The 57,671-nt window shown below is 44.2% G+C and carries 45 protein-coding genes, 3 tRNA genes and 1 pseudogene (1 of these 49 running past the window's edge); 34 read left to right on the top strand and 15 right to left on the bottom strand.

Annotated features, from left to right (window positions below; genetic code table 11):
* Nucleotides 1-219: 219 nt before the first annotated feature.
* From DBZ36_RS16365 to DBZ36_RS16390, 6 genes are all read left to right on the top strand, one after another.
* Entirely contained in the window at nucleotides 220-2,085 is a 1,866-nt protein-coding gene (locus DBZ36_RS16365) for a putative nucleotidyltransferase substrate binding domain-containing protein (protein WP_120356055.1), read from the top strand.
* Between the two features lie 4 nt (nucleotides 2,086-2,089).
* Nucleotides 2,090-2,797 carry an exonuclease domain-containing protein gene (locus DBZ36_RS16370; protein ID WP_120356056.1) on the top strand — a complete coding sequence of 236 codons (708 nt, stop codon included), beginning with the start codon at nucleotides 2,090-2,092 and terminating at the stop codon, nucleotides 2,795-2,797.
* Between the two features lie 89 nt (nucleotides 2,798-2,886).
* A complete protein-coding gene (locus tag DBZ36_RS16375) occupies nucleotides 2,887-3,144 on the top strand; it encodes a GrxA family glutaredoxin (protein WP_120356057.1) in 258 nt (85 codons plus the stop codon).
* Nucleotides 3,145-3,232: 88 nt separating this feature from the next.
* On the top strand, nucleotides 3,233-3,427 hold the full coding sequence (locus tag DBZ36_RS16380; protein ID WP_120356058.1) for a DUF4250 domain-containing protein: 195 nt from the start codon (nucleotides 3,233-3,235) through the stop codon (nucleotides 3,425-3,427).
* A gap of 230 nt (nucleotides 3,428-3,657) precedes the next feature.
* Nucleotides 3,658-4,305 carry a TetR/AcrR family transcriptional regulator gene (locus DBZ36_RS16385; RefSeq protein WP_120356059.1) on the top strand — a complete coding sequence of 216 codons (648 nt, stop codon included), beginning with the start codon at nucleotides 3,658-3,660 and terminating at the stop codon, nucleotides 4,303-4,305.
* 24 nt (nucleotides 4,306-4,329) lie between these two features.
* A complete protein-coding gene (locus tag DBZ36_RS16390) occupies nucleotides 4,330-5,142 on the top strand; it encodes an HDOD domain-containing protein (RefSeq protein WP_120356060.1) in 813 nt (270 codons plus the stop codon).
* Here DBZ36_RS16390 and DBZ36_RS16395 read toward each other — a convergent pair.
* The 4 genes from DBZ36_RS16395 to DBZ36_RS16410 form a co-directional block, all read right to left on the bottom strand.
* Nucleotides 5,129-7,963, bottom strand: coding sequence for a hybrid sensor histidine kinase/response regulator (locus DBZ36_RS16395; protein ID WP_120356061.1), 2,835 nt, complete (start codon nucleotides 7,961-7,963; stop codon nucleotides 5,129-5,131). The two genes, DBZ36_RS16390 and DBZ36_RS16395, sit on opposite strands and share 14 nt — an antisense overlap.
* Before the next feature lie 5 nt (nucleotides 7,964-7,968).
* Complete coding sequence (locus DBZ36_RS16400; protein ID WP_120356062.1) at nucleotides 7,969-9,189, bottom strand: ABC transporter substrate-binding protein; 1,221 nt, start codon at nucleotides 9,187-9,189, stop codon at nucleotides 7,969-7,971.
* A 110-nt stretch (nucleotides 9,190-9,299) separates the two neighbouring features.
* A complete protein-coding gene (locus tag DBZ36_RS16405) occupies nucleotides 9,300-9,617 on the bottom strand; it encodes an AzlD domain-containing protein (RefSeq protein ID WP_120356063.1) in 318 nt (105 codons plus the stop codon).
* Entirely contained in the window at nucleotides 9,618-10,349 is a 732-nt protein-coding gene (locus DBZ36_RS16410) for an AzlC family ABC transporter permease (RefSeq protein WP_120356360.1), read from the bottom strand.
* A 133-nt stretch (nucleotides 10,350-10,482) separates the two neighbouring features.
* Between DBZ36_RS16410 and DBZ36_RS16415 the strand changes: the two genes are divergently transcribed.
* The 3 genes from DBZ36_RS16415 to DBZ36_RS16425 all read left to right on the top strand — a co-directional run bounded on the left by DBZ36_RS16415 (nucleotide 10,483) and on the right by DBZ36_RS16425 (nucleotide 10,803).
* Nucleotides 10,483-10,559: transfer RNA gene (locus DBZ36_RS16415), tRNA-Arg, on the top strand.
* Between the two features lie 64 nt (nucleotides 10,560-10,623).
* A tRNA-His gene (locus DBZ36_RS16420) sits at nucleotides 10,624-10,699 on the top strand.
* Nucleotides 10,700-10,726: 27 nt separating this feature from the next.
* A tRNA-Pro gene (locus DBZ36_RS16425) sits at nucleotides 10,727-10,803 on the top strand.
* Nucleotides 10,804-11,170: 367 nt separating this feature from the next.
* On the opposite strand, the gene DBZ36_RS16430 is transcribed toward DBZ36_RS16425, so the two are convergent.
* The 3 genes from DBZ36_RS16430 to DBZ36_RS16440 form a co-directional block, all read right to left on the bottom strand.
* Nucleotides 11,171-12,244, bottom strand: a complete 1,074-nt coding sequence (locus DBZ36_RS16430; RefSeq protein ID WP_233558173.1) for an SO_0444 family Cu/Zn efflux transporter — start codon at nucleotides 12,242-12,244, stop codon at nucleotides 11,171-11,173.
* Complete coding sequence (zntR, locus tag DBZ36_RS16435; RefSeq protein ID WP_120356064.1) at nucleotides 12,234-12,644, bottom strand: Zn(2+)-responsive transcriptional regulator; 411 nt, start codon at nucleotides 12,642-12,644, stop codon at nucleotides 12,234-12,236. Before zntR ends, DBZ36_RS16430 begins: the two co-directional genes overlap by 11 nt.
* Nucleotides 12,645-12,724: 80 nt before the next feature.
* A complete protein-coding gene (locus DBZ36_RS16440) occupies nucleotides 12,725-13,675 on the bottom strand; it encodes a GNAT family N-acetyltransferase (protein WP_120356065.1) in 951 nt (316 codons plus the stop codon).
* A gap of 303 nt (nucleotides 13,676-13,978) precedes the next feature.
* Between DBZ36_RS16440 and DBZ36_RS16445 the strand changes: the two genes are divergently transcribed.
* The 9 genes from DBZ36_RS16445 (at nucleotide 13,979) to DBZ36_RS16485 (ending at nucleotide 27,164) form a co-directional block, all read left to right on the top strand.
* Nucleotides 13,979-15,118 carry a glycerate kinase gene (locus DBZ36_RS16445; protein ID WP_120356362.1) on the top strand — a complete coding sequence of 380 codons (1,140 nt, stop codon included), beginning with the start codon at nucleotides 13,979-13,981 and terminating at the stop codon, nucleotides 15,116-15,118.
* Between the two features lie 178 nt (nucleotides 15,119-15,296).
* Nucleotides 15,297-15,674: a hypothetical protein gene (locus tag DBZ36_RS16450; RefSeq protein WP_120356066.1), complete on the top strand. Its 378-nt coding sequence runs from the start codon at nucleotides 15,297-15,299 to the stop codon at nucleotides 15,672-15,674.
* Between the two features lie 141 nt (nucleotides 15,675-15,815).
* Entirely contained in the window at nucleotides 15,816-19,193 is a 3,378-nt protein-coding gene (locus DBZ36_RS16455; RefSeq protein WP_120356067.1) for an ATP-binding protein, read from the top strand.
* A gap of 315 nt (nucleotides 19,194-19,508) precedes the next feature.
* Nucleotides 19,509-21,173 (top strand): ABC transporter substrate-binding protein, encoded by a 1,665-nt coding sequence (locus DBZ36_RS16460; RefSeq protein ID WP_120356068.1) that lies wholly within the window; start codon nucleotides 19,509-19,511, stop codon nucleotides 21,171-21,173.
* 107 nt (nucleotides 21,174-21,280) lie between these two features.
* Nucleotides 21,281-22,267: an ABC transporter permease gene (locus tag DBZ36_RS16465; protein ID WP_120356069.1), complete on the top strand. Its 987-nt coding sequence runs from the start codon at nucleotides 21,281-21,283 to the stop codon at nucleotides 22,265-22,267.
* The gene (locus DBZ36_RS16470) at nucleotides 22,264-23,196 is read left to right on the top strand and encodes an ABC transporter permease (RefSeq protein WP_120356070.1); all 933 of its coding nucleotides are present in this window, start codon (nucleotides 22,264-22,266) and stop codon (nucleotides 23,194-23,196) included. The genes DBZ36_RS16465 and DBZ36_RS16470 overlap by 4 nt, the downstream gene beginning before the upstream one ends.
* On the top strand, nucleotides 23,193-24,209 hold the full coding sequence (locus DBZ36_RS16475; protein WP_120356071.1) for an ABC transporter ATP-binding protein: 1,017 nt from the start codon (nucleotides 23,193-23,195) through the stop codon (nucleotides 24,207-24,209). Before DBZ36_RS16470 ends, DBZ36_RS16475 begins: the two co-directional genes overlap by 4 nt.
* Nucleotides 24,194-25,168, top strand: coding sequence for an ABC transporter ATP-binding protein (locus tag DBZ36_RS16480; protein ID WP_120356072.1), 975 nt, complete (start codon nucleotides 24,194-24,196; stop codon nucleotides 25,166-25,168). Before DBZ36_RS16475 ends, DBZ36_RS16480 begins: the two co-directional genes overlap by 16 nt.
* 55 nt (nucleotides 25,169-25,223) lie before the next feature.
* Entirely contained in the window at nucleotides 25,224-27,164 is a 1,941-nt protein-coding gene (locus DBZ36_RS16485; RefSeq protein WP_120356073.1) for a beta-N-acetylhexosaminidase, read from the top strand.
* On the opposite strand, the gene DBZ36_RS16490 is transcribed toward DBZ36_RS16485, so the two are convergent.
* Complete coding sequence (locus DBZ36_RS16490; protein WP_120356074.1) at nucleotides 27,150-28,229, bottom strand: patatin-like phospholipase family protein; 1,080 nt, start codon at nucleotides 28,227-28,229, stop codon at nucleotides 27,150-27,152. The genes DBZ36_RS16485 and DBZ36_RS16490 overlap by 15 nt on opposite strands.
* A 218-nt stretch (nucleotides 28,230-28,447) precedes the next feature.
* Here DBZ36_RS16490 and DBZ36_RS16495 point away from each other — a divergent pair, with 218 nt between their 5' ends.
* From DBZ36_RS16495 to DBZ36_RS16525, 7 genes are all read left to right on the top strand, one after another.
* A complete protein-coding gene (locus tag DBZ36_RS16495) occupies nucleotides 28,448-29,533 on the top strand; it encodes a LacI family DNA-binding transcriptional regulator (RefSeq protein ID WP_120356075.1) in 1,086 nt (361 codons plus the stop codon).
* A 192-nt stretch (nucleotides 29,534-29,725) separates the two neighbouring features.
* Nucleotides 29,726-30,985, top strand: a complete 1,260-nt coding sequence (locus DBZ36_RS16500) for an ABC transporter substrate-binding protein (RefSeq protein WP_120356076.1) — start codon at nucleotides 29,726-29,728, stop codon at nucleotides 30,983-30,985.
* A 73-nt stretch (nucleotides 30,986-31,058) separates the two neighbouring features.
* Nucleotides 31,059-31,997, top strand: coding sequence for a carbohydrate ABC transporter permease (locus DBZ36_RS16505; protein WP_120356077.1), 939 nt, complete (start codon nucleotides 31,059-31,061; stop codon nucleotides 31,995-31,997).
* 2 nt (nucleotides 31,998-31,999) lie between these two features.
* Nucleotides 32,000-32,812: a carbohydrate ABC transporter permease gene (locus DBZ36_RS16510; RefSeq protein WP_120356078.1), complete on the top strand. Its 813-nt coding sequence runs from the start codon at nucleotides 32,000-32,002 to the stop codon at nucleotides 32,810-32,812.
* A 152-nt stretch (nucleotides 32,813-32,964) separates the two neighbouring features.
* A complete protein-coding gene (locus DBZ36_RS16515) occupies nucleotides 32,965-33,972 on the top strand; it encodes an asparaginase (protein ID WP_120356079.1) in 1,008 nt (335 codons plus the stop codon).
* Between the two features lie 123 nt (nucleotides 33,973-34,095).
* Nucleotides 34,096-35,910 (top strand): diguanylate cyclase, encoded by a 1,815-nt coding sequence (locus tag DBZ36_RS16520; protein WP_120356363.1) that lies wholly within the window; start codon nucleotides 34,096-34,098, stop codon nucleotides 35,908-35,910.
* Nucleotides 35,911-35,998: 88 nt separating this feature from the next.
* Nucleotides 35,999-36,568, top strand: coding sequence for a PhnA domain-containing protein (locus DBZ36_RS16525; RefSeq protein ID WP_120356080.1), 570 nt, complete (start codon nucleotides 35,999-36,001; stop codon nucleotides 36,566-36,568).
* 71 nt (nucleotides 36,569-36,639) lie between these two features.
* Here the strand turns inward: DBZ36_RS16525 and DBZ36_RS20775 are convergent.
* Nucleotides 36,640-37,608, bottom strand: a pseudogene (locus tag DBZ36_RS20775) (acyltransferase family protein).
* 382 nt (nucleotides 37,609-37,990) lie between these two features.
* On the opposite strand from DBZ36_RS20775, the gene DBZ36_RS16540 reads away from it, so the two are divergent.
* The 5 genes from DBZ36_RS16540 to DBZ36_RS16560 all read left to right on the top strand — a co-directional run bounded on the left by DBZ36_RS16540 (nucleotide 37,991) and on the right by DBZ36_RS16560 (nucleotide 41,583).
* Complete coding sequence (locus DBZ36_RS16540; RefSeq protein ID WP_120356083.1) at nucleotides 37,991-38,257, top strand: DUF5062 family protein; 267 nt, start codon at nucleotides 37,991-37,993, stop codon at nucleotides 38,255-38,257.
* Nucleotides 38,258-38,311: 54 nt separating this feature from the next.
* Nucleotides 38,312-38,782: a GNAT family N-acetyltransferase gene (locus tag DBZ36_RS16545; RefSeq protein WP_120356084.1), complete on the top strand. Its 471-nt coding sequence runs from the start codon at nucleotides 38,312-38,314 to the stop codon at nucleotides 38,780-38,782.
* Between the two features lie 125 nt (nucleotides 38,783-38,907).
* On the top strand, nucleotides 38,908-39,441 hold the full coding sequence (locus tag DBZ36_RS16550; protein ID WP_120356085.1) for a YgjV family protein: 534 nt from the start codon (nucleotides 38,908-38,910) through the stop codon (nucleotides 39,439-39,441).
* Between the two features lie 291 nt (nucleotides 39,442-39,732).
* On the top strand, nucleotides 39,733-40,338 hold the full coding sequence (locus DBZ36_RS16555) for an HAD family hydrolase (RefSeq protein WP_120356086.1): 606 nt from the start codon (nucleotides 39,733-39,735) through the stop codon (nucleotides 40,336-40,338).
* An 87-nt stretch (nucleotides 40,339-40,425) separates the two neighbouring features.
* Complete coding sequence (locus tag DBZ36_RS16560; RefSeq protein WP_233558174.1) at nucleotides 40,426-41,583, top strand: benzoate/H(+) symporter BenE family transporter; 1,158 nt, start codon at nucleotides 40,426-40,428, stop codon at nucleotides 41,581-41,583.
* Here DBZ36_RS16560 and DBZ36_RS16565 read toward each other — a convergent pair whose 3' ends face one another.
* Complete coding sequence (locus DBZ36_RS16565; RefSeq protein ID WP_120356088.1) at nucleotides 41,584-43,383, bottom strand: bifunctional metallophosphatase/5'-nucleotidase; 1,800 nt, start codon at nucleotides 43,381-43,383, stop codon at nucleotides 41,584-41,586.
* A 51-nt stretch (nucleotides 43,384-43,434) separates the two neighbouring features.
* On the opposite strand from DBZ36_RS16565, the gene DBZ36_RS16570 reads away from it, so the two are divergent.
* Entirely contained in the window at nucleotides 43,435-44,019 is a 585-nt protein-coding gene (locus DBZ36_RS16570; RefSeq protein ID WP_120356089.1) for a DUF1993 family protein, read from the top strand.
* Nucleotides 44,020-44,095: 76 nt separating this feature from the next.
* Here DBZ36_RS16570 and tal read toward each other — a convergent pair whose 3' ends face one another.
* The 5 genes from tal to galE all read right to left on the bottom strand — a co-directional run bounded on the left by tal (nucleotide 44,096) and on the right by galE (nucleotide 50,373).
* A complete protein-coding gene (tal, locus tag DBZ36_RS16575; RefSeq protein WP_120356090.1) occupies nucleotides 44,096-45,052 on the bottom strand; it encodes a transaldolase in 957 nt (318 codons plus the stop codon).
* 227 nt (nucleotides 45,053-45,279) lie between these two features.
* Nucleotides 45,280-46,734 carry a xylulokinase gene (xylB, locus tag DBZ36_RS16580; RefSeq protein WP_120356091.1) on the bottom strand — a complete coding sequence of 485 codons (1,455 nt, stop codon included), beginning with the start codon at nucleotides 46,732-46,734 and terminating at the stop codon, nucleotides 45,280-45,282.
* 348 nt (nucleotides 46,735-47,082) lie between these two features.
* Nucleotides 47,083-48,243 (bottom strand): galactokinase, encoded by a 1,161-nt coding sequence (galK, locus tag DBZ36_RS16585; RefSeq protein WP_120356092.1) that lies wholly within the window; start codon nucleotides 48,241-48,243, stop codon nucleotides 47,083-47,085.
* A gap of 9 nt (nucleotides 48,244-48,252) precedes the next feature.
* Nucleotides 48,253-49,311 carry a UDP-glucose--hexose-1-phosphate uridylyltransferase gene (locus tag DBZ36_RS16590; RefSeq protein ID WP_120356093.1) on the bottom strand — a complete coding sequence of 353 codons (1,059 nt, stop codon included), beginning with the start codon at nucleotides 49,309-49,311 and terminating at the stop codon, nucleotides 48,253-48,255.
* Nucleotides 49,312-49,356: 45 nt separating this feature from the next.
* The gene (gene galE / locus DBZ36_RS16595; RefSeq protein ID WP_120356094.1) at nucleotides 49,357-50,373 is read right to left on the bottom strand and encodes a UDP-glucose 4-epimerase GalE; all 1,017 of its coding nucleotides are present in this window, start codon (nucleotides 50,371-50,373) and stop codon (nucleotides 49,357-49,359) included.
* Nucleotides 50,374-50,940: 567 nt separating this feature from the next.
* Between galE and DBZ36_RS16600 the strand changes: the two genes are divergently transcribed.
* From DBZ36_RS16600 to DBZ36_RS16610, 3 genes are all read left to right on the top strand, one after another.
* Nucleotides 50,941-52,608: a DUF342 domain-containing protein gene (locus DBZ36_RS16600; RefSeq protein ID WP_120356095.1), complete on the top strand. Its 1,668-nt coding sequence runs from the start codon at nucleotides 50,941-50,943 to the stop codon at nucleotides 52,606-52,608.
* 126 nt (nucleotides 52,609-52,734) lie between these two features.
* Nucleotides 52,735-53,655, top strand: coding sequence for a DUF368 domain-containing protein (locus DBZ36_RS16605; protein WP_199711904.1), 921 nt, complete (start codon nucleotides 52,735-52,737; stop codon nucleotides 53,653-53,655).
* A 341-nt stretch (nucleotides 53,656-53,996) separates the two neighbouring features.
* A protein-coding gene (locus DBZ36_RS16610) for an alpha-amylase family glycosyl hydrolase (RefSeq protein ID WP_120356096.1) crosses the window boundary here: on the top strand, nucleotides 53,997-57,671 show its 5' portion. It continues 51 nt past the right edge of the window; only the first 3,675 of its 3,726 coding nucleotides appear in the window; its start codon is at nucleotides 53,997-53,999; its stop codon lies off the right edge, out of view.

Here is a 57,671-nt window from a genome sequence, read left to right on the forward strand (position 1 = left end):
GCTCCTTGCTCCTTGCTCCTTGCTCCTTGCTCCTTGCTCCTTGCTCCTTGCTCCTTGCTCCTTGCTCCTTGCTCCTTGCTCCTTGCTCCTTGCTCCTTGCTCCTTGCTCCTTGCTCCTTGCTCCTTGAAGCAGCTTTGCTGCGCACTTCTGTCGTGTTCTTTCCACTTTTCCCTCGTATGCGTTAGTATATCATCATACAAATAAGGGACTTATTTCACATGCCTCAAACCCTACTGCCAAATATTCTCAATTTCATTAGTCATATCGATCCCTTTGATCAGCTACCTGAGAAGATCCTTGAGCGAGTTGCGCGTGCGATTCAAATTACTTACTTGGCTAAAGGCGAGCAGGTTGAGTTTGGTACTGATGAAAATGAGAAGTACCTATATGTGATCCGTTCTGGTTCCATGGAGCAGCGTAAAGCGGACGGGATGTTGCGGGCTAAGCTTGGCGCTGAAGACTTGTTTGGGTTTACCTTTCTTGATGAGATGGCGGACCACACTGAGGCTTATACTGCTATCGCACTCGAAGGTACATTGCTTTATTTGGTACCGCATAAATGCATTCTCGAAATCTTAGATCATCATCCAGAATACACTCCTTACTTTGCTAGCCAAGCGCAAGAGCGTTTAAAGACGGCGTATAACGTGGTGTGGTCTGAGGACGACAAAGGTTTATTTGTTAAAAAAGTATCAGATGTCGCCAGCGGTAAAATTGCAATTGTAAATTGTACAGACAGTATACAAAGCGTTGCTTATGAGATGCGCGTGGTGCAACGTTCGGCTGCCGCTGTAGTGATGAAACATGGCAAAGTGATAGGGATTATCACAGACCGCGATATGACTAAGCGGGTGATTGCGATGGGGCGCGACATTCAAGAACCGATTATGAATGTCATGACTCCCGATCCTATGGTGGTGTCGCCGGATGATTTGGTACTGCATGCCGCCTCCTTAATGATGCAGCATAACGTGCGCAGCTTACCGGTTGTTGAAAACAATAAGCCCTTGGGGCTGCTGACCACGTCTCATTTAGTGCAGCGTCACCGTATGCAGGCTATTTTCCTGATTGATAAAATCAAGTATGCGGAGAGCATTGAAGACTTACAGTCGTTTACCTTAGAACGCCAAGCTATATTTGAAGCATTAGTTGAAGGTAGCGTATTGCCTGAAACCATTGGTCGGGTGATGAGTATGATTATGGATGCGTATACCCGGCGTATGATTCAGTTTGGTATCGAGCAAGTCGGAGAGCCTCCGTGTGAGTTTGCATGGATTGTAGCGGGCTCTCAAGCGCGTAATGAGGTACATATCCACTCCGATCAAGATAACGCTATTGTTTATGCGGATAGTGGGACTGATCAGGACCGGATATATTTCTTAAGGCTTGCGACGGTTGTATGTAAAGGTCTTGACGGTTGCGGTTATCCGTTGTGTTCGGGTGATTTTATGGCAATGAACCGTCGCTGGTGTCAGCCATTACGAGTCTGGAAAGCTTACTATAGTAAATGGGTTGCTAGTCCTGAGTATCAAATGCTGCTCAATGTCACCGTGTTTTTGGAAGTGCGCAACCTTTATGGAGAGGTGAGTTTTTGTGAGTCGATGCAACAACACTTGCACCAATGTATTGCTAATTCCAATGAGTTTTTAGTCTCTCTAGTCAATGAGTCGGTGAGCGTGCATCCACCCTTAGGAATTTTTAACAATCTGGTTTTAGAAAAAAGTGGTCACAATAGTAAAACCCTAAATATTAAAAAGTACGCACTGACGCTTTTGGTCGATCTAGCCCGCATCTATGCATTGGCTGCAGGCAGTGAGGCAACACTTACTGAAGAGCGCTTTGAAGCAGCTGCCAATAAAAAGATAATGAGCCAAGAGATGTTTCAAGATGTGATTGGTGCTTACCGATTTATGTGCCAGATACGCTATGATCATCAACTAGAAGCCTTAAAACATGGTCTCGATGCGGATAATCATATTGAGCCCGCTCGCTTTGGTAGTTTTGAGCGCAAGCATTTAAAAGATGCGTTTCGAATCGTTGCTAGTTTACAAGATGTAGCAAAACTGCGATTTTCTAGGGAGTAAGTCGATGTTAAGACTATTTCGCTATTTTCATCCTCTTAATAAACAACTGCGGCATCAACATGCCTTAAGTGCCAAATCAAAGTTACCCGACTGTTTAAGGGCGATATTAACGGATCCAAGCTTAAATTTGGCGACCGTTGTAAATGAACTTCCACTGCTTTCTATCGATTTTGAGACGACAGGTTTAGACGCTCAAATTGACCAAATACTAAGTATAGGCTTTGTGCAGTTGGAAAAAGGCCGCATCCGTTTAGATAGTGCTCAGCATATGTTTATCAAAGGGCAAGTTGCGTTGAAACCAGAAACCGCGGTTATCAACCATATTGTTCCTGAAATGCTAGATTCTGGTATTGCCCTTGATGAAGCCATGGACAAACTATTTGAAGCGATGCGCGGTAAAATCGTATTAGCCCACGGCTCACAGATCGAACAAGCATTTATTGAACGTTATATTCACCAACGTTATTTAATTGAGGATTTCCCTATCGTTTGGTTGGATACGCTCAAGCTTGAAAAGTCTTTTTATGGTCAACAAGAGCAAGCCGAAACGGATTACCGTTTAGCGATGATCCGCCAGCGGTATGGACTACCCGACTATCCGGGGCACGGCGCTTTGATCGATGCGCTAGCTACCGCAGAGCTTTTTGCTGTGATGCAAAAACGATTGGTAAAAAGTCGCGGTGCTACTTTAGGTGAGTTGTATCGTCGATAGCTAATACCTATCAAGAACTACGGAAATAACGATTTCTCTTTTAATACACCGCTCGGTAAGATGCTTATATTGAATTTGAGGAGTTATCTATGTTTGCTGTTATCTTTGGCCGTCCAGGCTGCCCTTTTTGTGTTCGCGCGAAACAAATTGCAGAGCAATTAAGCACGCAAGAAGACGATTATTCTTACCGTTATGTTGATATTCATGCTGAAGGCATCAGTAAGGCAGATTTAGAACAGACCGTTGGTAAGCCCGTAGAAACAGTCCCCCAAATCTTTGTTGATGAGCAGCATGTAGGTGGTTGTACCGAATTTGAAGCCCTAATGCGCGAAAAATTTGATTTCTAGTTCATAGTTCAACTGTTTTCAGGATGCAAAATCTGGTTTTTTGTGCCATAGCTTAAGAGATCACTTTATAAGCGGCCGGGAGATGATCATGGATGCAGGCAATTTGCTACGTTTAGATCCCAACATTGTCTTGGGTATCGTTAATGAAAAACTAAGATTAGAATGCTTCAGCTTAGACGAACTTACATCTATGTTTGGTATTCAAGATCGACAACTTGAAACCAAGTTAGAATTGATTGGTTATCGATATGATGTGATTAGTAATCAGTTTAAGGCGTATTAGTTTCAGTTAGTATTGGGCCCACTTAGGTGGGCCTTTTTACTTTGTTTCAAATCAACTATTTGATTCATCCTCCATCAGTAAACACAAATATTAGTCAATCTTAGAGACTTCTCTCATTCATAGGTGTTTTCGCTTCGTTTTAAGTCGGTGCACAGTTATTATTCGTTTCAAAATTACATCCACATCATTGTCGGCTCACAAACGAATAAAGCTGTGCCAAGGATCCAATTATGAATGCTTTTCCAATCCCTGAGGGATTAGCGATGCGTAAGAAGCCTCAACAGGCGCGCACGAAGCAACTTGTCGATAAAATTTTATTGGCGAGCGCTGAACTACTTGAACAAGAAGGTTTAGCTGCATTGAACACCAATAGCATTGCTGAACGAGCACAAATAGATATTGCGTCCTTATACCGCTTTTTCCGCAACAAAGAAGCCATTTTATTTGCGCTCTCTATGGCACACTACGAGACACTTCATTTGAGCTTGGATCAAGCTACAGACAAAGTACGCTACACTCCTCTCATTGACGTATACTTTGAACTCCTAGATTCAATGCCGAAAATGCCTTACTACAAGCTAGCATATACCTCATTAGAGGAGCTGTTTATTAGCGACCCCAATTTCCAACCCTTGTTCCGTTGGTCCTTTGAGGTAGCAAGCAAGCGCGTTTTTAGTTGGTTACGAATGAGTGGCTGCTCTTGGGATGATAAGTCGGTTGATGAGTTTGCACAGTTTGTGGTGGAATCAACCTACAGTTACAATCGCAGTATGCTTCGCCTTAATGAGAGCGAGCGAGAGAGCTTTGATAAGTGGATGCGCTTCTCAACAGCGTCGGTATTTAATCAGGTGTTAACATCGGATTCTTCCCCTTTGTAATCCAATTTGTAAATTGAGTTTTAGATGACTATTGATAAGTTTTTCCAACAAAACAAAAAGCTACCTGTAATGCCAGAAGTGATGCAGGAATTGCTCGGTAGTATCGATCAAGAGGGTGTTGATCTTGCAACGCTCGGTGGAAAAATCGCAAGAGATCAAAGTTTGGGTGCAAACGTTTTGCGTATGGCAAACTCGGCAGCATTTCGGGGACGTAGTGAGATCGTTAGCATCGAAGCTGCCGTTATTCGTTTGGGATTTCAGCGGGTAAGATCGCTAGTGGTAGCAGCGGGCCTTAATGGAATGACTGCAGGGACACATTTTGACCATCAACAGTTTTGGCTACAAGCATTTACGGTTGCGTCACTGTCGCGCGCCTTGGCCAGCTGTTGTTCAGCTGATCCTGAAGTTGCTTTTACCTGTGGCATGATGCATAACATTGGCGAGTTAATGATAGCCAGTGCAGCCCCTGAGGAAGCTGGAATTATCCAACTAGCCTTAAGCCAAGGGCAAACAAGAGTTGAGGCACAACGTGAAACTCTTGGTTTTGATTATGCGCAAGTTGGTGCTGAGCTATCGCGTCGCTGGCAGTTCTCACCGTTAATCATTGAGGCGATTGGACAACAGCTTAGTCCAATGACAGGAGATACACTCTCAACTGAAGCGGTCTTGATTCGCCTAGCAACCTTCTCTAATCATGCTCTTCAGGCGGGCTTGGCGATGGAAGTACTGTGCAAAAATCTACCTGCTAACATGGTTGAAACACTAGGACTTAATCGTGAAAAAGCTGCCGAAGCATTAACGACAGCTTTAGAGCAAATCGAAGCTAGTGATTTTTAAGATAGAGTCTTACTTCGTCTAGAGTTTGCTGTAAAGTTTTGACTAATTCATCGAGTAAGTCTGATGAAGGCAGCTGCTGTTCACGAGCCTGCTTTTCCACACTTGTGGCAATTTTATTTAAAGCTAAGGCATATAAACTTGCAGAACTTCCTTTCAGCGAGTGGCTAATCAAGGTTAAACGCTCAAAATCGGTGGCCTGGTAGGCATCTGTTAGCTCAAGTCCAGCAGAACTAAACTCGTCCCAGAAGGTTTGAAGCAACAAGCTTACCAGTTGATTATCTTGCGAGAAAACACTGCGTAGTTGTTCAATATCAAGAATCGACAAGTCTTGTGTTTTAACGTCATATTTACTTTCAGCATCGTTGCCTTCAACTGGCATACTACTGTCATTAACTTCAAGAAATTCTGCTAAATATTTCTGTAAACTAAAATCAAGCTCGGTTTCAGAAAGAGGCTTGGTCAACACGTAGTTCACGCCAGATTCAAGCATCATATTTTGACTATCTGCATAGGCGTCGGCAGTACAAGCAATAATCGGCGTTTTAGCCGATCTACTATCGAGTTTCCTGATTAGACGTGTTGCTTCAATACCATCCATTTTTGGCATGTGATTGTCCATAAAAATGACATCAAATTGCTGTTCGTTGATTGCCGCGAGTGCCTCAAGCCCATTCACAGCAACACGGGTTTGCATCCCTCTTTTTTCCAAAAATGTTGAGAGGATCATTGCATTTACTCGATTGTCCTCTACGACAAGTGCTTTAGCCCCTTTGAATAAGGTTTGCTCTGCTTCAACAATGGCCTGGGTTTTCTGAGCACTGGCAAGCTCAATGGGTAGGGTGACCATAAAGCTGGACCCTTTCCCCAACTCACTATGAACGGTAATTCTCCCGTCAAATAGCTGCACTAATTGTTTAATGATTGACAAGCCTAAGCCGGTTCCACCATAGCGACGAGTAGTACTCAGCTCACCTTGATTAAACGGTTCAAAAATACTCGTTAGACGGTCTTGGTCTATACCTATACCCGTATCAGCTACTTCAATTTGCAAACTTGTAGTTTGCTGGGTTTGAATTTGACTCAAGAAAATAGTGATGCTGCCCACTTCGGTAAATTTGAGCGCATTATTAATTAGATTGAGCAAAATCTGTCGGATGCGACTAGCGTCAGCAAAGTACCATGTGTTCTTATCAATACTGGTGTTGACAGTGAATTCTAGAGATTTTTCAGACGCAATACTGGCATAACTACTAAAGAGATTATCGGTAAGCTGTTCGAGGCAAAAGTTATGGGGATCGAGTTTTAGTTTTCCCTGTTCAATTTTAGAAACATCTAGAATGTCATTTAGTATGTCCATCATATGTTGGCCAGAGGACTGTAAACTATGCAAATAACGACTTTGTTCTTCGTTTAAAGGTGTTTTTATTAATAATTGCGCAAGGCCAAGCACACCATTCATAGGGGTACGAATTTCATGACTCATGTTGGCCAAAAATTGTGACTTTGCTTGGCTTGCGGTTTCGGCTTTGCTCAGCGCCTCGGCAACTTTTTGTTGTAAACGACGTTGCTCGGTTGTTTCGCGTTCAACTGCAATAAAACTCTCCAGTTCACCGGTGGCATCAAATATGGGTGAGATATCAATATCAATCCAATAGCTGTGCCCGTCTTTATTGTAGTTCAGCAATTCGCGTCGAATGTGTTGCTGTGCTTTCACCGCTGCCGCGATTTCGGCAATGGTCTCTGGATTACTATCTTTACCTTGCAGTAAGTGACCGGGTTTCTGACCCACAAATTCTTCGAAGCTATAGCCCGATAGCTTTGAGCTAGCTTCATTTGCCCAGGAAACTCGACCATCAGGGTTGGTAATGATTATAGAGTCCTTGGCATGCTCAGCTACTTTAGCAAGTGTTCGGGCTTGTGCTTCACTTTCGCGTAGTAATTTACTGTTGCGTGCAAGTTTAAGACGTGACAATTCTAGTTGTTTGTAAGGATTAAGAATAAGTTGATAGCCAAGTAGATATAGCAAAGCGAAAGCACAAATAAACCCAACCACGGTCGCTAAGGCGATATCTTTGCTTAGCGCTTCGCGACGCTGTTGTAATTGCGTGGTATCAATGCCATAGCTAAGTGCAAGCCCTGAATAAGGAAGCTGGTATTCAACGCGATGCCAAAATTCGGTCGATTCCAGGTTATTCTCTGCGTTGGGTTCAACAATTGATAGCTGACGTTTGGCCGTTTCAAGAATGCTGGCATAGAACGAGTTTAGATCTAAAGGGAGTTTGGCAAGCAGAGCACCTTCGACACTTCCGCTGTAGGTGATGGGGATGAGTAAGAGAAGCTGATATTCGTTTCCGAGTTGAGATAGAACCACGACTTCGGTACTTGGTGACTTATCGTTAAGCGCTTTTTTCAAATGAAAGTCGATTGTAGTTTCGTGAAGCGTTAGTTCAAATTCTTGATAGATCAACTCGCCTGAAAAATCGACTAAGTTGATTTGCAAACGTTTATCGTTAATTTGAGAGGTGGTGATTTGATCGCGAATCTCAGATTTAGAAATAGCGGACCCCAACACAAAGCCCTGCAACGCCGGATTATTAGCAACTTGCTTAAGAATGCTTTCTCGCTCTTCAAGATATTGTTTTAGGTAAGCTCCAGCCATAATAACCTCAGCTTCGCTGGCTTCGTTTTGAGCGGTAAGCAAGGCAGTATCTGTTTGCGGAGCGATCAATAATTCTGATGTAGCTAAGGTCAGTAGAAAGCCTACGGCTATAAATAGACCAAACATTTGGCGAGAGCTAAGACGCTTAAGAAATTTTATCACAGTATTTACTCTTCCTTGCTCTGAACAAGCGTGTCGCCACTGTTATTAAAGTGCGCAATACAATAGTCGTTTTGGTTGAGCGCTTCGTGAGCATCGGGGTCATCGACACGGTAAGGTCTGAATGGGCGTTGATAGTTCTTAATTAGGCCTTGAGTCGTGGCGTTTAGATTCTCTAGTGCTTTGATTAAGGCAAGCTGATTCACTTTATTGTCATCGACGAGTTCTACCTGGTTCATCGCACTAATAAAAACTTTGGCAAGGTCATAAGCATGAATAAAGCCAACAGGCGCTTTAATATCGTTTTCTTGATTGATTTCATCAAACAAGATACTAGCTTGTGTGAAAACCGATTTAGAAAAATCATTAAGTTGAGGTGCTAAGAATGAAAAGCAACTCTGCACGAAACTTAAATCTACTGATTCGCGTTCAGTTATTGAAACATTGTCAGTAAAACTGCCACCCGTAATCCCCCAATGACTAATAATTGGTAGCCGCTTATCCCGTTGGAGTTTAGACATAGCTCGAACAATGACTTCGCCTTCTGCGGAATTGGCCACCAATAATACACAGTCGGCGCCTTCGTTTATGATCGTTCGTAATGTAATACGCGCATCGGTCTCGTTAATCCCCCACTGGAACCAAGATATTTGTGGTTTGGGGCGACCTTGTTCAAGTAGGCTATTACTCATGTTTTCGGCGTTAGACTGGCCCCAAGGTGTGTGTTCAAGCAACAATTTGGGGCGTTGGCATTGTTTGGTATTTAAGGCGTAGTCCACTAGGAATCCACCAACTTTAGTATCGTCGATCGAGAGTCTAAATATTGAATTTTGATCATCTGATGCACGAGTAATTGGCCCGCCAGCAGCCCAAGGAACTAATGTAAGTAGTTGGTTTTTATTTATATAATCTCGGTATTTCAGTAATGGAGTGCTATGCAAACCAGCTACAAAAGCTAAGGCTTGTGGATCGGCAGCAAAGCTTTGCATATTTTTGTAGCTTCGAGATGCGTTAGCCCGGTGATCCAATACTAGGAATTCTACTGGGTACCCTTGAATCGTATTGTTGACTTCAGAGAAGGCTGTTTTAAAACCTTGTTCTATAGAAATTGCAGAGGCTTGATGATGAGTCCGGTCTGCTTCCAAATAGATAACCAGAGGTGCTGATGCTGATACGAAACCATGGTTCAGTAATGCTGATAATAGGGCTAGAAAAATAATACGCCGCATAGACTTCCTTTGACTTTTAAGCTTAGCTGCCTTGCAAAGCTGAATACCAGTCCACCAGTATCAGTGAACTGTTTTTGAAGGGCAATATTTTAATAAAACAATATTGATTGTCACGCTAGCAAGTAGCGCAGGATAAAAAATATGAGCATGCCGATGGCTATAGTTTTTAATAAATCGCGAGTTTTGAACGCCAGTACAATACTAATGATGGCGGCCAGCAGATATGGATTTCTCCAACTTAAGAAAAACTCACCATGAGGGTATAAAACCGCAGGTACAATAATCGCCGTAAGTACTGTTGGTGGCACATAGCGAAGTGCTTGTTCTAATCTTGGGGAAAATTTCAGTGAATTTGCAAAGGCAAACATGACATAACGGATGCCAAAGGTAACCAAGAACATCCCAAGTATCAACCAAAACTCCTGCATCTAAATGCTCCCCTTATTTAAGTGCGTTGATATAAGATTGTCACAAAGCAAGCCCACAGAAATGCCGGATAAAGCTGCCACGATTAATCCACTATTGTGCGGTAAATCAATACACAGTATGGCGAGAACCCCTGCAACTGTTACCGACACAATCATGCTCCAAGAGCTTAGATAAGGAACGACTACGCCTATAAATGTCACGACCATCGCAAACTCTAAGCCCCAGCTTTCTATGCCTGGGATATTAGAACCTAAAGCAAGTCCTATCCAGGTACACAGCTGCCAGTTACCCCACATTGCAACGACACTGCCGAGATAAAACCAATGTGCGTTGGTTACATCTGGGCTTTGATAGCGCTGGCTAACTGCGGCAAAGGTTTCATCCGTTAAGCCGAAAGATAATACAGCGCGCCAGCTTTGGGGAAGATGCTTTATTTTTGGTACAAGCGCAGTTGAGTAAAGCAGATGGCGAATATTCACAATAAAAGTGGTAAGGATTATTACTGGTACACTAGCTCCTGCTGCGACAAGTCCAAGTGCAATAAACTGAGCGCTGCCAGCAAAAACAAAAAAAGACATGCAAATGGCAGCGATGATGGAAAGTCCGCTTTGTTGAGCAAGGGTGCCAAAAAGAATGCCAAAGGGGATAGCGCCAACGATAAGCGGGAGTGTGGCAACTGACCCTTTTTTAAATTGGAGCCAGTTGTCGCTTTTTTGACCACGAACTGTCATTGCAAAACTTTTATAGGATGATTTAGTTGGAAAATAACCCATATCGGTGTAAAAATCAGCAAACGATTTTTTTTTCAAAAAAAGACTAGACAGAATCGTCAGATCGCCATAGTATACGCATCCGCAACGTTGAGCACCCGTAGCTCAGCTGGATAGAGCGTCGCCCTCCGGAGGCGAAGGTCACAGGTTCGACTCCTGTCGGGTGCGCCACGACCTTCAGCTAAACGAGAAGGCTCTATTTGCGAAAGTAGTAGAACAAAAAGAAAAGACAATGGTGGGTGTAGCTCAGTTGGTAGAGCCCCGGATTGTGATTCCGGTTGTCGAGGGTTCAAGCCCCTTCACTCACCCCATTCTTTTCTCATCGCTTAGCGATACATCGGTGATTAGCGCAGCCTGGTAGCGCATCTGGTTTGGGACCAGAGGGTCGGGAGTTCGAATCTCTCATCACCGACCACATTTAGAAAGCCCTGCTCGATCGAGCGGGGCTTTTGTGTATCTGATGCATTCGAATTTGCTTTGGCGCATTTTTGCGTATCTGATGCATTCGAATTTGCTTTGGCGCATCTTTGCGAAGCTGAAAAAGAGCGGACTAGAGGGTGGTCGTAGACCTCGAATCTCTCATCACCGACCACATTTAGAAAGCCCTGCTCGATCGGGGCTTTTGTGTATCTGATGCATTCGAATTTGCTTTGGCGCATCGTTGCGAAGCTGATAAAGAGTGGACTAGAGGGTGGTCGCAGACCTCGAATCTCTCATCACCGACCACATTTAGAAAGCCCTGCTCGCAAGAGCGGGGCTTTGTGTATTTGAAACTAGGAATCTTAAGCGTGATTCGGTATGTGTTTACGATAGAAGTGCTTAATGCCGAACTCATGCACTATAAGTGCCCCTAATATGAACGCGCTTAAACTACTTAGCCAAAGCGGTAGAACACGATTCTCCGGGCCGACTAAAGGCGCAATTACCCATCCCATCGTAGCCACTAGTGCATCTAAACCTAATCCAAACAAGACAGCGGTACCGATGACGCCTGTGAGGTAGGCAACCAAGGTGTGATTGCCAAGTTCTGAGCGAACCAAACCAAGGCTTGCTATATTGGTCGCTGGCCCGGCTAACATAAAGACTAAAACCGCCCCAGGGGAGACACCCGAAAGTAGCAACCCAGCCGCAATTGGAGTCGATGCTGTCGCGCAAATATACATCGGTATTGAAATCACGATCATGACTAGCATACCTATGAACCCACTGCCCCAAGCGCTCAAGAAATCATCCGGAATAAAGGTATTTACGATCGCTGCGAATAACAGTCCCACTAACAGCCAAGGGGTGGTATCGCGGATTAAATTGTTCGCTGCATAGTGTAATCCGGTGATGGCACTTCGGAAAACCGACGGCGGTGCTACCGCTTGCTGTGTTGGTGCTTGCTTAGCTTGCGATGCACAACAAGATTGCTGAGACGATTCTTTTGTCTGCATCGCTGCGGCGGAATCACGTCCGACCAAAACACCTGCAACAATAGCCGAGCTTATCGCAGCAATCGGGCGCACTATCGCCATCACTGGGCCAAGCAACACGTAAGTCATAGAGACAGAGTCCACCCCTGTTTCAGGTGTAGCAACTAAGAAAGCTGTGGTGGCACTTTTACTTGCACCACTTCTTCTAAGTCCCAAAGCTGCAGGGATTACACCGCAGGAACATAAGGGGAGTGGTGCTCCCAACACCGCCGCTTTAACTGTCGTGGTAAAACCTTCCGCACCGAGTTGTTGTTGCATCCAGCTCAGAGGTACAAATACTTTTATCCAGCCTGCGATGATTAGACCAAATAATAACCAGGGTGCCGAGTCCAGAAACAACAACCAGAATTGTAGGCTTAGCTCAATTATATTATTCATCATCGTCGTGCTCCAATGAATCTAGGATAGAGCAATTAATTGCACGCTCGTGGCCACCGCAACAATTTTTACCCAGCGTATCCAAGGCATCTTTGAAGGATTCCAATCGGTCTATTTGAGTTTGAATTTGTTTCGCTTTGGATTCAACTAAGTCTTTGACATCATGGCATGACCACTGGGAACGCTGATCGTCCATTCGCAGTAGCTCTCGGATATCGTCCAGACTTAAGCCGACTTTTTTACAACGTAAGATGAAGCGTAAGCGTTTCTCATCAAGCTGGGTGTAGAAGCGATAGTCACTAACACTTCGATGGCTGGGGGTTAGTAATTGCTGTTTTTCATAGTAGCGAAGCGTATCGGTTTTAAGTTGATATTGCTTAGCAAGCTCACCGATTTTTTTCATGAACTATCCAATCATTTAACTAAGGTTAAACTTAGTATAAACCTTGGACTATAGTCCAAGGTCAAGACTGAAAATGATAATTATTGGAAGAAAATTCCATTTGGCCACAGCAAGGCAATATTAGCGTCCTTAGAGCTACCCACAAACGCGTCAGTTAATTGCTCAAAGTCTGCGTTGTAGTGGTCCTCTGCCAGCGTAAGCATGCGTGGTGATTTGAGTAACAAAAGCGTTGTATCGAGTAACGGCTCGTTTAAATCAGGTTGTTCCAAATTACGTTCATAGGCGCTTACCTTAGCTTGGAGTTGTTGGCTTAATTTTGCCATTGCAGAGTTCAGTGGTATATCCCCGAAGCACTCGATAATCCTTACCTCATCGTCTTTTTTGCCAATGAGCACCGCCCATTCAAGCGTGCCGTCTGAATTTTCATAACCCAATACACTAAGTTTGCTTTGCGTTTCAGTTGCGATGCGATAGCAGCTGTCACTCAGCTGCTGTTGAAATTGTAAGGCCGTCAATTCTAAGCGAAGTGATTGCGATAAATATAAATCGTAAAGTTCAGGGTTAAAGGGCTCTAAGGAGCGAAAAACTGGCTGCTCCAAAGGAAGCCCTTTTTCGACATGCAGCGCTTTAAACTGTTGTAAAGGCTTGGCGCCCCGACGGGTATACAAACTCCTTCCTCCGGAAATCAACAGTAAATCACAACCGTGGTCTAGAGCTTGAGCTTGTAAGTGGTCCAAGACTTTCGTTGACAGGCCTTGGCCTTGATGATCGCTGCTCGTACAGACTGCGCCAATAAAACCAATTTTAAATATGGTCTGCGCAAACTTTTGCTCGAAACAAATAAAGCTAGCGATGCTACACACCTCTTGCTGATCACTAACAGCGATAATCTGCTGATGGAGATTGTCTTTGCCTAGGAGCTGGCTAAACGCCTTATCCATGCGCAACCCTTCAGCGCCAAAGGTTTGATTGACGAGTTCAATTGCCTTAGGGTGCAATTCGGTGTTGTTTGACTGAATCTGATAGGGCATAGCTGTGGCTCTCAACGTTAAGTTAAAGGTGCGAATGAATACCTTGTGGGCAAAACTGACGCTTCAGTTTTTGCACTATAAAGGATGCTTGACTAGCTCGCGATTGAATCTAGCTATAAAACGTAAGTAGAACTAAGTTATGCGGTTAGGATCAATTTTTTAGAAATCATTTAGATATAATGCTCAATTTTGCTTTGCTAAGAATTACGTTATGATGCTAGCTCAATGGTAATTATGGGCATCAAATGCTCCCCGCTAGCATTGGTTTGCTATGCAATTTTAAGCTTATTAAAAAGGTTTGTAATGAAAATTGTAATAGCACCTGACTCCTTTAAAGAAAGCCTTAGTGCGATGCAAGTCGCGCAGTGTATAGAAAACGGTTTTAAGAGTGTTTTTAATGAGGCTGAGTTCGTAAAACTTCCCCTTGCTGATGGTGGGGAAGGCACGGTTGATGTGTTATTACAAAGTGTCGAAGGCCAACGCCTGGTAAAGTCAGTAGTTGGTCCTTATGGTGCTAAATTCTTAGCGCATTGGGGTTTGTTGAATCAAGGTAAAACGGCTGTCGTAGAAATAGCTGCAGCTTCAGGTTTAGAACTAACTAACCCTGCACGACGCAATCCAGGTTTAAGCACCAGCTACGGTACCGGAGAGTTAATTCGCCATGCACTTGATAGTGGTGTAGACAAAATTATTCTAGGGCTTGGAGGGAGTGCAACTAACGATGGCGGCGCCGGTATACTACAAGCACTTGGCGCTCGTTTGCTCGATAGTAGTGGCACGGTACTTCCTCGCGGAGGAGCTGCACTAGAATTATTAGACAGTCTTGACCTTAGTCAAATACATCCGCGCTGTCGTGACGTTGAATTCTTAATCGCTTGCGATGTAAAAAACCCGCTGTGCGGCCCCCATGGTGCCAGTGCCATCTTTGGCCCCCAAAAAGGGGCAACCCCGGCACAAATTATCGAACTCGACTCGGCTTTAAGACGCTTTGCACAAGTTGTTGAGCAAATAAGTGGCCATGATCACTGTGACACGCCGGGTTATGGCGCAGCTGGAGGTGCGCCCTTAGGTTTAAGTTTAGTTTTTGATGTACAACTACTGCCAGGGATAGATTTGATTTTAAGCGCGCTTAATGCCGAAGATATTTTCAGTGAAGCTCAATTGGTTATTACTGGAGAGGGGCAAATGGACAATCAAACTTTGCAGGGAAAAACGCCTTATGGGGTCGCAAAGCTTTGTAAGCAACTTGAAATACCATGCATTGGTATCGCTGGCTCCTTGGGTAGCGAGCGCGAGGAACTGAGTGATTATTTTAATGCTACATTTGCTAGTGTAAGAGCTCCTGGGTCTTTACGGCATGCGCTGCAAGAAGCTTCTGAGAACCTTACTCAAACCGCTGCCAATGTGGCTAGAACACTCGCTTGTGGCCAGCAGCTTAATTAGTCGGTTTTTTTACATAAGTATGAGTAGATCCACTGAACAAAGCCCTTTCGAGCGATATTATAGTCCGTTTGTTAATAATTGTGTTAACAAGCCTTGCTAGATCCTTAATGAACGTACAAAATTAACATACGTAAAATTTTAATCATGCAAGCGCGTATAGGTAGGTTGGGGGGAAATTATGTTAGCGAGACCAATATATGAGGCCTTACCTCTTATGTATTTAGTATTAGGGGCGCTGAGCATCGTTTTCCTGGAACCTGCATTAGCCAAAATTGGCGGTTTGTTGCTGTTTATGTCTGGTTCGATAACGTGGGTTATGCGGTCTAATGCTAGGCGTCGAGATGATTTTAAGACTCATCACGTGCAAGGCATCTTTTTGCCAGAAGCCTATTATGAGTTCTTTCCTTTCCTACTACTCGGCATATCGGTTTTACTAGCTGCATTTTATTTTAATGGCCCCGGTATTGTGTTCATGATACTTGCCAGTTTACGCGGACTACAATTGATATACCTACGCAGTCGCTATCGCCATACTGCAAATTACGCCTTTGGGTAATTAAGGTGATGCAGCTTTGCTGCTCAATAGATTACTTAACTGGGATTAACCTACGAAATTTGCGACAAAACTAGACCCTGACAAATACAGCTATTTAAGTTATTTTATAGAACGAATTAACGATTAAGGCTGTATTGGTTGATGAACAGATTTGCTGTTGCCGGAGGTAAGTCTGGTTATATGAAGAAGAGTCTACGCCTTAAGCTTATGGCTGCATTCTTACTGTTGAGTATTTTGCCACTTTGTATAATTACAGCCATCTTTTTAAACTCCTATCAAAAAGACCTTCGAGATCAAATTGAATTAAGAATTCAGTCGGTTGGCGATTTGAGTCAGCAACAAATCATTGAATATTTTGATAAACTTGGGCAGGAAACTAGCCTATTTGCTCAAGGAGAATTGGCGAAAGCCAGCATTGGACGCTTTTACGGCTTCAGTGCCGCGTTTCTGAAGTTAGCGAATAGCGAGCAACAGGCTCGCACCGTCGCTCAAAGTCGCTACATCCCTGGTAGCCAAACAACACTGAACAAATCCACGCGAAAGTTTGACCCTAGCCGAGACGACATCTTGGTAGGAGAGCATTTTTATGACCGTGTGCACATGCGCTACCACCGAGAATACAGCAAATTAGCTGAGCAAAAGGACATCAGCGATATTTACCTTATTGATACTAAGGGGAACGTTGTCTATTCAGTGAATAAATATTCGTACTTCGGAAGTAATCTATTGACCGGTTTTGCTCGCGATAGTGGGCTTGGACGTAATTTCGCTGCATTGTACCCAAAACTAAATCAAAATTTTGACAGCGGAGAGCTGGTTCAGTTTACAGATTTTTCCCTCAACACCAGCACCGGCGAATACGTTGCCTACATAGGCGTTCCGATTAAGCAACATAGCTATATTCGCGGTGTTGTTATTGTGGAAGTTAATAGCAATGAATTGAGCAGAATGCTGCAAAAGCAAGATGATCAAAAACTAAGCCAAGAGATCTTACTCTTTGGCAAAGACCGGCGTCTTAGGGCTGATATCACTAGTCAAGAAAATGTACATTGGCAATTCTTTAGTCATCCAGCTGGTTACGACGCAGACCTATTACAGAGCATACAAATGCAGTCAGCTGGTGTGACGAGTGCATCATTACTCAACAAAGATCGTTTGCTCGCTTTCAGGGAAATTTTTGTTTTTGATAATCCTTGGACTTTGTTGGTCAGTGTTGAAGAAAACCTCGCATACGCGGGTATTAAAGCGTTTAAAACTAAGGTTATTTGGGCCGTCCTTCTCGCTAGTATTGTTTTTGTATTATTTGCGCGTTGGCTAAGCTTAACCATCACTGCACCTTTACTGCGCCTGTCACGATCCGCTGAGCAAGTAGCCGCCGGTGATCTTAACGAGCCCATAGAAGCGGCGAGAAAAGACGGTGACGAAATTCAACGCTTGGCTGCAAGCTTCGCGGATATGCAAAATTCTGTACGTGAGAAAATCCGTCAAATTAGTGATAAGAACCAGCAGTTACAAGCCTTAGACCGCTTTAAGGATGAATTGATAGCCAACACATCTCATGAATTGCGAACCCCAATCCACGGCATCATAGGGATGGCAAATGCCTTAATGACTAACGCAGAGCAAAATTTAAGTCCAACTCAATTAGAGCAAGTTCAGTTGTTAGCGCATAGTGGTGAGCGCTTGAGTCGTCTAGTGGATGATTTACTCGACTATCATCAGATGCGTTATGGAAAAACCCAGTTAGATATTCATGCTGTTGATATTAATGCGGTAGTCGCTTTTGTTATCCGAATGAACATGCATAGTCTTGGGGGTAAGCCTCTTGAAATAGTGAATCATTTGAGTCTTGATTTACCGCTGGTTAATGCAGATGAAGGACGTTTGGAACAAGTTTTGTTTAATTTGCTTGCGAATGCGATTAAGTATACCTCGCAAGGAAAAATTGTTTTTAGCGCCAGCGTAGACCTGAGTGAACAGTGCTTGCTGCTAAAAATTAGTGATACCGGTAGTGGTATTGCGGATGAGCATCAAAAACGTATTTTCGAACCCTTAGTTCAGTTAGATGGTTCTAGGGAGATTAGTGGTTATGGTTTAGGTTTGTCGATTGTTGCCCAGTTAATGCGATTGATGGGTGGAGATATACAGCTAGAAAGTGAACTTGAAGTCGGCTCTCAGTTTATGCTGCGCTTCCCGTTAAGTAATGAAAGTGAAGTTCAAATCAGAAATACTAAACATCACCAACTCCGTAGCCAAATCCCTGAAATATCCTGGACTGCTCAGTTGGATAATTCGGTTTATAGTGAGCATGACATCAATGAAATTTGGGCGGTCGATGATGAAACGCTTAATCTACGTATCATTGAAAATCTATTACTGGAACAGAATATTAGGGTGCGTTGTTTTAGTGATGCACACCAAGTACTTGAGCGTTTAGAAAACAGTTCGGTGCCAAGCTTGTTGATAGCGGACGTGATGATGCCGCAGATCAGTGGTCTAGAGCTTTGCCAGCGGATCAGAGTCAGCTTTGACCAACTGGAACTGCCTATACTAATGCTGACGGCGCTAGGACAAAGTGAGAATGTAGTAGCGGGTTTTGAAGCCGGTGCCAATGACTATTTGGTCAAGCCCTTAGTTAAGGAGGAGTTGTTGGCCAGGGTGCATAGTCTTATTTTAGCTCGAGAGCTAAGCCACACTCGAAGCCAAAACAATTTGCTTGAAGATGAGCTACGCCAGCATATACATAGCCAGCAACAACTAGAGCAAACTCAAGATCAGCTGCTTGGTATTCTCGAAAATATCCCTGAAATCATCATCGGAACCAGCGCTGATGGGCTAATCGTACTGTTCAATCGTGCCGCAGAGCTAGAGTTTGAAATCGAAGCAAGTTTGATTCTTCAACAGCCTTTATCTCGGCTTTTGATTCTGAACGATGACCCTAAGGTCAGCACTTTAGTGCTTCGGCGAACAATGGAGACACGTGACTTTGAAACCTTCGCCTGTAACTTCGATAGCGGTTTGGGGCAAGTTTATCTACTGGCATCGGATACACAATTCAACCAACAACGCTGGCAATTAATCGAAGACTTAATCGAATCTCTTCCTGTCACTGCTGGTCCAGGTTCAGAGCAGTTGTATAAGAAAATACGTGCTTTAGGTGGAAACTTTGTCAGCTTAAGTGAGCGCTTAGACCCTAAACAGGACACCCAGAGCTTAAAGCGACAGTTAATTGTGGAACTGATGCAATTATCGCTCAGTATCTGGATTAATCAGGTTGGCGAAAGTAAGCTCAGTCTCGCTGAAAAAAGCGGGCTATGGCGGGTCTATATCGACCGTTCAAGTCCTCAAACGCGCACTTTAGACAAGTATTTCAACACGGAAACCTTACCTAAAACTCCGCGCTGGCGCATCGTTATTCAAACTGCCGACTTCATTTTGCAACGTTGTCCAGACGATGAATCTCATGAGCAACTGCGGCAAATTCGCGAAAAATTAGCGCAATCGTATTTTGACCAGTAGAACGTCACTATTGGTGTTCAAGATCTAGTTCTCAGTTCGCATTTTAAAATGACATTTTTAGTTTGATTAGGTGTTCTCAATCTAAGCTAAACGATTGAAATATAATGTTTAAAATAAACTTTTAACGTTTTTGACGAAACCCGCAAATTGCTTAACGAAATTAACGATATGAAATGTTGATTCGCATCGAGAAATAACTTTAGCTAGTAGGGCAGGCCAAGCAATAATATCGCATGGTTTGTATCTTGTTCTTGGTTGGGGCGCAGTGCATTTAGCCGAACCGACACCTAAGTTAAAATGATGAAAGGATGCAATATGTTTAATAAGCTCTCAATATTAGGGACTGCAGTACTCATAGGTTTAGGTACACTAGCTAGTGCAGATTCACTCGCAGCTGAGCGCAGTGAACTGACATTAGTTGCTGAGCAACGAACCGCTTGGGACCGTAACTTCAACCCCTATTTAACCGCAAACAAGCGAGCCACCACGTTTCAATTTATTTATGAGCCCTTGGTTGTATTCAATGCTTTAAAAGGCAATCAAGCTCACTACCGACTTGCGACCGCCCACGAATTTTCGGATGATCTAAAAACGATTCGTTTCACCATCAGAGACGGGGTTAAGTGGTCCGATGGCGAACAATTTAGTGCCAAAGACGTGTTGTATTCTTTCGAACAAATCAAAAAAGACCCCGTTTTGGATACGCAAGCGTTAGCAGACCGTATTGAGTCAGTAAGTATTGAAGGTGAAAATGTAGTCGCGATTAAGCTTAAGAATGTGGATACAACCATTGCGAATAAGATTGTTCGAGTGCCAATTGTACCGCAGCATATATGGTCTCAGATAGACTCCCCAACTACCTTCAAGAATGAGACGCCAGTTGGAACCGGGCCATTTACTGAAATCGATAGTTTCACCGCTCAGCTCTATGTACAGTGTGCCAATCCTCATTATTACGATGCTGAAAATCTCGATATTGATTGTTTGAAAATGCCTCAAATCGCTACCAATGACCAGTTATTGGCTGCGGCGATTAAAGGAGAGTTAGATTGGACATCATCGTTTATTCCAGACATTGATAGGGTTCTAATCAGTGCTAACCCAAGTTACAACTATTGGTATCCAGCTGCAGGTTCTGCGTCTTTCTTAGTTAATTTCAAATCACCTAATCCTGGCAACCGCGAAGCCTTTAATGATATAAATTTTCGACGCGCGTTTTCAATGACAGTAGATCGTCAAGCAGTAGTTGATATTGCGGGTTATGGTTACTGGTCTACAAACCAATATGCTTCTGGATTAGGCGAGCAATTCGCGAGCTGGAATAACCCTCAAGTTGATGCCGAGTTTGGTCAATACAATCGTTATGATTTGGAGGGTGCTAAACAGCTTCTAAGCGATGCAGGTTACAAAGATACCGATGGTGATGGTTTCTTGAATACGCCAAGTGGCGCAGAAATTAGTTTTAAGGTGATTGTGCCTAACGGTTGGAGTGACTTCGTCTCGACAGCCCAAATTGGCGTGGAAGGACTGCAAGAATTGGGAGTTGATGCTAGTGTCTCAACGCCTGAGTTCGTCACCTTAACTGAAAACATGAAATCTGCAGATTTTGACGCGGCATTTACGAATTACTTTGGTGGTGCAACCCCGTATCGCTATTTCCAAACTGGCTTCCATTCGTCAATGGCTGATAAAGACCGCTTTGGCGCCCATCACTACGCAGACCCTGAGCTTGATAGCTTAATTGACTCCTTCACTAAGACTGCTGATAGCGCAGAACAAGTGAAAATCATGCAAGATATTCAATACCGAATAGGGGCCAATCAAACCACTATCCCTACCATGAGTACAGTATATCTTTATCAATTTAATGATAAACGATTCAGTGGCTGGTTTAGTGAAGCGAACCCACAAGCGGTGCCAGTTGTATGGCCAGATCAACCAGAGCGTTTACTACACGTTCTTGCACTTAAACCAAGATAGTCCACTTATTTAGTTCTACCTTCCTCTTTTGAGGCGTGGAGACACGCCTCCTTTTTTAAGGCACCTTAGCGCTTGATTGGCTAAGTGACTATAGCTTGAGGCTCACTATGGGATTTATTCTAAGACGCCTGTTTTTTTATCTTGCCGCATTTATGGTGGCTGTTGTGATCAACTTCATGCTGCCTAGATTGATGCCTGGCGATCCTGTTACCGCAATGCTCGGCGGCCGCGGAGCAATGATGACCTACGATCAAATCGAAGCGCTTCGTCAAACCTTTGGGTTTGTTGATGGCCCCTTAATTCAACAATTTTTTAGCTACGTTAGCAGCGTTTTCCAAGGAGACTTAGGCACCTCCGTTCAATCGTTTCCAGAAACGGTAAGTACCATTTTGGGCAGAGCCTTTGGTTGGACTTTGTTTCTGACCGGTGCGGGCACCTTGCTTGCTTTTATCGTCGGGAGTTTGCTTGGGATTTTGGCTGCATGGAACCGTGGTGGTTGGTTTGACTCAATTGTCTCGCCACTGTCGCTTATTTTACAAGCAACCCCGCAGCTTGTTTTTGGTTTGTTGTTTATGTTTGTGTTTGGCGTGACTTTGCAATGGTTGCCCTCGGGCTATGCTTTTAGCCCTGAGCTCACCCCTGAATTTTCGTGGTTGTTTATATCTGACGTAGCGGCGCACGCTATCTTACCCGTGTTCACAGTCTTTATTGTTCAGCTCGGAGGATTTCTAATTCCGATGCGCAACAATATGATCAATTTGCTCAATGAAGATTACATCACCATGGGCAAAGCCAAAGGCCTGAGCCAATTGCGAGTGATGCTCAATTATGGCGCTCGTAATGCAGTGTTGCCGAGCGTTACGTCGCTTTCGATGGCATTGGGTATGGTGATTGGCGGTGCAATGGTTGTTGAAGTGATATTCAACTATCCAGGCTTAGGTACGGTTCTTTACAACGCCATACTCGCTCGTGATTATCAATTGATACAAGGCCAGCTATTAGTGATGACTTTGTTCATGTTGTTCTTCAATTTTATGGCCGATATTTTATACCTGTTTTTAGACCCTCGTTTGAAGCATGGAGGTAGCGCATGAACTTTCTCAAGTTGTTGCTAGGGAACCGTAAAGCTAGTATCGGATTAGTCATTGTATTGTTCTTTGTGGTGCTGTCTGTTGCTGCGCCCCTATTTAGTGACTACTCACCAACAAAGCGTGTCTCTCGACCCCATCAAAGCCCTAGTGCCGAACATATCATGGGGACAACACGCATGGGCAGAGATGTGTTTGCTCAACTCGCTTATGGTGGCAGAACGTCGCTAGCGGTGGGTTTTGGGGCTGGCGCCTTAGTTATCGTATTGGCAATTGGTTTTGGTATTACCGCCGGTTATTTTGGCGGTGTGGTTGACGAAGTGCTTAGTTCAATGATGAACATCATGCTGGTTATTCCTCAGCTGCCGCTGTTGATGGTGCTCGCTGCATTTATTGGCGAAGCCAGCCCGCTGGTCATTGCCATTATTATTGGCTGTACTTCCTGGGCCTGGAGTGCGCGTGTGATACGGGCGCAAACGATGGCTATACGAGAAAAGGAATTTGTTAGTGCCGCTCAAGTGTTAGGTGAGCCGGCGTGGCGCATCATCTTGGTTGAAATTTTACCTAATCTTATTTCTATCATTGGGGCTGCGTTTATTGGGGCGGTTATCTACTCCATCATGCTTGAAGCCACGTTGGAGTTTTTAGGCTTAGGTGACCCAACGGCAGTCACCTGGGGAATTATGCTTTATAACATGTCGAATACCTCAGCGATTTTAATTGGCGCATGGTGGGAAGTAATTGCACCGTGTATCGCGATTGCAATGGTGGGTGCAGGTCTAGCCTTGATGAACTTTGCGGTTGATGAGATTGCTAATCCAGCGCTACGTTCACACACCGGTCTAAAACGTTGGAAGCTTAAACAAGCGCAGCGCAAAAAGATTTTGGAAGCAGGCAAGCAATCACTAGCCAAACAACAGCAGGTGCCATTATGAGTCAGCAATCAGCTTTATTGCAGGTCAATAACCTATGTGTCGACTACATTACTGACGCTGGCGATGTTCGAGCGGTTAGTGACGTGAGTTTTGAAATTGCTCCAGGAGAGGTGTTTGGGCTGGCTGGGGAGTCAGGATGTGGCAAAAGTACCGTGGCATTCTCTATTTCTAGATTGCATAAACCACCGGCGTTTATTAGCGAAGGTGAGGTGTTATTTGATGGTAAAGATGTATTAGCTTTTAGTGATCAGGAATTACAAGCGTTTCGTTGGGCTCAATGCTCTATGGTGTTTCAAAGCGCCATGAATTCACTCAACCCAGTACTGAGAGTTGAGGAGCAGTTTTGTGATGTGTTGATGGCGCATGAAGATATAAGTCGCGCACAGGCAATATCACGTGCCAAGGAGCTGTTGAATATCGTTGATATTCACCCTGACCGATTACGTGATTATCCTCATCAGTTTTCTGGCGGTATGCGGCAACGTTTGGTTATAGCAATAACCTTGGCCTTAAAACCCAAGCTGATAGTGATGGATGAACCAACCACCGCATTAGATGTTGTTGTGCAACGCGAAATTTTACAAAAGATCTATCAGCTTAAGGAGCAATTTGGGTTCTCTATTCTATTTATAACCCATGACTTGAGTTTGATGGTCGAGTTTTGCGATCGCATTGGCATTATGTACGCTGGTGAGCTTGTAGAAGTCGCTCCGGCAAAGTCGATATTTAAACAGCCTTTACATCCATACACCTATGGTTTGGGCCAATCATTTCCACCAATGTTGGGTCCTAAAAAACGCTTAGAAGGAATACCGGGACATCCTCTTAACCTGCTAGAGGTACCAGAAGGTTGCCGTTTCCAAAGCCGTTGTGAGTTTAAACACGCTCGTTGTGAACGGGTGGCTACCTCTCTCAAAGAACTGCAACACCAACATTGGGCTGCTTGCCACCGCCATGACAGTGCCCTCGCCCCCATTACTGCTGAGGAAGTTAGTTTATGCAAACAGCAATAATCGAAGCCAATAATATTGTTAAAGACTTTGAAATAAGCCGCCAAGGCCTGCAGCGTAAAAGCATGAGAGCCTTAAACGACGTCAGTTTTAAACTGCATAAAGGCCGTGCTCTAGCAATCGTTGGTGAGTCCGGTAGCGGCAAATCCACGGTAGCTAAGATTGTCGCCAAAATGCATAAAGCCAATGCAGGGCAAGTCTTGTTTAATCAACGTGATATCAATGAATTTAAGGGCCGTAAAGCCGAACTTGAGTATCGCAGTAATGTTCAAATGGTGTTCCAAGACCCTTTTGGTTCGCTCAACCCGGTACACACTATTTTTCATCACGTAGCGCGGCCCTTGCTCCTGCACAACAAATTCAGTAAGCATGAGCTGCGTGACAAAGTTGAGTTTATTCTTGAGCAAGTGGGTTTAAATCCAGCCAGCGAAACGGCTCAAAAATATCCGCATCAGCTCAGCGGTGGACAACGCCAGCGAGTCAATATTGCTCGCAACCTTGCGGTTGGTGCACAAGTGATGTTGGCTGATGAACCAACGTCGATGTTAGATGTGTCTATTCGTCTTGGTATTCTAAATCTTATGGAAGAAATGAAATCGGAACAAGACCTTGCCATGATGTACATCACCCATGATATCGCTACTGCACGTTATCTTGCTGAAGACATTGGAGTGATGTATGTAGGGCATATGCTGGAATGGGGCGATACTGACGAGGTCATTCATCATCCTCAACATCCCTATACTCAGTTATTGGTGTCAGCGGTGCCCAATCCAGAACAGAGTATTCATGGCGGCACGCTCGCTGAAGAACGCGGTGAAATTCCACTGTGGACACCGCATAGTCGCGGTTGTCCTTTTGCAGGACGCTGTAAGCATGTCAGTGAGCAATGTCGCCAGCAGTTACCGCCGGTGGTAGCCTTAAGCGAGCGCCATTTTGTTCGCTGTTTTTTACATAGCTAGTCGTCAGAAATAACAATCCGGGCAGACTTAGTCCGTGGCAAATTTAGGTGGAACAATGAAAGCACTGCGGTTAAACGTCACTTTGCTAAAAAATGAAATTGGCGAACAGGAATTAAGCATCACGCTGATCAATGATAGTGATGCGGTGATAAAGCCGATGAGCTTGCACATAGATGTTGCGCGTTGGACAGACAGCTTAGAACTTAGTCAGCCTAATCGTGGCATTGAGGACAAAACTGAAAGCCCAGTGTTCTCGCAAATCGGCTCGCATTTGGTTATTCCGTTTACACAGTCAGTTACCTCCAATTCGAGCCTGTGTTGGCGTTTACTTACGCGACAAGCGGCTTATTTGCGTCTCAGTGATTTTCCAAGTAGTAGCTATTTAAATTTCGAACATAAGCAAGTTCAACTGGTGATGGAGCTGAATGTAGAAATCTTGCAAGACAGCCCCAAAATTGAAGCATGTAAACTTAAGCCTGCCGGTCGAGACATCATTGTTCCTGAGCCTGCAAAACTCGACTATATCGAACAAACCATCGTTATAACGTGGCCACTGCGTATATTGTGTGAGTCGAATGAAACACTTTTAGACCAACAGTTGGCCTGGGTTTCGAGGCAGAATGCGGGTTTAACTTTTTGCAATAGTGATGCCGGAAAGGTTGGGAATGGCGATATATTACTTTCTTTTGAATACGATCAAAGCCTAGAAACAGAGGGGTATACCCTGGAGCTACAAGGGCAAAACTGGCACATTGCATGGTCCAGCGAGAGCGGTCGGTTTTACGCTTTGGTCAGCTTGTCTCAGTTACTAATGAATCAACCCGATGTCATTGAAGCTCAATTGATTCAAGACTGCCCTAGATATGACTATCGCGGACAAATGCTTGATTGTGCACGTCATTTTCAGCCCCTTAATCGTATCAAAATGCTGCTCGATTGGATGGCTTTTTACAAATTGAATCGTTTCCATTGGCATTTGACCGACGATGAGGCATGGCGTCTGGAGATCAAGGCTTATCCTCAGTTATGTGAAATAGGAGCCTGGCGCGGAGAAGGACTAGCCTTGTGTTCTCAATTTGGTAGTGGTGCTGGCAAAAGTGGCGGTTATTATACCCAGGCTGAGGTTAGCGATATTTTGAGCTATGCGGCAATGCTTCAGATTGAAGTCATTCCTGAAATTGATATTCCTGGCCATGCCCGTGCTGCAATTCTGGCGCTACCAGAGCTACTTGTAGAAGCTCAAGACCAATCAACATACCAGTCAGTCCAGTTCTATAACGATAATGTGCTTAACCCTGGTTTAACTTCGACACTTGAATTTCTTGAAACTGTACTTGACGAAGTCTGTGTTCTTTTCCCAAGTTCTGTTATTCATTTGGGGGGTGATGAAGTACCAAAAGGAGTATGGCAACACTCGCCTGCGGTAAGTGAACTGGCGATTGGTAAGCAAAAAACGGCCGAAAGCTATTTATTTCAGCATTTGCAACAACATCTAAATCAGCGCCAGCGGCTACTTGCTGGTTGGGAGGAGATTGCCCACCATCAGCTTGATACAAGTGCTATTGTCTATGCTTGGAATGGAATTGAAGTTGGCCTCGAGTGCGCAAACAAAGGCTATCGCGTGGTGCAGTGCCCAGCGCAACATGCCTATTTGGATATGGCCTGGGATAACAGTCCACTCGAGCCAGGATTTCACTGGGCCGGTACTATCAACCTCAAACAAGCTTATGAATGGCAGGCTAGAGACTCTAGTTTGAGCCAAGCGCAGCAGGCTTTAATCATTGGTACTCAGAGTCAGCTGTGGAGTGAGCTTATTACGACTAAAGAGCGCTTCGAATACATGGTGTTTCCTCGAGTTTGCGCAAACGCTGAAGTGGCCTGGAGTTTAGATACTAAGCAAAACTACTTACACTTCAGCACTAAACTGAATCACCATCAACAGTATTGGAAGTCCCGTGATATTCAGGCCAAGTACCTTGAACTAGAGAAAGGGTAGTGGGCGAATATCATCGAGGTTTGGCTGCTCTAGCCAGACTTCGAATTCATCAGCAAGCTGGTGGCTTTTCTCGAGTACCGTTTGCCAGTATGGCAAGCGTTGCTCTGGACTTAACTCGCTAAAGTCTTTGCGGTCCGATATTTTCCCATAAGGTAGCGACTTCACCAGCTCAGAGCTTGGGCAGATCATCACCACATTCCGATAGTGTTTTTCGCAAACAGGACGCTTCAAAGATTTATCAAACCAGCCAGCTTTAACTTGCGCTTGGAAATGCGGATATAAGGTTAGAAAACCATCCTTCGTCGGGTCTGAATTTAAGCCCACATCAAGATCAAAGTGATAATCAACAATGCCACCATCACGATAGATACCTGGCCCTGCACCCGGAATATCTCTTACACTTTCAAGCACCATCGGTATTGATCCCGAAGCCATCAGCGCCGAGAATAAGTTCTGCTGGCTTAGTTCGACATTCTGAGTTGGGATTTGATAGGGGTCGTTGATTGTTAATTGACTCTGCGGGTGAGAAAACAATACTCGCTGATACTGGCGTTTAAGATGACGACGATTTAAACGATTAAGTGCAAAGCTTTGAGCTAGACCGAGAACTTGCAACGCGGGTTGATCGCAGGCAACGAGTCCAAGACAGCGAGCGACGACAAAATGACTATGAAACTTTGTATTGCCCAGTATTTCACTAACGCCATTGTTTCCTAGAACATAGTTTAGCAATTGCTGAGCGTGATCGGTGATTTCACGAGCACTTGGATTAGCTGAATAGACAGTAGTGGAATAACGTTGTGCCAGACGCTCAATTGACCCCACTGGATCGGATTGGCTTAAACTGGCAAATCGGAATGCCCCTGCGGAAGAGCCCAGCAATTCAATGGGGTGGTCTATATTTTGTAACCATGACCCAAATAGAAATTGATCTAAACCTTTTAGAATAAACCACTTAGGGCCGCCGCTTGCCCCAAGTACAGCACCAAATAGCTCGGCCTTGAAGCCGTGTTTGGCAATGGTCGCTTTGGCTTGTGAGCCGGCGTAGATTTCGAAAGCGGGCATTGTTGTCCTTAACTGTGTGCGTAAATCTTAAGGGTAACTTTTTCTCATAAGCCGCAACTAAAATCCAGCGCGGCGCAAAATGTTTGCCCAAATAAGTAGGTCTAATGATGAAATTTTGTAAGCCAAATCTCATTATCGGGGTAAATATTTACTAAATTGTTGAGATTTGTTAACGACAAAGGCTTAATAGACAAACGATTAACTGAACGGACTTTCTGATGACAACGATTAAAGACATTGCACTCGCCGCTGGTGTTTCAAGCGCGACCGTTTCTCGAGTGCTCAATGCCGATACCAGTTTGTCTATCAGCGAAACTAAGCGGGTTCGTATTCACCAGATTGCTAGTGATATGGACTACAGTACGCCTCGTCAGCGAAGGGCTGGACAGCATCCAGCTGCCGATCTTCCGTTCATCTCGCCACCCAAAAATGAGTCCAATAAAAAAGGTTACAAGCTGGCCGTCATGCACTTCTTGTCATCAAGTGACGAGCTGCAAGACCCTTACTACATTTCAATTCGTATGGGTTTAGAGCAACGTTGTGAGAGTGAAAAAATTGCACTAGAGCGTATTAACAAAAGCCAACTATCTGAATACAAAGATTTTATATCAAGTGTCGATGGTGTTGTTGCAATAGGTCGCTTTGAGAAACACGAAATTGAGTTTGTTTGTGAGCACGCCAAATATGTGGTGTTTGTGGATGCTTGTCCTGATATTGATGGAGTTGATTCTGTCGTGTTTGATATTGAACGGGCAATGAATCGGATCATGGACGAGGTATTTAAACGAAGCTTTGAAGTGGTGGCCTTTGTTGGTGGACATGAAAACTTCAGTGAGTTTAATACGCCGCTTGGAGAAATCCGCCGAAAGGTGTTTGTAGAGCGCATGCGAGAGCAAGGTCTGTTTCAATCAGACTACTGTTTGGTTGAAGATTTTAGTGTGGAATCTGGCTATCGACAAGCCCAACAGTTACTTAAGTTGAATCCCTTACCTGAAGTCATCATTGCAGCGAGCGACTCAATGGCTGTCGGCGTGTTGAGAGCCTTACATGAGCAAAGCATTTCAATACCAGAGCAAATCTCAGTGATTGGTCTCAATGACATTCCAAATGCTGAGCATTTAGTTCCTAGCCTTACCAGCATGAAAGTTTTTACTAAAGAAATGGGTTCTGCAGCCATTGATTTGTTCTTTCAATATCAAGCGGGTCGCCGCGTTGCTGCCAATATCAGTTTGGCAACCAGTCTAAGTTGGCGACAAAGCTTTCCTAAAAACCTCGACTTTGTCGATCCAAAGCAGCTTTGCTGACCGAGCGATCAGTTTCAAAAGATAATCTGTGAACAGTGCCACTTTTTAGTAAAAAACATTTAATTACTAAATAAATCTGTTACGCGTGTCTAAAAAGATAAATCTTTACTAAATATTCTATTGTTTTACTTAAAGTGATCTTTAATACTGAAGACGTTTTCAAAACCCTACAAATATTGGAGTAATACAATAATGACTCACGCTATGGTGAAAGGAATTGTCGCAACAGCTGTTGGTTTTTCAATGGCAGGTGCTGTTGCACAAGCTACCGAATTATCTGTTTGGGCATGGGATCCAAACTTTAATGTAGCAATCATGAATGAAGCCGGTGAACGTTATACCGCTATGCATTCAGACGTTACGGTTAAAGTTGAAGATACGGCCAAAGATAGCTTAGAACAAAAACTCCACACAAGTTTGGCTTCTGGTATGACTAAAACCTTGCCAGATATTGTGCTTATCGAAGATTACAACGCTCAGAAATACTTACAGGCCTATCCTGGTGCATTCGCAGCCATGGAAAAAGTAGTTGATTACAGCAGCTTTGCCCCTTACAAAGTCGATGTGATGACCATTGGCGATTCAGTTTATGGCATCCCATTCGATACGGGTGTAACGGGTATGTATTATCGTACCGACATCCTTGCTGATGCGGGTTTTACTGCTGAAGACTTGCAAGACATTACCTGGGAGCGCTTTATCGAAATCGGTAAAGTTGTGAAAGAAAAAACCGGTAAAGAAATGCTAGGTAACGATCCTAACGATCCAGGCCTTATCCGTGTGATGATGCAGTCTGCTGGTAGCTGGTATTTTGATAAAGACGGTAACGTTGATATCAAAAACAATGCTGCACTTAAAGAGTCATTAGAATTGATTCGTGACATGACTAAATCTGGAATTGCTCGCCCAACGATGGGTTGGTCAGAATGGGTTGGTACCGTTAATAGTGGCCAAGTGGCTAGTATTACTACGGGTGTTTGGATTACTGGCTCAGTGAAGTCTAATCCTGATCAAAGTGGTTTGTGGGCTGTTGCACCAACACCTCGTTTAACCGTTGAAGGCGCAACACAGACGTCTAACTTGGGTGGTTCTAGTTGGTATGTGCTTAACAGCTCAGAAAACAAAGATGCTGCCATTGCCTTCCTAAATGAAATCTATACCCAAGACAAAGAGTTCTACCAAAAAATATTGGTTGATCGCGGTGCAGTTGGTTCTTATTTAGGTGCTGGTGAAGGTGCGGCTTACCAAACTGAAGATGCATTCTTTGCAGGTCAAAAAGTTTACTCTGATTTCTCTGATTGGACTGCTCAAATTCCTAAAGTGAACTACGGCATGTACACCTATGAAGCTGATGCAGCGTTGTCCGCTCAACTACCTGCTTTGTTGCAAGGTACTGATGTCGACACGGTTTTAGAACGCATTGAGCAGCAGTTGAAAAACCAAATCCAATAGCCCTAAAACGTAGTCTAAAATGCCCAGCAACTATGCTGGGCAGTGTCTCCACCTTTGAACACAGGTTGCTCCTATGTCTAGTTCTGTTTCACAGCAGCTCTCTTCTGCTCCAGAAAACCCTAAAAAGAAGCAGGGTTCTCATGGAAGCTTTCATCGTTTTTACGACATCAATGGATGGACCTTTGTCGGCGGTGCGGTAGCGCTAGTTGCCCTATTTATGATCTACCCAATTCTAAATTCATTATGGCTTTCATTGCATTCTGGGCGAGGGATTGTGACCGAGTTTGTGGGTTTTGGTAACATCACCCGACTGTTTAACGATCCGGTTTTTATCAAAGCACTTAGTAACACCTTTATATTCCTAATTATTCAAGTGCCGGCAATGATTCTATTGTCGCTGGCGCTTTCGTCTTGTCTGAACACCCCTAATCTGAGATTTCGAGGTTTATTCAGATTAGCGATATTCTTGCCTTGTGTTACTTCGCTGGTCGCCTACTCGATTCTGTTTAAGAGCATGTTCTCTTACGAAGGTATCATCAACGCTTCGTTGCTTTGGACCGGCATCATTAGTGACCCAATTCCTTGGCTGACGGACCCTTTTTGGGCCAAAGTAACCATTATTTTAGCGATAACCTGGCGCTGGACCGGCTACAACATGATTTTCTATTTATCAGCGATGCAAAACATCGATAAATCAATATACGAAGCTGCTCGCTTGGAAGGTGTTGGAGCAATAAAACAGTTCTTTTACATTACTGTACCTTTGCTTAAACCGGTGATTCTCTTTACCACAGTCATGTCGACAATTGGTACCTTGCAGTTGTTTGACGAGGTGATGAACATAACCCAAGGTGGTCCGGCAGACAGTACGATGACCTTGTCGATGTACATCTATAACTTGTCGTTTAAATTTGTACCGAACTTTGGATATGCAGCTACGGTGTCTTATGTAATCGTATTTTTTGCCGCGATATTGGCGCTTCTTCAATTCAAAATGGCGAAGGATAAGTAAACATGAACAAACATAAGTTTTCTCGCCTCGCTTTGTACGTATTTTTAAGTATTAGTGCATTTGTGTCTTTGTTTCCGTTCTATTGGATGCTGGTCTCTAGTACTAATTCAACGGCGGACATTAACTCTGGAAAGTTGAGCTTTGGTTCGTCGTTAATGGAGAACCTTACCAAGCTAAATACGCAGGTCGATTTGGGATTAGTGTTTTATAACACCTCCAAAATTGCGATTTTGAGTACTGTCTTTACCTTGATTATTTCGTCAATGGCCGGCTATGGCTTTGAAGTCTACAAAAGCCGAAATCGTGACAAGGTCTATAATGCCTTGTTGCTGACAATGATGATTCCGTTTGCTGCACTGATGATTCCTTTGTTTACGATGATGGCCAAAGCCAATTTATTGGATACTCACTTTGCAGTGATGCTGCCAACTATTGCATCAGTGTTCATCGTATTCTATTTCCGCCAGTGCACTAAGGTGTTCCCTAAAGAGCTCATTGATGCGGCGCGCGTTGACGGCGTTAAAGAGTGGCGGATCTTCGTGTTTGTATATTGGCCAGTGATGCGTTCAACCTACGCGGCGGCATTCATCATCGTGTTTATGACGTCTTGGAACGCGTTCTTGTGGCCTTTGATTGTCTTGCAATCAGCAGAGCTAAAAACAATTAACTTGGTGCTATCGTCATTGTCATCGGCATATTTCCCTGATTTTGGGGTGATTATGGTCGGTACCGTAGTCGCCACTATCCCGACCTTGGCAGTATTCTTTGCCATGCAGAAACAATTTGTAGCGGGGATGACTGGGTCAGTTAAATAACTTCCGACTTGGTAACACAAGAACTAAGCCACCTTCGGGTGGCTTTTTTATGGGCGGTGATCGTACCGGCGGCTAGTCGTCACCAGCTTGATTGCTAGATATTGGACTTTGTTGATAAGCTATACGATTGTTATTAAAAGGATCTTAGACTCATGGACGCCAATCCCTGCCTGATAGAAGTTTATCGAAACGAGCTCGTTGAAAGCCGTCATCGCGGTGCCTTTTGCGTTGTTGACCAGCATTCAAATGTTGTGTTGAAGGCCGGGGATATTGAGCAAAAAGTGTATCCGCGTTCCGGGGTTAAGATTATTCAAGCGCTTCCATTAGTCACCAGCGGCGCCGCAGACTATTTTGGGTTTACGGACCAAGAGCTCGCTTTAATTTGCTCATCCCATGGCGCCGAGTCTGAACACATTGAAATACTAGCGTCTATATTTGACAAAATTGATGTTGATCCGAAGGCTTTGGAGTGTGGGATTCACTGGCCAATGTTTGAAGCGGCTGGGCGAGAACTCGCGAGACAAGGCTTGCATGCAGATGCTCGACATAACAATTGCTCGGGCAAGCACGCGGGTTTGTTGGCCATGGCAAAATATTCCAAACATCCCTTACAAGGCTATTCTCAACTCAGCCATCCTTTGCAACAAATTATTCGTCGGCAATTTGAAGACTTAGCCCAGCTGAATTTATCGCATGCTCCGGTAGGCATTGATGGCTGTTCAATTCCAACTTGGGCAATGCCACTACGAAGTATTGCTGAGATGATGCAGAAATTTTCTGAGCCTAGTCGTATGAACGATAAGAAACTGGGGGCGGCAATGGCACGTTTAAGTCATGCGACTCGTCATCACCCGCACATGGTTGCAGGGACACAGCGTTACTGCAGTGTAATGATGGGGGCCTTTGCTGAGGACATTTTTGTCAAGATTGGCGCGGAAGGAATATTCTGTGCTTTCGTTCGCAGCCAAAAGCTTGGGATCGCAGTCAAAAGTGATGATGGGGCCTTTCGAGGTGCTGAAGCCATCTTATCTGGAATTCTAAATAAGCTTGGCGCGATCGATGAGCGAACGTTGAAACAAGCCGGATGTGAGGACTTACTTCAGCCAGTTATCCGCAACCATAAGCAAATAGAAGTTGGTCATGTTGAGGTTTGCTTTTAGCAGATCCTTAGCCTCGAATATGTTAATCTGATCGGCTTGAAAGCTTGATGTTAATTGAGCTACATCATTTTAACCGGGTAAACCCCGCTAAGTTATTGTTAGTTCACAAAGGATGTGAGTGGTTTGTTGAAAAGCATTGTGCGGGTTAAGCACATTTCGGTCTTGATTTTTATTTTATTGTTCCAGTTGGTCACGGCCAATCTTGCGTTTGCACTTCCGGCTTTGAAAATCGATAATACTACTAATAACCAGCGCTTGGAAGGTCATTTTAAAATATGGCACGATCCTGCCGGTGGCGCTTTATTATCTGATGCTCGGCAAGCTGCAGCAGATGATCGGTTTAAAACCTTAGAATCAAAAGGCTCCACTGGATCCAAAAGTGGGGCAATATGGTCTCGCTTTCAACTTCACAACACGGGTGATAGTCCCCAACGCCTGTTTCTAGAATATGTTGATCATCAGTTAGTTTTTCTCGATGGATATCAGAGAAACTATGGTAATTCCGAGTTTAAACTAGTTGCCCACCAATCGATGTTAGAACCCTTTTCTGAGCGATTGATTAGTCACCCTCGATTCGTTAGCTTTGTAGAAATTGGTGCTGGTGAAACCCACGAATTCTATTTTCGTTTTGCTTCCGATCCCAAAGGTTTTGTCTATCCAGATTTACGACTCTGGCAGCCAGACAAGTTCCGTTATGTTCAGAGTATAGAGCAACTTGGAATAGCGTTGCTGGTTGGTGGTTTATTACTGATTGCCATCATCGCTTTAGTCGGTGGTTTTGCAATAAAGGACCGAATCTATTTTGCCTACTTCTTTTATGCTTTGGCAAAAGTAATCGTTTGGCCAACAGTGCTGGGTTATACCCACATGTACGTACTGCGAGATAGTTTCCACTGGAGCTATATGTCCTTGTCTGGTGGTATCACTATCTTCGCTGGGTTAGTTTTTGCACGAGAATTTCTAGATACAGCAAAGAAAACCCCACGCTTAGACAAATTATTGTGGCTGATGATCTTCAATTCATTATTACTCATTGGTGCAGCGCTTATGCGTGATTCTGCCATGGCTACTGGATTGATGACGCTGGCCTTATTGCTTTATCCAATTATCTCGGTGATAGCACTGCGCCGCTGGGCACAGGGATCGACCAATGGCATGGTCTATTCGTTAGCATGGCTAATTTTGGTGAGTGGTCTGTTCGCGCAAGGCTTGCGAGATTTAGGCTTCGTTGAGCATAATTTTGTAAGCTATTATTGGCCTATTGTAGCGAGCTATTTGGAAATGATAGCTATTAGTTTGGCAATGGGAGTTCATCTTTACCGCTTGCGTCAATCAAAAGAGCTAGCAGAAAAAAGCTATCGACATCGCTTGGAAACAACTAAAGAAGAGCTTGAGCGGGTGGTTCTTGAGCGCACTAAAGAATTGCAATTGGCTAAACAAACCGCAGAGCTCGAAGCGCGCACCGACTCTTTAACCGGGTTGCGAAACCGGCGCAGTTTTTTTAAAGATGCTCAATCAATGCTGAGTAGTTGCCAGCGTAATCGTCAATCAATGGCAATCTTGATGTTTGATATCGACCACTTTAAAACGATTAACGATACCCATGGCCATAGCTCCGGTGATGTTGCATTGCAAACGTTTGCAGCAAGCATTAGCTCCGAGATAAGAGAGTCGGATATTTTCGCACGTATTGGCGGTGAGGAATTTGTATTGGCGATCCGAGCTGAGATAGCTGTAGCTCATCAAAGTGCCGAGCGCTTGCGTAAGGTGACCGAACACATTTATGTTAATGCGGGCGTGGTTCAGTTTAAGTTCACCACCAGTATTGGGATCGCGATGATTGAGGACGATGATACGATTGAGCAAGTACTCAATCGTGCTGATAAGGCTCTTTATCAAGCAAAACGCCTAGGAAGAAACCGCTCTATGGTTGCTTAAGCTTAAGTTTTCGAAAAATCCCCACAAAAATAATGTCATTTTCCACAAAGTGCTATAATCGCCAAAAATTGATGGTTGAGAGAGAACAATGTCGCTAGAAAAAGAACTACTGCAACGTAGTAGCTGTTGTGAGCTTTGTGGAGCGCAAACAGATTTGGCCGCTTTAGAAGTGAGCCATTCACCATACAGTGGCGCGTCTGCTCACGTGTTAGCCTGTAGTAACTGCCGAAGCCAAATCGAAGGCTCAACTGAGCTTGTTTTGAACCACTGGCGTTGTCTCAACGACAGCATGTGGAGTCAAGAAACGGCTGTGCAAGTGATGGCTTGGCGAATGCTAAAGCGGATTAGTAGTGAAACTTGGGCTCAAGATTTACTTGATATGCTCTATCTAGATGAAGATGCGCAAGCTTGGGCTCAAGCCGCTGTTGCGGATGAAGATGATGATACCGCACCGACTAAAGATTGTAACGGCGCGGTTCTGCAAGCTGGTGACAACGTAACTTTAATCAAAGATCTTGTGGTTAAAGGCGCTAACTTTACCGCTAAGCGAGGCACCATGGTTCGCGGAATATCCTTAACCAGTAATCCTGAACATATTGAAGGGCGTGTTAACGGTACTCGGATTGTATTAGTGAGCGCGTTCTTAAAAAAGGCGTAAACAAAAAAAAAAAGCTGCTGCGCAATACAGCAGCTGTAAGCCCGCCTAAACCCCATTCCAATACTGCAAAACTAAGTACTACCACCTAACTTAAACCAAGACTTGTGGTAACCATTAATAATCCAGTTCAATGGTGTGAACTTGATAAATACCCAGTAAAGTACGCTACACAGAAAGAAGGTAATCAATGGTGCAAGACTCACCTCTAGCACTTGAGAAAACCCCTGCCCAATGAGTATCGCACTTACTAATATAATTGGGATGTAGTGCAAGATGTATATAGGGTAGGACATCTCGACAAGTAGACGAATAAGTTTGCTAGGGTGATTAAAGCTACTTAGGGTTATACCCATAATCAACATCACCCAACTCAAGGTGTTCAGATTTTTAATGAGTGAATGGATAATGAGTTCAAGTGGGGCATATGGTTGAGTTCTAAGGTCACCAAAGACACCTACAGAGCTCAAATAGGCAGCGGGAAACGCAAGGCAAGCGCATACCAACAGTATTACGAGGGTCTTAAAACTTGCTAGCAAACTAAGTAAGCTTTGATACTGATAGAACACAACACCAAGTAAAAACCAAAGGCTAAAGTTTAGCCGGCAGCCGAGCATGAAATCATTGTAAGCGCTAGGTGGTGATACAACCCCGCTATCAAGCCAGTCACCTAAGATAAACAAAACCAATACTACGCTTGATGTTGCTGCTATGGTAAAAAGTGTCTACTTAAATATGAATTTGGTTCTAACTAAATTAGGGCGATAAAGAATCGAGAAGCTTAAACTTATTATTAGTAAATAGTACAAAAACCAAGTGTACTCGAGCTTTCCTGAATAGTGGCCGTCTAGCAAATTGACGAGGCTTGAGAAAATGACTAAGCAAGGGGCCAATCGTATCAAGCGGTCAATGGCGAAATAACGTGAGCCTTTTTTGTTAACGATGAGCGCCGCAAAAAAACCAGCAAGTAGGAAAAACACTGGCATTCGCCAACAGTGAATCCACTGGATTAGCACATCTAACCAAAGTTCCATCGCCGGCATATTTGCTTTGGATACTCCAAATTACTAAGTCCATCGGTCATATTAGGTATGTAGTACTAACTAGGTGCGTGAAAAACAAGACCAAGTAACATGGCAAACGCCTTAGCGCATCGAGTCCATGATAGCGGGTTTCGTTGAGTGTTGAGTGACTAGACATCAATGTCCAAAATCTGTGTAAATCCTATTGAATAATCGACTGAAGTTGTTTGCTGTACAAGCTAACTTAGGTCAATTTATTCTCATTTATCATGATGGTCTGACCACGAATAAATGGTGTTCTTTTGGTGCTGATTTTAGACTCAGCTAACGTTGTCTTAAATCAGCACTAAGAGAAATGAACAAGACGCGTTAATCTGTAGCAAAGACCATAAAGGCTGTATTTATGAAAAAATTTAAACACGAAGCACAACTTCTTAAAAAAGCGTTACTAGTCGGGTTGAGCTATGCAAAACAGCGCGGCTTTGCCTCATTACCACAGGGCACTTCCGAAAAAGACAAAGTCGCGGTGGTCTATCAACTTCTTAGCCAAGACAAACAAATAACCCCGCTTCCTCAAGACAAAATCAATGGGCCTGAAATGCGTCATAAATTAGTGTTGTGGCTTTATAATCAACTGCCAGAAGATCACGAACTTCGCCAAGAGGACTAAAGCACACCTAGTGTTGCTTTACAGAATAATGGCATGCAATGGACTACAGGCTAGATGCGAATACGTTCTTTTAACGCATCGGACTCACAAGCTCTATGGCAACTCAAGTTCGACACGATTCGAAACGTGAACTGTGCCCACTATAATCAGGAGCAACTTAAAGCCTGGGCCCCTGACGACATGGATATGTCGTTTTGGTTTACACGTATTAGCCAAATGGATCCTTTGATTCTTGAGCACCAAAACACAATCCTTGGCTTTGCCGATCTTCAAGCTGATGGTTATATCGATCATTTCTTTTGTCACAAGGACTATATAGGACAAGGTCATGGCCGTTTACTTATGCAAGAAGTACTTTCCCAAGCAAACAAACACAAGATCACAAGGCTGTATTCCCAGGTTAGTATTACTGCTAAACCATTTTTTGAGAATTTTAACTTTCAACAAGTTAAAGCTCAGCAAGTGATGGTAAAGGGCGTTACTCTGGATAACTTTCTGATGGAAAGACAAATGGAGTGGCGATAGATTCTCCTATAGCTTCGAGCGTGTGAATTAGCGGATGCTCACGCTTTACCCCAAGCAATTGAAGATGTTCGTGTATCAATAGTAAATCAATGCTAGCGTATGCTTTCACCTTCTGAGGGAAGCTCATGGACGTTTGGGGATTTAATCAATATACCGTAGCTCAGGTTTTAGGCTTTATAGCGTTTTTCTTTAGTATCGCCGCCTTCGCCACAACCAAAGATAAGCGTTTTAGAGTGTTTCTAACCGTCGCATGCTTGTTGTTGGCCCTACAGTACGGCTTATTGTTTGCTTATGTTGCCGCAGCTAACTTGGTCATCAATGCCTTTCGAGCACTATGGTCGATCAATCATAGCGGACACAAGTGGTTCTGGGCTTTCTTTATTACCCAAAGCATTATCAGTGTAATTGTTTATAAGAGCCCTATTGATCTATTGCCATGGTTCGCCAGCGCTATTAGTTGCTATGCTTTATTCTTTTTGTCGGGTATTCAATTACGTATCGCAATGCTGCTATGCACCGTCGTATGGTTGATTAACTCAAGTTTAGTTGGCTCTTATGGAGCGATCTTTAACGATGTCTTTAATATTACCGTTACACTTTCGACGATTTATCGATTAAAGCTAGCCAAGTCAAACAACGCAGCCAGCTCCAGCCCTTAATCTGTCTATTATTCTACCAATCACAGTAATTTATTGATCACTATTGTTTGACTAAAACACCAATCTTGTCGTCATATCTCTTGTCATTAGACCGATAATAACCGCGGCTTCTTCCTAAAGCTAAGCGTTTTAGTAGAACAAGTAAAAGACCAAAAATATAATGGGATTGGTATCACTTGCATGTCTGCGCCGCCATTTTTGGCATGCAGAAACGAGCCTGCGAATATCAAGACTAGTAAACCTTGCGTAAGTGGCTAGAATGAAAAATCCAGCGATTAAAAAGTAAAAGTGATGCGAGACGATATTAAGCATTATCAAGGTCTTATCTTTGATATGGATGGAACACTGATTGATTCTATGGGTTTCCACTTGTTAGCGTGGGAGCAAACCGCTAGTGAATATGGTTTCCCCTATGATGCGAAATGGCAACATAGCTTAGGGGGCGTACCAACCAATCGCACCGTAGAACTCATCAATCAACGTTTTAATCTAAGCCTAGATGTTGATGCTGTCAGCCTGAGTAAGCGATTGCACTGGGAGGCGATAGCAAGAGCACCGCAGCTAATTCCAAGTAGCTATGCCCTGTTTGAGCAAGCTTTTGGTAGGCAAAAAATTGCACTTGGAACTGGCTCCAATCGACAGCACGCTATAGAGATGCTTAATCAAGTGAATCTCTTGGAGAAATTTGACGCTATCGTTACCAGTTGCGATGTTGTCAATGGCAAACCATCGGGAGATACTTTCTTACTTGCGGCCAAAGGCCTGGGCTTAGAGCCAGCGCAATGCTTGGTATTGGAAGATACAGAGATTGGGTATCAAGCCGCTGTTGCTGCGGGCATGGATTGCCTGATGGTTATCGATGGACAGCTAGAGCCGAGCATTCGTAAACTCGATTAAGCGCTTAATAGGAGCACTGATCACTTCTATTTCAAAAGCATAACTTCGGCTTCAACCGGTTTTTAGCACATTATAAAAGGATTTATGATGTTAGCAGATTTACGATTCTCACATATAAGTGCAGGCTTCATCGCTGTACTTGTCGGATACTCAAGCTCCGTGGCCATAGTCTTTCAAGCTGCAGCTGCGAGTGGTGTTGAGGGCGCACTGCTTAATTCTTGGTTGTTGTCATTAGGCTTGGCGATGGGCCTTACTAGCTTGTGTTTGTCCTTGATGTTAAAGATCCCAGTACTGACGGCGTGGTCAACCCCTGGCGCCGCCTTGCTAGCGCTTAGTTTAGGCGATTTTAGTGTCAACGAAGCGAGTGGGATTTTTATCTTTGCGGCTGCTTTATCTCTCGTTCTTGGGCTCAGTGGCTTACTCGAGCGCATAATGAAATTGATACCGCCTTCACTATCAAATGCGCTGTTAGCAGGAGTGTTGTTGCCCATTGGCCTCGACGTTTTTGTGCATCTTCAAGAACAAACATTACTGGTGGCATTAATGCTAGTTTGTTATGTGCTGGCAAAACGCTATTCTCCGCGCTATGCCATTGTGTTGGTGCTGCTGTGCGGTTTAGGGCTGACCTGGAGTTTAGACTTATATAGTGCGGTGAGTTTTGATTATCAATTACCAAAGTTGATTTGGACTCACCCTGAATTCAATATTGCCGGGATGATTGGTGTTGGGATCCCATTATTTCTAGTGACCTTAAGCTCGCAAAATATAACGGGACTAGCCGTGATGCGGGCCAAAGGCTACAAGCCACCTACGTCAGTATTGCTCAATGTAAGCAGCGCTATGAATTTATTGCTAGCCCCTTTTGGTTGTTTTTCTATTGGACTTGCTGCGATCACTGCGGCTATTTGTATGACGGAGGATGCTGACGAGAATCCAGGCACCCGCTATTTAGCCAGCGCATGCGCTGGAGTTTTTTACCTGCTCAGTGCGTTTGCAGGTTTAGCCATTATACTCCTCTTTACGGCAAGTCCGCCGGCTTTGGTTGCGGCGTTGGCAGGTATAGCCTTATTTGCAACCATTGGAAATAGTATGCAAGCAGCTTTCGAGTCGTCCAGCGACCGCGAAGCTGCGCTAGTTACTTTCTTGGTCACTGCATCAAGCTTCTCTTTTATGGGGCTTAGCGCGCCATTTTGGGGCTTGTCACTTGGTCTTTTGTTGAGAGCACTTCGACCGAACAAACGATAATTAAAGAAAGCTTACGCGACCATCGAGTTTAGCACCGCTTTCGTGGTCGATTCGTTTATTAGCCAGGCCTTTGATAAAATCGATAAGTTCAGAGCGATAAAGCAAACCTGTTTCTATGCCATGTTCACGAGCGATCGCAGCTAAATTGAAAGGGTTTATCGCTAACTCGTCAATAACACTTTCGCCACTCCAAAACCCTTTGCCATAGGCTAGAAAACTAGTGATTGCGACTTTATAGGTCCGAGTTTGATCAAGTGGCTCCCCCTTGAACTGAGCATCAACGAATGTATGAGATTGGGACTGCTTTGTCGATTTTAAGCGATAGCGAAGTTGAGCCGAAAAATGTAAAAATCCACGTTCTAGAAGCTGATTTGGGTCGTATCTACCGCCATAGTCAATGAACTCATTTGGATGAAATAAGCGCTGAGCGTTGCTTTGTAGCAGGTGCTGTAGCTGTTTGCCACTGATACTGATGACAATGATTTGGTCCGCATAAGGCATCATTGAATAAATATCAGCGTAGCGCAGATCCTGATGCAGTGTGAAACCGCTGATAGCACTGGCATTAAAGATTGCAATATCTACCGGCCCTTGGGCAAAGTGTTGGCTTTGAGCGACGATTGCGTCGTTCATAAAGTTCGCGAGACTACATTCAGAGGAGTACCGGGTTTTCGCAATCGACGCAATACTTAAGGCTGAATCCGTAGGCGCTTGCGCAATCGCAAGCGCTAGCTTGTGCTCTAAACGTTGCTCTAAAGGCGAAAGGTAGGTTTTACGAAATCGTTGTGCCGCTGCACTTAAGCTCGGCATTCCCTTTAGTTGCGTAATTGAGGTTAGGCAAGCACTCTTGGTGTAGGCCGAGTCCGCTGTTTTTACTATACGTGCGTGTCCTAGGTACTTCGCAAAAGCGCCAGCTTGTACCACCATGCAGTTGCCGCGTTGATTAATAGCCTCCAGCTGGTTTTGGTTTAAGCAGCTATGGCTATGCCCACCAACGATAAGGCTGGGTTTATCGCTTAAGTGATGTAGTTGCTCCATGAGCTCAAGATCCCCAAACTCACTTGGATGTCTCTGATATTGACCAGGAGCGCAGTAACCGAGGTGTGACAGAATAATCCAACAATCGACAAAGGGATCTAAGTACTTGATATGCTGATTAACGCAATTTTTAGCATCAGCAATAGTTAAGCTTGGGTCGCTTTGAGTATGTAAGTATATATCAGTTGCTGGACTTAACCCGAGCAGACCTATTCGCAGTCCGTTCGCTAGTGCAATTGCGACTTGTTGTTGCTGTGCTTTAAAGCGTGAGCCCTTTAAGTTTGCGCTGAGAACCACAAACTGAGCGTCATTTTTAATACTGCGCTGGGCGGCCTCAGTTTCTTTATCGAGTTCGTGATTTCCAAGTACCGAGGCATCGAGGCCCGCAGCGCTTAAACAGTGATAGCTGGCACTAATCGCAACATGACCCGGTTCCGGGTCAAGTAATTCGTCAAAAACACTACCGATATGTTCGTCGCCGGCACTCATGAATAGGTTGATTTGATGTCCACTTTGCTGTTCGCGAACCTGGGCTACATAGGCTGCAATCAGGGCCATATTGTCAGTGCGCTCACCGCCGCTATGACTCACCAGATTTTGGTGCAGATCGTTGATATGGTATATGTTTAGATCGAAATTGCTAGGGCCAGGCACACGCAGTTCAACTGGAATGTCACCACCTTGTTTTGGGATATACAAAGCATCGAAGGCACCTTTAGGATTGCAAGCAATTTGGGTAAAACCAAGGGCCTTGTTTGGCATAGTCAATTTCTTCTCAGTATCAATAACACTTATGCTCAGAGATTGCGTAGTATGTTGCAAGGACTAAATTGTCCAATCCCTAATTTGCGCACAGGATATTTGCTTAATATGCTAAATCAAGGCTTAGCTCAACAGCCACAGTTGCTGTTTATACATTATTTGAATCAGCTCGAACATATGCTGTCGCGCATCGAAGCTAGTGATGACAATAATCAGAGCTTTTTGGGCATAAGCCTGCAGCCGCAAATGTTTGACCTTAGAACCCAGTTACATATATGTGTCAATTTTTCGCTTCGCGCCTGCTGTCCCCTGTGGCAGCGAATCACACCAAATTTTGAAGCAAAGCAGCCGAGCTATGAGGCATTGTTTCAGGAAATTATTGCAACCCGAGACTATTTAAAAAATTTAGGTGAGTTACCTACAGGAGCGTGGGAACAACAACTGAGCGAAAAAGCGGGTTTTGCCGAACTCGATTTACCCGCATTTGAGTTCGTGTATCAATATGCGTTTCCTAACTTTATGTTTCACTACACTATGGTATATACGATTGCCAAATCGTGCTGTGTTGAGCTAGGTAAAGCCGACTTTGATGGTTATCATCAATACCCGCAAGATTTCAGCTTCATTGACGAATAAAGACGAGCGCATTTAGTCGCGAAACAAGCATAAAAAAACGGCTCATATAGAGCCGTTTAATAGTTCAAGCAATCGCTTAAGCGAGTGCTTTTTTAAGCATCACATCAAGTTTTTCTTGGTCAACAGCAAAGGCTCTAATACCTTCAGCTAGTTTCTCAGTCGCCATGGCATCTTCATTGTGTTGCCAATAGAACTCAGCTTCACTGAGAGCTCCTGGAGCAGTTTTGACGTCCTTCGCTTCTAGTAATTTGCGGCTAAGAGGCGCTTGTGTTGCATCAAGTTCTTCAAGTAAGGCCGGACCAATGGTGAGGCGGTCGCAACCGGCTAATTCTACAATTTCACTTATATTTCGGAAACTGGCACCCATCACTACCGTTTTGTAACCGTATTGCTTGTAATAATCGTAAATGGCGGTAACTGACTCAACGCCTGGATCTGCAGCACCATTGAAGTCTTGCTCTGGTGTTTTAGCTTTATGCCAATCCAAAATTCGTCCTACAAAAGGTGAAATCAAATACACGCCAGCCTCTGCACATGCTCGTGCTTGAGCAAAAGAGAACAACAGCGTTAGGTTACAATTGATGCCTTCTTTTTCGAGGATTTCTGCAGCGCGGATACCCGGCCAAGTGGATGCGATTTTGATAAGAACACGGTCTTTTGAAATACCTTGCTCGGCATACAAAGCGATTAATTTACGTGCTTTAGCGATGGTGGCTTGGGTATCAAACGACAAACGAGCATCAACTTCAGTAGAAATACGCCCTGGTACGAGTTCAAGCACTTTACAACCAATGGTAACAATCAACTTATCGGCTGCGTTTTGAATTTGCTCAGATGGATCCTGACTTAATCCTTTAGCGTAGCTTGCAACGTCAGCAAGAAGGGTATTGTACTCCGGTAAGCCTAAAGCTTTAACGATCAACGACGGGTTGGTCGTAGCATCTTCAGGAGAGAACTTACGCATTGTCTCTAAATCGCCGGTATCTGCAACGACCGTGGTCATGGTTTTGAGTTGCTCGAGAAGAGAGCTCATAATAAATTTCCTATAATTTTAATTGTAAATCCCTTAGCGGAACTTGTAGTGGTACAAGATAGACATGTTTTGCCATAGATTGCACTTAAAGGCCATAAAAAACTTGTCCAACCGGACAGTTTATTGCTTTAAATTTCAGTTCTGAGTGCAAGACAGCATTTTACACAGCTTCGTATACTCTAGCATGCTGGGCTGCACGAATGCACACCGTGCAACCCAAGTTGAGATTAGAAAAAATCGGCTAAACGTTGGTATAGCTCTTGATAGCGCGCTTGCGAACTTTGGTAGGCATTATGTCTTTCGATATTCACCTCGTGAATCTGTACTAATTCTGGGCTCGGACAAACGTCATCTAGGCTTAAATCAGGATTTACTCCAAGCTTGGCCAAGCGAGCGGCGCCTAGTGCGGGTCCAACTTCACCACCTTTACAGTAGCGAAGGGATTCTCCAGTAATATCGGCTAACATTTGACGCCAGTAAGCGCTGCGAGCACCGCCACCAATGAGCGAAATTTCATCGGGCTTTAGGCCGGATTCATGCAGAACTCTAAACCCATCAGCAAAGGCATAACCAACACCTTCGAGTACCGACTTTGCAAGTTCCAACTTGGTGGTTTCATGACTCATTCCGAAGAATACGCCTTTGGCCTCTGGGTTGTTGTGAGGTGTACGCTCCCCAGATAAATAGGGTAAAAACAACACTGATGAGGGTACACCTTGGTCAAGAGCTTCAACTTGTTTGAGCATTTCGGGCACGCTTTCTAAGCCTGTGAGTTCCACCACCCAGTCTAAGCAGGCGGCGGCACTCAAAATTACTGACATCAAGTGCCAAGTATCAGGTAAAGCGTGACAAAAACTATGCACGGCAGACTCTGGATTACTGCGATAGCCATTACTTACCGCAAAATATACCCCAGAGGTACCCAGCGATAACATGGCTTGACCGGGTTTAATAATACCAACACCTACAGCACCGGCAGCATTGTCCCCACCGCCTGCTACAATTGCGACTTCGTTCATTCCCCAGCGTTTGGCTAAACTAGCTTTAAGCTGTCCGGTTATTTGGTTGCCTTCAAATAGACTTGGCATATGTGAACGATTAAGTCCGCAAGCTTCGAGCATTTCGAGGCTCCAATCGCGTTTCTCTACATCTAACCACGACGTACCAGCAGCGTCAGACATATCTGAAGCAAATTGGCCGCTGAGTCGGAAATTTAGATAGTCTTTTGGTAATAGTACTTTATCAATACGGGCAAAATTCTCTGGTTCGTTTTGTTTGACCCACAACACTTTAGGGGCTGTAAAACCAGGCATCACTAAATTTCCGCTGATCTGGTGTGCACTCGGAACTTTAGCTTCAATCTCAGCACATTGTTGCGCGCTACGGCCATCATTCCAAAGCATACAAGGGCGGATAATGTCGGCATTTTTGTCAATCAAAGTGGCACCGTGCATTTGACCGGCGATTCCCATCGACTTAACGCTGGCTAAGCTTTGATTATCAGCTAAAGCTTGCATGGCATTGCAAGTGGCTGTCCACCAATCTTGTGGAGCTTGTTCAGACCATAATTCCTGAGGTCTGCTCACAGACAGCGGTGAACTTTGCTGATCAATAATATCGCCAGTTTCAGACAATAGAACCGCTTTGACGCCAGATGTTCCTAAATCAATCCCAATGTACATAGTTGCTCCTGCAAGTAGGGCAGTAAAAAATTATCGTGGGTCTATCCTGATGCTTGGCTTTGCGGGTAACAATTATGAAATTTATTGCTCGATTGCAGATATTGAATTTTTGTGTGAGAGATCACGTAAGTAATCGCTATAAGCCGAGTTTCACGGGCATTATTAGCCCAATGTTAAACGCTTAGCTAAAGAGGCTGCTTGAAACTAAGGTTTTGAGTGACAGCGAGTTTAGGGCTTTAACAACTAGGTGATTTTCTGAAATTAGCTCAATTGTGTGTTCTGTAGGTGAGGTATAAACAAAAAAGGGGAAGCTAAGCTTCCCCAAAACGTGACACCTAAAGGAAAGTGTTAAAGCGCGCCGGCTCCATTAAGTGCTCGGCAAACATAAATGGTTTCTTTGATCCCTGTTTTGGCTTGATATTTCTGGGCTAGAGCCGCTTTTAGCGGTTCAACTAAATGCGGCGGTACTAATGAAACGACACAACCACCAAAGCCGCCACCGGTCATGCGTACTCCGCCCTCGTCACCTATAACTTCTTTGACAAGGTCTACAATATAGTCAATTGGTGGCACTGTGATTTCGAAATCATCGCGCATTGATGCATGTGACTGCGCCATAAGTTCACCCAAATAACGCATATCGCCCTGACTTAATGCGCGAGCAGCTTCGGTAGTGCGGTAGTTCTCGGTAACCACGTGACGAGCGCGTTTAGCGACATCTATTGGAAGCGAAGCTAGTTTTTGATCTAAACCTTCAACGCTCACGTCGCGTAGGGCCTTAACCCCTAGTGCACTTGCAGCGGCTTCGCACTGTTCGCGACGCGTGTTGTACTCGCTATCGACCAAGCCACGTTTGACGTTTGAATGAATGATAACAATGCTCATGTTTTCAGGCATTGGAACGGCCTTAGTTTCTAGGCTACGGCAGTCGATTAGCAAGGAATGGCTTTGCTGCCCTTCAGCAGAAATAAGCTGATCCATAATGCCGCAATTACAACCGACAAATTTGTTCTCTGCCTCTTGTCCGTTTAAAGCAATTTCTTGTTGACTAATATTCAAGTCGTATAAGGTCTTGAACACTTGTCCTATGACTACTTCCAAAGATGCTGAAGAACTTAAACCAGCGCCTTGCGGTACGTTGCCACTAACACTTAAGTCTGCGCCGCCGAACTGATACCCGCGTGCTAGTAAGTGTTTAGCTACACCTCGAATATAATTTGCCCACATATATTCAGGGTGAGCAACAATTGGCTGGCTTACGTCGAACTCATCAACCTGTTGGTAGTCTACTGAGTAAACTCTAACGATGTTATCTTCACGTTTTGCGCAGGCAACAAGGGTGTGATAGTTGATGGCGCAAGGTAATACAAATCCATCATTATAATCGGTGTGCTCACCAATGAGGTTTACACGTCCCGGGGCCTGAACCAAAGTAGGGGCTTGATAGTCAAATTGTTGCGAGAAGCTTGAACTTACGGCTTCTATCAATGCTGAATCAGGTAAAAACATCAAAAACTCCTATTGGTCTTTGTAATGAACGTCGCTAACAGCCCGTAGTTTCTCAGCAGCTTGCTCAGGGGTTAAATCGCGCTGGCTTTCGGCAAGCATTTCGTAGCCGACCATAAACTTGCGAACACTTGCACTGCGAAGCAGTGGTGGATAAAACAAGGCATGTAATTGCCAAGCATTATCATCTTCGAGTTGACCTTCTTGGTTGCGTTTAAATGGCGCATAGTGCCAACCCATTGAATAAGGGAATGAGGTTTTAAATAAGTTGTCATAACGACTCGTGAGGCGCTTTATGGCATCGGCAAGGTCGTCTTTTTGTTCTGTATTAAGTGCATCAAAGCGATTCGCTGCAAATTTTGGTAAAAGCATGGTTTCGAATGGCCAAGCCGCCCAATACGGTACTACTGCGATCCAGTGTTTGGTTTCAACGACTGTTCGGCTGCCATCAGCTTGTTCTCTGAGGGCGTAATCGAGTAGTAAATTACTACCATGTTCGGCGTTATAGGCAAGGAGTAACTCATCTTTACGCGCTATCTCGTTGGGTATAAAACTGTTTGCCCAAATTTGACCATGTGGATGAGGTTGAGAACAGCCCATAGTTGCGCCTTTATTTTCAAAGGCTTGTACCCAAATATAATCTTTACTAAGCTCGCTTATTTGCTCATCCCAAGTATCTACGATGGAACGGATAGCAGACACAGATAACTGAGGTAGCGTCTTGCTGTGATCCGGTGAGAAGCAAATCACGCGACTAGTGCCGCGTGCTGTTTCACAGCGCATCAGCGGATCGTCGTTGGTTGGCGCATCGGGAGCGTCTACGGTTAGAGCGGCAAAATCATTGGTAAAAACAAATGTGCCTTTATAATCCGGGTTAATATCGCCTGAGATACGCTCATTGCTTGGACACAAAAAGCAACTTGCTTCGTAACTTGGCAATATATTATCGTCGGTTTTTTCGTCTTGTCCTTGCCATGGACGTTTGGCGCGGTGTGGAGAAACCAACACATATTGTCCGCTTAGCGGGTTATAACGACGGTGTGGATGGTCCACGGGATCAAATTGGGTCATAGGTTTTTATCTTGGCGAATGAACGCCGCTCCTTAAGCTAACTAATTATTCTTGGTAACCATTGGGGTTGTTTGACTGCCAGCGCCAGCTATCCGTGGTCATCGTTTCGAGGTCTCGGCTTGGACTCCAGTCCAGCTCTAGCATCGCTTTGCTTGGATCGGCCCAACATTCGGCAATGTCACCTGGTCTGCGCGGACTCACTTGATACTTCACTTCTTTGCCACTGGCTTTTGAAAAAGCAGCAACCATTTCTAGTACACTAGCGCCGTTACCGGTCCCCAAATTGTAGATATGTAATCCATGCTTTGGACTGGCTTTATTCAGTGCTGCGACGTGACCATCAGCCAAATCAACGACGTGAATATAGTCGCGTACACCGGTGCCATCCACAGTTGGGTAATCGTCACCAAACACACTGAGAAATTCGCGGCGGCCTACGGCTACTTGAGCGATGAAAGGCATTAGATTGTTAGGGATGCCTTGGGGGTCTTCCCCCATGGTGCCAGATTCATGGGCACCTACTGGATTAAAGTAGCGCAATAAAGTGACACTCCATTGCGGATCAGCATTCACCAAATCGCGCATGCATTCCTCGACCATATACTTACTGCGGCCATAAGGGTTGGTGGTGGCACCTGTTGCAGTTGTTTCCTTAATAGGAATCTCTTGTGGGTCGCCGTAAACCGTTGCTGAAGAACTAAATATTAAACGTTTTACTCCGGCGTCGCGCATCGCTTCAGCTAGAACCAAGGAGCCATGTACATTATTGTCGTAGTATTCTAAAGGTTTGGCGACTGACTCTCCGACCGCTTTTAGGCCTGCAAAGTGGATGACCGCGTAAATTTCATGTTCGCTAAAGATTTTGTCTAATAAGGCGCGATCACGCACATCACCCAAGTAGAAGTCCGGTGTTTTGCCACTTATCGCTGCGATTCTTTGCAGTACAATTTCTTTGCTGTTACATAAGTTGTCCAAAATAATCGGTTCAATGCCCGCAGCTATAAGCTGTATGCAGGTGTGGCTGCCGATATAACCCATTCCGCCGGTGATAAGTACTTTCACGTTGTTCTCCATTTTCCATCGTCCAATACTTGTGGAAACGTTTACACTAGATTCAGAATAGCACGCAAATTATCTAAGTAAAGTCTTAGAAACTGAATTTTTTGGGCAAATAACTAAAAATGAGAGCTATGCCTAAGCCATGGTAAAACGTTTCCACACAAGTTTTTTGCTAAATTTTGGCTAAGCATACCAACCAGCAGTGAGGTATTGCTACTTCAGCATTTGTTTCTTTAAGGCTTGGTGAAGCCTAGAAAAGATATGTAATTGACTTGAATTGCGTTAGAAGCCGTCAATTAGGCTAATAATCAACAGCCAATATAGGCAATTAAACCTAAAAAAAATATCAACAGCGACTAAACTTTTAAATTAATGCTACTGATCGGTGACCCTGTGTCAGATATTCGACGGGTTTCTCTTACGCTTTGACAAAAAAAGTAGTAATTTATCTTGAAGCGAAGCTGATGTTTCTGCTTGTGTTTTGTTGCTTTTTGTCAAAGACATTTGCAATACCAACGACCGTTGTACTTATTTTTTGAACTTAGAACCGCCTTTGCGATAAGGAAAACTATGCTAGACCAAAGCCATTTGGTGTTGTCCGATGACAAACAAGCAGTTTTTGTTCATGTTACTGCGCAAGACCGCGCAATAACCGCAACTGATATAAAAGCGTTATTAGTGCGTTCGCCATATGGGCACTATGAGATTGACAACTCGGCGATTGAAGATGCGGTGGTCAAATTTAGTCAGGTTATTGAAGATCCTTTATTGTTAGAAGGCGAACGTATACTGGTTCAACTCGCAACTGCAGTAAATGCCAGCATAGAAATTGAAATAGCCGATAACAAAATGGCGGCATGGGGCATTATTGTAGCGGCGAAAGGCGGCACCCATATAACAGCAGCGCAACTATCTGAAGCAATGCGTAACGCCGGTATTCGCAATGGATTGCAAAAAAATCGAGCGATTAATTTACTGAAGCTGGCGCTAAGCGCCCCCCCAGGTCAACGCATTCGTAAAGTTATTGCCTTGGGTCGTAAACCTGAGGATGGTATTGATTCTCGATTTGAACGCTTGGTCGAAACACTTAAAGAACGGATGCTAGTTCCAAAAGAGCGCGATGACGGCACCGTAGATATGCGAGAGCTTGGATCCTTTGTAACGGTTGAGCCTGGTATGCCATTGATGCTACGCCATCCCTATGTCGAAGGGCATAGCGGCCTGACAATTACCGGGACTGAAGTTCCTTTTTATCGTGGAAAAGAAATCGACTTTGATGCCGGAGAAGGCGTTGATATTGATGAGAACGACAACAATCGCTTAATTGCGACTAAAACTGGCTTACCATTAGAAACCGAAAATGGGATGAAAGTGGACGACGCGCTGATCATTGATAATGTGGATATTGGTACCGGTAATATCGACTTTCCTGGTTCGGTTTTAGTTTCAGGTAACATTGCTGAAGGTATGAGCGTAAAAGCTGGTGGCGATGTACACGTTGCTGGTTTTGTTGAGTCGGCCCAAATAGAGTCTGGCGGTGATATTGTGGTTACTCAAGGGGTGATAGGACATCGGGTACAAGAAGGAACCATGCACTATTCTTGTGAGATTAACTGCAAGGGAAGTTTTAACGCCGGCTTTGTTCAATACTCAAAAGTAACCGCCAAAAAGGCCATTTTTGTAACCAATCAATTACTGCATAGCTCAGTTGACAGTGGTCAAGAAGTCTCGGTCATCGATAAAGCGGGTCGAAAGGGAACAATTGTCGGTGGCAAAGTGCACGCTGGTGGCCGGATTAGCACTATCGTGCTTGGAGCCCAAGCAGGTACAGCAACTGAGCTAAGCATTATGGGAGAATACACCCAAATTGTGGCGCGGTATCATGAATTACAAGATGCTGAAAAACAATGCCATGATGAAATTTCTAGAGTGATCAAAGCGCAGCTAGGTCTAAAGCGAGAAGCCGATGCTGCGGTAAGAAAAGAACTCTCCGATCAGCTAGACCAAGAAATTAATCAACATCGTAGTGACTTGTATCGAATTTCGAAAGAACTCGAAGATAACGTCCAACAGACTGAAGATTTTCTAGATTCTGCGAAAGTTATTGTTAGAAAAGAGCTACATCCTAACATCCGCTTAAAAATTGCTGACAAGCAACACTTCAATAAAAAGACCCTTGGCCCAAGTGAAAGTGTCTTTGAAGCTGGGGTACTGGATTTCAAATCCCTAGGCAGCTAGGGTATTTATCCATCGACTCATTTAGGACTTGAAAATACAACAGGCTTAGCACCAACGTTCCTTTACGCGTGTAATTGTCTTATGATGCAACGCAATCTAAATCGACAATAAATTGGTACATCGTAAATGTTTGGTTTTAAAGAAGCTTGGATGATATTTGTCAAAGGCCTTGCCATGGGAGCCGCTGATGTTGTCCCTGGTGTCTCAGGTGGTACCGTTGCGTTCATTACCGGTATCTATGAGCGTCTGCTAAATGCTATTCGACAAATCAATTTCCCTGCAATTCAAATATGGCGCAAACAAGGACTTAAGGCTGCTTGGGATCATATAGACGGTAACTTTTTGCTAATACTTTTTAGCGGAATAATGACCAGTATTCTTAGCCTTGCGAAAATAGTTTCTTGGTTGCTTGAACATCACCAACTGTTGGTATGGTCATTGTTTAGTGGTTTGATATTGGCGTCGGCTTGGCATATTTCGAAGCAAATAAAAACTTGGTCAGCGGCTTCTTGGATAAGCTTGGCCCTTGGTTGTGGGTTTTCCTTACTGGTTTCACAACTAAGCCCTGCAAGTATTGACGTACAAAACTACTACTATTTCTTCGCCGGTATGATTGCTATATGTGCGATGATACTTCCTGGAATATCTGGCAGTTTTATTCTTCTGATTTTAGGTATGTATCACCCATTATTAACCGCAGTAAATCAGCTTCAAATAAGCGCGTTAGCATTGTTTGCCGGTGGCGCACTTATTGGCTTATTAAGCTTCTCGCATCTTTTGTCCTATTTACTTAAACGATGGCACAACCCTAGTTATGCAGTATTAACTGGATTTCTACTCGGTTCATTGTCTCTGCTTTGGCCTTGGAAACAGGTGGTTTCTACGTACACGAGTTCTGAAGGAATCGAAAAACCATTGCAGCAAATGAACATATTGCCGACTCAATATGCACAGCTATTACAGCAAGACCCGCAAACCTTGAGTTGTGTAGCTTTGATGCTTTTAGGTGTCGTTTTTATAGTGGTACTTGAACGTAAAAGTAATTAACTCGAAATTGATATAACTCGCACAAGGCTGCTATCGAAAGATAGCAGCCTTTTTTATTGTGATCAGTGTTAGGAAATATGTTCCGCTGGTGTGTGAAGCATCAATTGTAAAGTGTGAATCAACGCTTGTTTTTGATATTTAGTTGATTCTTGAAAGCGTTTGCGAAAACCCTTTCAGTCACAGTTTGAGTCTTAGCCCGTTCTTGCTTGCGTTTTTAAGCGGCTATCACTGCTATTTTGTACGCGCTATTGCATGAAATTTCAGCAGCTATAGCGATGCAGAGGACAGGGCGAGAATACTTCAACGTCCATCCCAAACTCGGATTGTCAACGGAGGACAACATGAAGTTTAAATTCAATCGACGCCTATTGACGGCTTGCGCCGGCGTTGCTGTTTTGGTTGCGGGCTTAAATGCTTGTAAAGACCCGAATCAACTAACTCACTACTTAGATCGTGACGTAAAGGATGACGTTTTCTATTTTGTAATGCCCGATCGTTTTCATAACGCCAACCCGGATAATGACTTAGGTGATGAAAGCGGTTCTCGTGAGCAGCATGGTTTTGACCCAACTGACAAAGCTTGGTATCACGGCGGAGATATCCAAGGCTTAAGCGCAAAGCTGGACTACCTTGAAGAAATGGGGATAACCGCGATTTGGATGACCCCAATTCTCAAAAATAAAGCGGTACAAGGACAATCCTCAGCTTACCATGGTTATTGGACCCTCGACTTTACTCAAATTGACCCCCATTTAGGTAGTAATGATGATCTAAAGGCTCTGATCGAAGATGCCCATTCACGAAATATAAAAGTGTTCTTTGACATCATTACTAACCACACTGCCGACGTTATCAAATATGAAGAGTGTCATGATGTCAGTGGAGAATACCAAGAAGGACTCACTAGCTGCGATTACAAGTCTCTAGCTCAAATAGAAGCTGGTGATACTTTCACACCTTTCTTACCTGCGGGAGAAGAATACGCAAAAGTACCCGAGTGGTTAAACGATCCTGCGTATTATCACAACCAAGGTGATACCACCTTCTCGGGTGAAAACTCAGTTTATGGTGACTTTTTTGGTCTTGATGACTTAAACACTGATGATCCTGCCGTTGTAGCGGGCATGATTGAGATCTTCAATAATATCGTTTCTGAATTTAAGCCGGACGGTTTTCGGATTGACACTGTTAAACACGTCAATATTGAGTTTTGGCAGCAATTCTCTCCAGCATTAGAAGCGCACGCCAAATCAGTGGGCATTCCACAATTCTTTATGTTTGGCGAAGTGTACGATGCAAACCCAAGTAACTTAAGTCAGTTTACCACCAAGGGTAATTTGCCATCAGTACTTGATTTTGGCTTTCAAGGTGCGGTTCGCTCAGTAGTTGCAGACCAACAAGCACCAACAGCGCTGCGTTCTTTATTCGAAGCTGATGACAACTACAATGACAGTGATAGCGATGCATCGCGCTTAATGAACTTTATTGGTAATCATGACATGGGACGTTTTGGTTATTTTCTGGGTGGCGAAGACACACCGGTAAATCTCAAGAAAACTAAGCTAGCCCACTCAATGATGTACTTTCTACGTGGGATCCCTGTTGTTTACTATGGCGACGAACAAGGTTTCACTGGAGATGGAGGAGACCAAGATTCACGTGAAAATATGGATGCTTCAGTTGTCGATAGCTTTAACGACAACCAGTTAATCGGCACGCTTGCCACAACAGCAGTTGATAACTTTGACCAAAAACATCCTATTTACCGTTATCTTAAAAAGCTTTCTAAAGTATACCGTTCGCATCCGGTTCTAAGAAGCGGAGTTCAAGTGGAGCGATTCGCGCAGGCCGATACTGCTGGTTTATACGTCATTAACCGTGTTGACCCTACAACGGGCGAAACTTATCTGATTGCGCTAAATAACGCCGATGAAGTTAAAAGTATTGAATTGGAAACGCAGTTCAAAGGTTATCAAGTGATATGGGGGAGCAAAAAATCGGCTAGCGTTAACCAAGGTACACTTTCACTTAACGTAAAAGGTCTGGATATTGTCGTTCTTAAAGCCAAAGGAAAAGCTGAGGATTCGCCGACAACTGGCTTTGATATTGTTGGCATTAATGAGGGTGACATTGCAAGTGGTTCTCTACAAATTGAAGCACTAGTTCAAGGGGTCGAAACTCTCGAGATCCCCACTTATAAACTTGATTTTTCTTACCGTGTAGATGGCGGCGAAGCAATACCAATTGCGAGTGACTTAACCGCGCCTTATCAACTGTTTTGGGACGTAAGTCAATTTGACGATGGTACTCGTTTAAGCTTGGAGTTGAATTTAAGCAATCGTGATTCTCAATTAAGTTCTCAAAGTATTGAGTTGTTAGTTGACTCGCGGGTACCTAGCGAGCTGAAAATTGACTACCAGAATGGCAATGATCGCTCGTATGCCTATAGCGTGAATCAAAGCGGGAGTATGCAGGGACCGTTGCCGGTAAGTGATGGCATAGTGGACCTACATTGGGGTGCCAACGACCAAAGCAACTTATTGTTTTTCACAAACTTTGATGGTGAGTTTTACACCGTAGACCAACCCGTACTATTGACCCGCAATCAGGTAGTTAGTATGTCTAGCGAGTCTGACAGCGGCGAACTGCTGGCACACTTATATCTTAATAACGCGGGGGAATTAAGCCAAGACGCTAACCCTGTTGCTCAAAGCCCGATGGTGTTAAATCCATACTCGGGTGCTACATCTCCATTTGGGGATGACGTTAACGTCCGGGGTGGCCTAAATGGCTGGGGTGCGGACCCGGTGCAATATTTGGGTATGGGCCACTATAAAGTTAGTCTTGATATCACTTCGGGAGACTTAGAGTTTAAGTTTGCCGATAGTAATTGGAGCCCACTTAATGTTGGTGGACCGATTACGGAATATGGACTAACGAAGTCTGCAAACCCAAGCAACCTAGTTACCAACATCGCAGTCGGTGGGCTGACTCAATTTAATCTGCTGACCTTTGACCAAGATATGGATGGTGTTGTTGACTATATCTTGCCAGTTTTGGATGCTGATTTTGGGCCTCTTGGTCAAGCGATGTATATGCGAGGCGATCATAATGGATGGAGCGCTGATCAACGTTTAAGTTACTGGAGTGATGGTTTATATCGTCATAGTGTCAGTTTAGCCGCGGGTGCAATAAGCTTTAAGTTTGCAAATGCGGATTGGTCTTTGCAGTACTCAGCGATTGACGATGAGGTATCATTAGACCAAGTCGCTATTGTAAGTAGCATAGAAAGCCCTAACGACAGCTTTGAAGCTCCAGCTGCTGCTAAGTACGAGATTAGTTTAGAGCCTATTGGAGCTGATTTTGAAATGCTAATCGAGCAAGGTGCCTTGTTGGGTGAAGACACGCCAAGTTATGCTCGCGATATATTTATTCGTGGTGAAATGAATGGCTGGGCTGCGCAAACGGCTTTGAGCTATCAAGGTTTAGACAAATATCGTCAAGTGATGGTTATTGGTCCTGACGCAGACGCTAATGGTGATGGCGTGGTGTCATTTAAACTCGCTGATAGTGATTGGGCTGAGATAAACTTTGGTGGCGAGGCCTTGGACTTCGGTAGCGCGTTAGCTTTGATTGATAATGGTGCCGACCTAAGTTTTGTGACGCCGCTTAGTAACCAAGTGATTGAGTTTGTGATCGATGCCGGAAACATTGATTCGCCGATACTAACAATCAACATTATTGACGGACTTATCGTGCACTATTCTCGCACTTTGTCTGACTTTGAAGGTTGGGGATTGCACGTTTGGGGGGATGGTGTTGCCGCAAATAGTATCCCAACGTGGACAAATCCATTGCCATTTTTTGCCGAAGATGATTTTGGCCGCTACGGCGTCATTGAGTTAATCGACCCGAGTTTAGAACTTGGCTTTATTTTGCATGCTGGCGATGAAAAAAATAGCGCTGATGACTTATATCACGTGCCTAGTAGCGATATCGAAATATGGATAAACCAA

Source organism: Alginatibacterium sediminis, from assembly GCF_003610775.1.
Classification (GTDB): Bacteria; Pseudomonadota; Gammaproteobacteria; order Enterobacterales; family Celerinatantimonadaceae; genus Alginatibacterium; species Alginatibacterium sediminis.

Excerpts from the sequence above, each read along its gene's own strand:
- DBZ36_RS16365 (WP_120356055.1), top strand. The coding sequence starts at position 220 with ATGCCTCAAACCCTACTGCCAAATATTCTCAATTTCATTAGTCATATC.
- DBZ36_RS16370 (WP_120356056.1), top strand. The coding sequence starts at position 2,090 with ATGTTAAGACTATTTCGCTATTTTCATCCTCTTAATAAACAACTGCGG.
- DBZ36_RS16375 (WP_120356057.1), top strand. The coding sequence starts at position 2,887 with ATGTTTGCTGTTATCTTTGGCCGTCCAGGCTGCCCTTTTTGTGTTCGC.
- DBZ36_RS16380 (WP_120356058.1), top strand. The coding sequence starts at position 3,233 with ATGGATGCAGGCAATTTGCTACGTTTAGATCCCAACATTGTCTTGGGT.
- DBZ36_RS16385 (WP_120356059.1), top strand. The coding sequence starts at position 3,658 with ATGAATGCTTTTCCAATCCCTGAGGGATTAGCGATGCGTAAGAAGCCT.
- DBZ36_RS16390 (WP_120356060.1), top strand. The coding sequence starts at position 4,330 with ATGACTATTGATAAGTTTTTCCAACAAAACAAAAAGCTACCTGTAATG.
- DBZ36_RS16400 (WP_120356062.1), bottom strand. The coding sequence starts at position 9,189 with ATGCGGCGTATTATTTTTCTAGCCCTATTATCAGCATTACTGAACCAT.
- DBZ36_RS16405 (WP_120356063.1), bottom strand. The coding sequence starts at position 9,617 with ATGCAGGAGTTTTGGTTGATACTTGGGATGTTCTTGGTTACCTTTGGC.
- DBZ36_RS16410 (WP_120356360.1), bottom strand. The coding sequence starts at position 10,349 with ATGACAGTTCGTGGTCAAAAAAGCGACAACTGGCTCCAATTTAAAAAA.
- DBZ36_RS16430 (WP_233558173.1), bottom strand. The coding sequence starts at position 12,244 with ATGATGAATAATATAATTGAGCTAAGCCTACAATTCTGGTTGTTGTTT.
- zntR (WP_120356064.1), bottom strand. The coding sequence starts at position 12,644 with ATGAAAAAAATCGGTGAGCTTGCTAAGCAATATCAACTTAAAACCGAT.
- DBZ36_RS16440 (WP_120356065.1), bottom strand. The coding sequence starts at position 13,675 with ATGCCCTATCAGATTCAGTCAAACAACACCGAATTGCACCCTAAGGCA.
- DBZ36_RS16445 (WP_120356362.1), top strand. The coding sequence starts at position 13,979 with ATGAAAATTGTAATAGCACCTGACTCCTTTAAAGAAAGCCTTAGTGCG.
- DBZ36_RS16450 (WP_120356066.1), top strand. The coding sequence starts at position 15,297 with ATGTTAGCGAGACCAATATATGAGGCCTTACCTCTTATGTATTTAGTA.
- DBZ36_RS16455 (WP_120356067.1), top strand. The coding sequence starts at position 15,816 with ATGAACAGATTTGCTGTTGCCGGAGGTAAGTCTGGTTATATGAAGAAG.
- DBZ36_RS16460 (WP_120356068.1), top strand. The coding sequence starts at position 19,509 with ATGTTTAATAAGCTCTCAATATTAGGGACTGCAGTACTCATAGGTTTA.
- DBZ36_RS16465 (WP_120356069.1), top strand. The coding sequence starts at position 21,281 with ATGGGATTTATTCTAAGACGCCTGTTTTTTTATCTTGCCGCATTTATG.
- DBZ36_RS16470 (WP_120356070.1), top strand. The coding sequence starts at position 22,264 with ATGAACTTTCTCAAGTTGTTGCTAGGGAACCGTAAAGCTAGTATCGGA.
- DBZ36_RS16475 (WP_120356071.1), top strand. The coding sequence starts at position 23,193 with ATGAGTCAGCAATCAGCTTTATTGCAGGTCAATAACCTATGTGTCGAC.
- DBZ36_RS16480 (WP_120356072.1), top strand. The coding sequence starts at position 24,194 with ATGCAAACAGCAATAATCGAAGCCAATAATATTGTTAAAGACTTTGAA.
- DBZ36_RS16485 (WP_120356073.1), top strand. The coding sequence starts at position 25,224 with ATGAAAGCACTGCGGTTAAACGTCACTTTGCTAAAAAATGAAATTGGC.
- DBZ36_RS16490 (WP_120356074.1), bottom strand. The coding sequence starts at position 28,229 with ATGCCCGCTTTCGAAATCTACGCCGGCTCACAAGCCAAAGCGACCATT.
- DBZ36_RS16495 (WP_120356075.1), top strand. The coding sequence starts at position 28,448 with ATGACAACGATTAAAGACATTGCACTCGCCGCTGGTGTTTCAAGCGCG.
- DBZ36_RS16500 (WP_120356076.1), top strand. The coding sequence starts at position 29,726 with ATGACTCACGCTATGGTGAAAGGAATTGTCGCAACAGCTGTTGGTTTT.
- DBZ36_RS16505 (WP_120356077.1), top strand. The coding sequence starts at position 31,059 with ATGTCTAGTTCTGTTTCACAGCAGCTCTCTTCTGCTCCAGAAAACCCT.
- DBZ36_RS16510 (WP_120356078.1), top strand. The coding sequence starts at position 32,000 with ATGAACAAACATAAGTTTTCTCGCCTCGCTTTGTACGTATTTTTAAGT.
- DBZ36_RS16515 (WP_120356079.1), top strand. The coding sequence starts at position 32,965 with ATGGACGCCAATCCCTGCCTGATAGAAGTTTATCGAAACGAGCTCGTT.
- DBZ36_RS16525 (WP_120356080.1), top strand. The coding sequence starts at position 35,999 with ATGTCGCTAGAAAAAGAACTACTGCAACGTAGTAGCTGTTGTGAGCTT.
- DBZ36_RS16540 (WP_120356083.1), top strand. The coding sequence starts at position 37,991 with ATGAAAAAATTTAAACACGAAGCACAACTTCTTAAAAAAGCGTTACTA.
- DBZ36_RS16545 (WP_120356084.1), top strand. The coding sequence starts at position 38,312 with ATGCGAATACGTTCTTTTAACGCATCGGACTCACAAGCTCTATGGCAA.
- DBZ36_RS16550 (WP_120356085.1), top strand. The coding sequence starts at position 38,908 with ATGGACGTTTGGGGATTTAATCAATATACCGTAGCTCAGGTTTTAGGC.
- DBZ36_RS16555 (WP_120356086.1), top strand. The coding sequence starts at position 39,733 with ATGCGAGACGATATTAAGCATTATCAAGGTCTTATCTTTGATATGGAT.
- DBZ36_RS16560 (WP_233558174.1), top strand. The coding sequence starts at position 40,426 with ATGTTAGCAGATTTACGATTCTCACATATAAGTGCAGGCTTCATCGCT.
- DBZ36_RS16565 (WP_120356088.1), bottom strand. The coding sequence starts at position 43,383 with ATGCCAAACAAGGCCCTTGGTTTTACCCAAATTGCTTGCAATCCTAAA.
- DBZ36_RS16570 (WP_120356089.1), top strand. The coding sequence starts at position 43,435 with ATGTTGCAAGGACTAAATTGTCCAATCCCTAATTTGCGCACAGGATAT.
- tal (WP_120356090.1), bottom strand. The coding sequence starts at position 45,052 with ATGAGCTCTCTTCTCGAGCAACTCAAAACCATGACCACGGTCGTTGCA.
- xylB (WP_120356091.1), bottom strand. The coding sequence starts at position 46,734 with ATGTACATTGGGATTGATTTAGGAACATCTGGCGTCAAAGCGGTTCTA.
- galK (WP_120356092.1), bottom strand. The coding sequence starts at position 48,243 with ATGTTTTTACCTGATTCAGCATTGATAGAAGCCGTAAGTTCAAGCTTC.
- DBZ36_RS16590 (WP_120356093.1), bottom strand. The coding sequence starts at position 49,311 with ATGACCCAATTTGATCCCGTGGACCATCCACACCGTCGTTATAACCCG.
- DBZ36_RS16600 (WP_120356095.1), top strand. The coding sequence starts at position 50,941 with ATGCTAGACCAAAGCCATTTGGTGTTGTCCGATGACAAACAAGCAGTT.
- DBZ36_RS16605 (WP_199711904.1), top strand. The coding sequence starts at position 52,735 with ATGTTTGGTTTTAAAGAAGCTTGGATGATATTTGTCAAAGGCCTTGCC.